We start from the raw sequence: 55,088 nt of genomic DNA, 5'->3' as shown, positions 1-55,088 counted from the left end.
AAAGCTAGATTGTTAAGTTAGGAGCCTTAATTTCAAACGCCTAAAATATATCTTCCAACACTGCCGGCGTCGATGCCTTCCCCGTCTCGCCACCAAAGCTCAATTCCACTGCCGCATCCCCAGGCCGCAGCCAAAACTGCACCACCACCTCGCCCCGGATCGCGGTCAGATTCAGGTAGTCTTTCAAATCCTCCGCCCTGGCGTAATGCAGCCTGATTTTATCGCCGCCCCAAATCACCGGATGATAAGACTCGATCTGGCTCACGTTGACCACCTTGTCCGCGTCGACGTATAGCTCGCCGAGCAAGTAATAGCCGTGGTTCGCCTTCACATTATCGACCAGCCAGCGCAGCGACCGGCCTTTCATGTCCACGCGCTGCGAGATCACGCGCAGCGGCTCGCCTTCGATCAGCACCGCGTCGACCGGGTACAGGTTATGCTGCACCTGGCTCTTGCCGACCGAGCGGGCCTTGCCGTTGTGCTCGACGATCAGCCCGCTTTGCCAAGCGCCGAGTACCGGGCAGCTGCACTCGATGTGCTCCAGCGTCAGATTGTCGATCGCCTTCAGTTCCAGCGTGTGCCAGTTCAGGCCTTGCACCTCGACGAACTCGTCGTAGGCGATATCGAAGTCTTTGAGCAGCTGATGCAGGCCGCCGCGCAGGCCCAGGCCGCTCAAGGGATAGAGCCCCACGCACAACAACACCAGGGCGCACAGGATGACCATTTCGGCCTTGCTGCCGACCTCCAGGCGATATTTCATCTTGCCAGGCATCATGACCCGGATCGGCGACGGCCAGAACAGATCGACGCCGCGGATATTGGCCATGTCGATTTGGATGTGCGACCAGTAGCCGCCGACGACGGACCAGAAGCACAGTGGAAAGAAGAAATACAGCGGTGCGGCCAGCGCCGAGAGAATCGCAACGCCGATAATAGAGTGGGTGATCGTGCGGTGGCCGAAGCGCTTTTCGAGCGGCACCGAGAGGAAGAACAGGGGCCGGCCGACTTTCGAGGTTGGGATGTCGATGTCCGGCATGAACGAAAAGAATACCGCCAGGCCCCACGAAACCGGATCGGTCGGATACTCGAAGACCGCCGCCCCGCCGAGGTACAGCGCGGTCGCAAAGCCGGCGTGGGTGGCGGCTAGCATGGCGAACGGTATGATATGGAATGGTATGATGTCATATCATACTACCGCCCTACCCCTTTGAAGATGAAGAAGCGGAAGGTCAGGAACAGCGTGGCGCCCATGCCGCCCATGATGTACAGCGTCTTGTCGCCGGTGCCCATGCCGACGTAGCGCATAGAGACGATCAGAGCCCCGAGGAACATCACCATCGGAGTGAAGTCGAGATAGCTGACGCCCGCCTCGTGCCGCATTTCGCGGACCTTGCGCTTGTCGATGATCCGTTCCTTGCCGGATTCGTCGAGCATGTCGTGGATCGCCTGCGGCACCCCGCCCGATTGCTTGACGACGTGGCTGATGTACAGGTCCGGCGACTCGATCAGCACGCCCTTGGCGTCGATGTACTTCCTCACGATGTCGCGGATCACGTCCGGCGGCAACGGCTTGACGGCGATTTCCTTCATCTTCCACCACAATTTCCGCACCCGGCTCTTTTTCTCGGAGGCGCAGCCGATCACCTGGGCGTGGTCGAAGATCGCAAGCCAGAACGCCATTTGCGTCGGCGTCAGCGAGGTCAAATCATCCACCGCGATCACCGGCTTCCTGTCCGAATGGGCCAGCGCCGGGATGATCGCCTGCGTCAGGTCGCGCATGCTCATCCGGTTGACCTGGCTTTTCACTTCCCGCCAGTCTATTTCCGGCCCCGGCGTAGCGTGCAGCTTGGCCGGAAGGTCCAATTCCTTCGCGCCGAGCAGGCCCAAGGCCAGCATCTGCCGAGCGATCTCGACAAACTGCCCCTTGGCCTGGTGATCATGCAGCTTGATCAGCAGCTCGATCTTGTCGGCTGCCTTGTCCAGCGCCGCGCGCAGCACCGCCGATTTGCCGATGCCGACCGGCCCGGTCAGGATCACATGCTTGCCCTTGCGGATTTCGGCCACCAAATCGTCGATCAGCGCGTCGCGGCCGACCAATCCTACAATGTCATCCATCGTTGCCTCCCAAGGTTTCGGTTTTGCCTTCCAGGTACGCGAGCAGCGCTTGCCATTCGCCGCCGGCGTACTTGGCCAGCTTGTAGCGCTGCGTCTTCGCCAACACGCCCACCTTGGCACTGAGCGCGTCTTCTTCATTCAATTGGCTGCCGATCGTCCAGAGCTGGTCCATTTCCGAGGAGAAGCCCTCGTCGATCCGCTGTTTCAGCCAGGCGGCCTTTTCCTTGAGGAACTTGCGCCGAACGTCCGAGGCGGCAAGTTCCGCTTCCATCTGCCGCAGCTGGGCGATGTCGAGTATCACTTTCGCGTGCAGGTCGTCGATTTCCTTGGCCTCGGCCACCACCTTCAAGGCCTGCTCGCGCTCTTCCTTGATCGACGACAACGGGATACTGATCTGCAGGCCTCCGTAGGCGGTATAAGGATCGCTCCTGAAGTCGGTGCCGCCAAAACCCAATCGACCGCTCAGCGAGGTGTTCTGCAGCGCCCAGGTGACCGTATCGGGCTTCGCGTAGGCCTTGGTGACGTTGCGCTGCGCCTGGATGATCGGGTTCGCCTGGCTGATGAAGATCAAAACCGCGTCGTCGTCCCAGGCCATTACCCGGAACGGGAAGAATAAAGCTACAATAAGGACTGTTCGCACATTCATAAACGCATTTTTGAAAAACAAAAGTGCAATTTTGTTAAACATAGTTTAGCTTTTGTAGACGCAAAAGTGAATATAAAAGAAGCAGAAATTTTGATGCAGGCGGGCGTCCTGAAGACGCCGTCGATAAAAAAGCACGAGACAGAGGAAGGCTGGGTGGTGACTCTGGACGGCAAGCACAAGATGAATCCGACGCTGGAAACGGCGCGCGGTCAGGTGCGCGTGTTCAAGCGCCTGGATGCGGCGGTGGGGGTATTGTTTGATTTAGGGTTCGAGAAGATTAATGTAGTCCGATGAGCGATACATCGTGGTCCTACGGGTGGACGTTTTACAAAACCGGCCGCACAGGAAAGCCGCCGGCCAGCATCGATTCCAGCGAGCTTCTGGACTGGATGAAAGGATTCTGCGCCGCGATGGCCGATTACGACCTGGATGGCCGGCATCCGAGCATTCTGGCGGCGCTGCTGGATTACGGCATCGACGGCGACCTGCTCGAAACATGCCTGCAGACCGCCGAAGCGATTCTTGAAGAAGATGAATTCAAACGCTGGCCGGCTGTGCCGGTGCGTGGGTTCGGCGCCGGGAATTTGAGGATAGGGCCGTTTGTTGTCGTTCTGCCGGAGGCGGCGAATGATGAAACAATGAAATAATTATTGCCTATCGCTTCAAGTTTGATCAGCGACTATTCGAAGATCATTGATCGCATGATGCAGCCAGTTCTTAGGCACAATCCAGTTTTTATAGTCCGGCTTCCACCTTCCAAAGTAACGCTTGGCAATGCCTTTCACGATGGCATTAACCTCCGGATTGAAAACGCTGACTTTGATAGCTAAATCGCCGAATGGCAGTTCCCGGATATAGACAAAGATTCCTTTAATTTTCAGAGATTCGTGAATATAAGAGGGAGAAGGCATTTGCTCGGTAGCAGCAGGCTCAGGTTCGGGGCAAAATAACCACTCTTTCCGGAAAGCTTCATGAACAATGGCTTCCTTCGCTGAATCAGGATCGAAGCTTTCCGGCTGTAAATCCCGCACATCGATTTCCAGCGCAATGAAGCCGCGCGCTTCTAATTTGGCTTGTTTATCGGCATCCACGAAAGAACTGTAAGCCACCTCGATTAAAACAGGCGTTTCTCCGGAATAGCCAATCAAATCCGGACGTATATTGTCGAGCCATTTCTCTTCCTCGATCCGTTCGAGCATCAGCCATGTGGGGTTAGCTTGGCTGACTGTCGACAAAGCAGATAGTCTATAATTCAAGGCCGGTGGCACGACAAGCCCGCCGGCTTCTTGTATCACCCGCTTCGCGAACTTATGCAATAGGGTTTCGTGATTGACCACGCAAGCGACTTTGTTGGATTCATGGGCAAAATGGTGTTCCCGCTCCTCGCCTTTCTTCGCCACCATACGCTCGCCGCAAACCACGCAAGAACAGTTACAACCGAGACCGCGCTCGACTTCGGAAATATGGGTGATGCGATTTGATGTATCCATTGCGAACTGAGTGCTCATAGTTATTTACCTCAAAGTTAAGTTAAAGAGGACTCAAGTTTCATGAATTTACCCCCCTCGCAACAGGCGCGAACCCCAGGAGACCCGGTCTGTGGTGGTTTATGCGTGATGTAATTCAATGCCTTATCGACTGGCTTAAAGAAAACAGGAATGACGTAAAGGCGCATCTGATACTGCGCGCATTGGCCGAGGAATCCATCAAAAAAGCCGCATTCGAAGAAAATAAGAGGCGTTTTACCGGAGCGGAGATTGTTGCCGCCGCAGGAGAAGATCATCCCAATGCCAACGACTGGATCGATTGGAACAGGACCGTTGTGAAATACTGGGTCGTAAGAGAAAAGCAGATTATCGGTTTTGCACGAAAGCGCGGCTTAGATGCTTACCCTAAGCCTGAACGTATAAGTACATCAGGCGGGCCGCATCTCACTACGTATTTCATTAAAGCCGAGCCACTCCCGGACTCAAAACAACTACAAGAACAACCAGGGAAAGCGACAGAGCAACAAGCTAACATCGATTATGAAATCACCAAGGCAAAACCCACATGGGGAGCAAAATGGTTATTCCAGAATGGCCAGATACGTCTAAAGAGTTGGCATATTTGGTTGATTATCGGTTACCTATTGGTTTTAGGCTGCGGAGCCGTCGCGCTTTCTTACCTAGGCTGGTTTGCTCTTTCGGTGCCTAAACCAGTTACCACGCGGGAACTAACAGCACTTATATCCATTTTCGGCATTCCCTATGTCGTCTGGATATTTGCCATCAAACCCTGGGTGCGCTTGTTCGACGACAGGATTGTCAAAGCACCTGAATTTTTGGTGTCAATCAATGAAAAATCGGCGCAATTGGAGCTGCTTAGAGACGGAGATTTAAGACTGATCCGTCTGGTTCGCTATTCAGCCCTCTGCCCGATCTGCGGCGCCATGATTCATCTTGATGATGGCTCTCCGGATTATCCGCAGCGCCTTGTCGGGCGTTGCTACGATAGCCCAAGGGAGCATATGTTCAGTTTTGATAGAGTGACCCAAAAAGGGACTGTATTGAGGAGTCCATTAATTTAAAATGGTTATACCAACGGCCAAAACTGGTCGATCAATAATTCCAAATCAACAGATGATGAAAGATTAAAAACCACTGTTCAATGGCCAGGTTAAGCCGCTGAGTCCGTCTCTGATGGCCAGATCGCATTGAAACGCTAATTGGACTTCGAGCCACCATATACTTCCAGCGCCGTCTTAGCCGCGTTTGCTATGACTTGAGGTGTATCGTCTGAGCGCGAGATGGCATCCAAAAAGCACCAGATAGAGTCTATGCCCTTGGTCCCGATAATAGTCTTGGCTCTATCAATAACATCACTGACGTCGAAGAACCGGTTCTTAGGTGAGATAAGTGTTTCAATCTCATTACCCATCGCTGTCCACATTACATTTGCTGCAAAGCCAACGATTTTGGCGGCTTCTTGTTCTCTTCTGTTCGGATCGTGACTCGTGTAGAGTTGTAACAACTCCGTGCTTGCCATCCGAATATTCTGATGGTTCGGATCAATAGGCCCTAATTTGAAAAACACAGACTCATCCATCTTACCTCGGAACCCGATGCTTTTAGACGTCGTTGGTGTAACTCCATACTTTCTTCTATCCCAAGCCAGCCTGGCTGCTTCTATATCTTGCAGAGTCACTTCTGCGGTCTCCGTATCGCACCAGAGCTCCCAAAAGCGACTGATAATTTGCTTGTAGTCAGACTCGCTTGGCTCTATCGAAACACCGATCTCATGCCAGCCGCCTTCTGGATCATCAATTCCGAGTCCACTTGCGGAAAAGTTCGCGGACGACACAATCGCGCCGGCAGTTGTGATGACAATCTTTGCATGAAGTTTTGAGTTATGTTTAACATCACACTGCTTACGCTTCCGGAAATCCTGGATTACCTCAGGATTGGTGCCGCCGACAGCCAAATTACACAAGAGGCGAAGTTTCTGTTCTGATGGGAAAAGCTCTTGCGCGCCTTTTCCCCAGAAGGCCACAGCAATGAGTATTGGATCTTGAGGGCGCTGCCTCTCGATCATTTCCTCAAGGTTACTTTTAATTTCTTTGCTTGATCTGAGTAGCATTGTTGGAATGTTTAATACTAATGGGCTTTTCGGGGTCGATAGCAACAATTAAAATTTAGCACTCTATGAGGATAAATTCTTAATCGCCACGAAAAAGCCGTACCCAAAACCAAAGCTCAAAGGCACCGCCAATAACAAACGCTATCCCGCCTAAAGACGAATAGCCAAGCATGTAAAAAGCCAAGGCGACCAGCAGAATGGCAACAGTGATGAAGTGCTGTTTCATTCCTTACCTCAATACCTTTGCCATTCCGCAACCCTCATGTTTTACGTTAAAAAAATTTATAAAACAATAAGATGGAGTATTTAATTAAAGTAAGGTAAAGTCATCTATTAAGAGTTTCTCATGGAACAATCGCCCTAGATTTTCTTTGCGTCGTGCCCTTTTTCCTTCAGCCAGGCTTTGAATTCTGCCGGCTTGATCTTCGGCGCAAGCTGCTTTCGCAGCCAGGCTGAAAATTGCAGCCGTTCCAGTCTATCGCGAAACTCCGCCGTTTCGGCATTATAGGACTTCGCTTTTTCGGTCCCTGATTCTTCGATATAGCGATGAACCCAAGCCCGTTTGTCCTCCAGCGACAAGGCGTTAACGGCTTCATTGGTGCGCTCGCGCATATACTCAGCTTCGAGTTCGGCTCGCCGTTTTTCCTTCGCTTTGCGCTGCTCTGCCTCGGTTTTCACCCGAGCTTCATGCTCCTTCTTAGCCTCGAACGGCGTTTTGCCGACCACGGCGTCGCTCTCGTAAAGCGTCCGGATATAGCCGGCCGTCGAACCCTTGACCTGTTTTTTCTTCGCCCTCGCCTCCACGTATTCGACAACCGATTTGGCCCGCTCCTCGTCCTGAAGTATCCAGAGGATGGCCAAACGCTCCCCTATACCGTGCTCCAAAAGGCGTTTGAAGATATCGGATTCCCGGATCGCCGCATGGTCGTCCTGGATCATCGGCTTCAACAGCGTTTGCTGGGGATTTTCGGTAATCAGGAAGCGAACGGCGGCGATTTTTCGGCCTTGTTTTTGAAACTCGGGCTCCAGTTGGATATCGGATACGCGGTTAATTTCTTTGATGGATGGCTTAATCACGCGCTCGTTCAGACGATAAAAATCATCATACAGAGCGGCTTCTGCCCCCATGATGCGACGAAACCGGTTCAATTCCCACCAGCCAGTGGATCCCACTGTTTTATAACGCAGGCAATTTTCGTAAAGCGTCAATGCGTAGCCACCATCGAAACGCCGCTGCACGCCGATATTGATCGTCGCGTATATCTCTGGATCGTAGAGTCGTTCGGCAAGATATTCATCGTAGCGGTAGGTGCAGGTCCCGCCATTGATTTCGCCATAGGACAGCATCGACATGACCCGCCAAACCTCTTTGCCGCCGTCCTCCATCATGTTGAATTCAATGGTGGTTGAAGCCAGTTTGCGCAGCACATCTTGAAGGCGCTCGATGTTGTTGCTTTCGTCCCAGCCGAGCATCGCGCACAGGTGTTTCACGGGGAGCGTATGCGTGCGCTTGGTCAGCAAAGCGTCATAAGCGTTTAACAACAGCACGTTCGCCGTCTTGCGCTCAAGCAACGTCATCTCGCCGCTGGTGTGGATCGCGGCAACATGCTTTTTGACTTGGTCGTTTGAAAACGCCAAGCTAACGTTGTTTTTCTTCTTCGCCATGAAGGGATTATATCAAATATCACTTCCTGCACAACGATTAGTAAGTGATAATTAGGTGATGTTTTAACCATCCTGCAAACCATCACCTTTCGATCAAAGATCATCCCCTAAACAGTGATATTTCACTGGCTAAACCGTAGCGAATGCGCTGGCAACGGATTAAATACACTTTCATAATCAACTTGCTACAAATAAAACCCGAAGATTTCGACGCATCCCCTAAACAGTGATATTTCATCCCCTAAACAGTGATATATCCCGCCAGAAATTCCATAAAAACCTCTAAAGACATTAAATTTGTTTTTTAATTCATACACTTAACATAACATAAAAGAAAAACCCGAGACTTCCCCTAAACAGTGATATTTAATCCCCTAAATAGTGATATTACAACCCTGTTTCATCCCCTAAACAGTGATATTTAATCCCCTAAACAGTGATGTAAAACCGCTGAAAGCCTTGCCGCGCAAGGGCTTCAGGATGCTAAACAATTTAAATATGTTGTTTATTAAACATATTTAAACAACAACAAAGAGCCTTGTTGTTGTTTTCTTTGGCTTGGATTTTGAAAACATAAGGTGAAAAAGGCCTTCTTGGACCTGAAAATAAAAAAGAGATAACGATCAATTTGTCGTCATATCCTCTCGTCGGGCCGCCAACTCCCTGCTTCACGCTCCGCACAACCCCTACTCAGGAAGAACATAGCCTTTTTGCCTCAAGCAAGCTTTCATAGCTTTTTCGTAACCAGAGTTCAAGGCATGGTTCATCCGAGTTATCTGGACAACCGCGCCAATAGGTCCAAAGACTATGGACGGCCAATCGCTGATTCCTCCAATATTCTCTGGGCTAAATGCCGCTTTATCCGCATGCCTGCTACATTCGTCTTCGTCTGCGGCCGTGATATTGGAAGGTGCCTTGTATGGATAGTCGTGATGATGACCGAATTTGTTCGGGGCACTGACGCAAGACCACAATAGCGCGGAAAGCGCCAGGACAGCGAAACGCGGCTTTCTCATTTTCAACCCTCACAAAATGGCCCAAACAAGAGACCGGTATTGAAATTCACATCGAATTATAAGGGTTTTATTTATTATCGTTTCCCGGCAATTCCTTCCGCTCAAGGCTTACATAGACCTCCAGCTGACCTTGCAGGTTGGCGACCAGTTTTTCGGCCTCCGAAGCAGCCTGGTTCGCGGCCGTAAGATCAGCCTTGGCTGTCTTCAACTCGGCAAGCGCGGCTTCATGCCGAACACTTAGCGTCTCAATCTCAACAGTCCGTCTCGATAGCTCAAAGTTAGTGCTTTTGAGATCAGCCTTGATTTGGTCATGGGTTTTAATGGCCGAATCCAGCGATGTTTGCAACGTATTCACCCGTATGTCGAGCGCCCTTATTTCCGCGTCTTTCTGAGTAAACGCGGTATCGTATTCTTGCTGTAGCTCTTTTTTCTCCTGAGCCGCCGCCTTATTCGCCTCTTCCAGCGCAACCAGTTGCTTTTTCAGCTCGCCGATTTCGTGCTGCAGCCGGTCGTTGTCCTTCGACAGTCCTACATTAACTTTCTCGACCTCATTTAACTTTAAAATCGCGTCGCCATGATCGCTTTGCTCTTCGGCCAGTTGGGCTTTCAAATCTGAAATAATGTCTTCCAGGCGGTCGATCTTCATCGATTGGGCCTCGGAAAACTTAAAAGCTTCCTCGACTTTGGCCTGGTTGGCCTGCTCGGCTTGTTGCAAGGCTTCCCGCTGGATGTCCAATTCCTCGTCGGCAATGCCCTTGGCCGTGTTCCACATCTTTTTCAGCAAATCCTCGCCTTCTTTCGACAATTCCGCCGGAACCTTAACGACAGCAGGAAGAGCTTCGATCTTCAACGCTTGCGCTTCACCAGTGGTGTGCCAGGTATTCAGATACTTGGTGATTGTTGTGAGACTGCCACGGCCTAGCTTATCCAACAAAGTTAAGGCAGTGGGGCGTTCCCCTTGAGCCACGATTTCGGCGCAAGCGGCGTGTACATCTTCTTCGATCAGTTTGGGTGCGGCCATGGCGGGCTCCTGTGGGGTGGTGGGATGAGCTTAGTATAGCATAAAAATTACACTTTAAAAGCGTAATTACGGTAATTACATAATTATCGTAATTACCGTAAAACAGTAATTTTTTAGCTTTTTTTGCATCCGGCCGGTATCATCCAGGAAGCGGAAGGCTTGTCGTGCTTGGCGTAATCCGCGACCGGGATCTTCTCGCCTGTCATGCGCTCGATCTCGTCGACGGTGACCAGGTAGCGGTCCAGGTTCTTCTTCGTGGCCTGTGCCGAATTGGGCACGATCCAGGCGATCGCGCGCTCGTCCTGGCCGCTGCCGCGACTATCAATGCGTCTTGAAGTTGTCATATCGTACGACTGAAAAAATAGTCATATGTTTGGTTGACGTCTGGGTATGCGCGGTAATTACAATGCTGTAACCCATCGCTTCACGAAGAATTGCAGATAAATGCATTCTGCAATGCAGAGTGTTGCAAGCGAAAAACAACGAAGAAAACAGGGCAAGATGGGTGAAGTAGGCCCACCAACAAAGTTGGAGCGACTACTTCACTTTCCTTATTCGCGCCGGGGTGCTCAACGGACATTGTGTCTACGAGGCAGGATGGCGGTGGGCACATGAACGCCGGCAGGCTTCAGTTTGTGCGCCTTCTCGATAACTTCCAGTCGGCTAAAGTTTCTGTCCGCGCGCGCCTGAAATTTGCAATGCGCTTAGCGGCGAGGCGATGGCCGTTACTACGGCGCCAATCAATCAGCTGGTCAGCACCGCCTGAATTTTCTCAAGCCTTGGGGAGCCGTCTACTCGCCGCCTCGCCTCTGGCGATTGCTTCCTTTAGCGATCGATTTGATAGGCTGTTTCCTCTCCATGCGGCGAGGTCTCCTTGAGCCTGCGTCCGTGTTCAAGCTCTTCGCATTACCACGCCCTCCCTCTGGAGTGCTGACTTTTTGTTTGAATGGTGGTGTCTGGCGATAGGCGATTTTTATTTTACGAAGTGTAGCAAGTTGCTACACATTGACGGCTAGCCTGGCATAACCAGACCCGTCAAAACAGATACAATTTAGTTATCCATAAGGCACATATTGATGCAAAAATGCAGGATGGATTTTTCTATGATTTAACAAAATTTATGATAATTAGTTCGCATAACTAAGAAAAATATATTCATTTTCTAATGAAATGCGTGGTTGCTTTACTACGCGTATTCGATATACTGGACACATAAATATGAAATATCGTGCACAAATGACAAAAAAAACCTCTGTAATAGCCGTTGCCAACCATAAAGGCGGGTGTGGGAAGACCACAACCGTCGTCAATCTTTCGGCTGAACTGGCGAAAATGGGGCTTTCCGTGCTGGTGATCGATCTTGATCCGCAAGCCAACGCTAGCCTTCATATCGGGAAAAAACACCCGAGCGAAGTCCCTGTCACCTGCGCGGAACTGTTGTTGTCGGAAGTGGAGAAGCTCCCTCAATCCATAGATGACGACACCAATATTGACGGCGTTTCGTTAATTTACGGTTCCTTGGCTCTCGGCAAAACCGAGGACGAATTGAAGGACGATGTGCCGCGCCCCTCGGAAGAACTGCGCGACAAAATAAAGCACCTGCACGGTATTTACGACGTCATTCTGATTGACTGCCCACCTAGCCTCAAGCTATTGACGAGTAATGCCCTGGCTGCTGCCACGCACTTGATCATCCCGATCGAGTCTGGCTCACAGTATGGCATGTACGGGGTCACCGACCTGATGAAGCTCGTCGAGAAAATAAAGCGCATCAATCCCGAGCTCGAATTGATTGGGGCTTTGCTGATTCGTCACGATGAGAGGCAGACCGTTTGCAAGCTGATTGAGGCGTCCGCAAAAGACCAGATAGGCAAATTGATCGACGTCAGGATACCGACCAGCACCAAGGTGAATCAGTCCGCAATCGCGCAGATGAGCCTGCATGCCTTGGACAGGACATCAAAAGTTTCCCGTGAATTCCGGCGCCTGGCGGAAGTCATCGCCAAGCAATTAAACCTTGTCGAGGGAGTTGATCAGGCATGAGCAAAGACTTGAAAAAAATGTTGGAGCAAAAGCTGCAACAAAACACGCAGCGGCATGCTTTAGCGGCACAAGAAGCTGAATTCGAAGAAGGCAAGGAACATCTCCTCATTCCAGTCGAAAAAATCGATCCGAACCCGTATCAGCCTCGGCGTATCTTTCCCCAACAGGAGCTTGATCAACTGGCGCAGTCGATCGCCGAAATTGGTTTGTTGGAACCTATCCTGGTGCGCAAAATCGATGATCGCTACCAAATAGCCGCTGGCGAAAGGCGGTGGCGTGCGCATAAGCAGTTAAACAAGCATACCATTGAAGCATTGGTAACGCGCATATCCGACAGCGACATGGCGGTCTTTGCGCTGGCCGAGAATGTCGACCGAGAGGATCTGAGCGATTACGAGATTGGCTTGGCGCTCAAGCAGGTAGAGAGCGCTTTCCCGACCAAGAAAAAACTGGCCGAGTCGCTGGGCCTCAACCGAGAGGATATGTACCGGTACTACGCCTATGACGACTTGCCGCAATTTATCATTACCGACCTGAATGCCAATCCAAGATTGCTTTCACGATCGGCCGCTAGCGACATCAAACGGCTTTTGAAGCAATGCGGCCATTTGCCGTCATTTAACGCCTATCTGGCCGAAGCCTGGGCGCTGTTATTGGACAATGAGCTGGATCAAACCAAGATCGCCGCTTACGTCACGCGCAAGCTTGATGAAAAAGACAGCCATATTCGAGACTCGCGCAATTTGATCAGGGACGGCAAGAAGGTGGGTAACATTGCCTGGACCGAAAAGCACATTACCGTAAAGATCAGCACAAAAGCGCTTAATGCCGATCAGGAACAAAAGTTAAAGGAATTTTTGGAAAAACTGATCGAGGGCGAATTTGCCGAAGTGTAGCAAGTTGCTACACTTCGATAGCTACCGATGATAGATCGCGTTTATGATGGGAGTATGAGTCAGCTGATTCCATCAGGGATCGAGGCTTTAGTCTCAATAAACCGGATGTATGGCTGCAAACTTTTCCTATGAGACATCATCATTAATTGCTTGGAAAAGCCGTGGGTGTCCATGTATGCAACAAAGCCCCAAAATTAGATACACATTGTATATCTCCTATGCTAGGATCAACAATTTAGAATTTAAGAAAGAGGCTGCCATGCCCAACAACCAAACACCAAATGACACGCAAACCCATGCGGTCAATTTGCGTGTGCGCGGTGATATTCGCTCCTTGATTGACAGAGCGGCAAAGTCTCAGGGTAAGACGCGCTCCGATTTTATGATCGATGCCGCACGCCGCGCCGCGGAAGAATCCTTGCTCGATCAAACCCTCGTGCGAGTCGATCAAAAAACATATGGCCATTTTCTTGAGGTTCTTGACCAACCTCCGAGCGGGGAAGAGTTTGAACGACTGATGTCCGCCGCAAAACCCTGGAAGGATTAATGCTGTCAGCACCTGTTCCGCTAGTGCCGGAACATCTGCTTGATAACTTTGCCTGCGGTGTCGATAGCCTTGATGACTGGCTCAAGCGGCGCGCGCGCCCTAACCAGATCAGCGTAGCATCGCGTACCTATGTTGTCGCCGATGGCGCCAAGGTTGTCGGTTATTACTGTCTTGCCTCTGGGGCGCTGGCATTGAGCGATGCGCCTGCCTCGATGCGTCACAATATGCCAGATCCTGTGCCTATCGCCGTTCTTGGCCGTCTTGCGATCGATAAATCCTGCCAAGGCCGAGGCGTCGGCGTTGCTCTGCTGCAAGACGCCGTACTGCGCACTCTGCAAGCGAGCGACATTCTTGGCATACGCGGTCTTCTGGTTCATGCCCTTTCCGTTGAAGCAAAGGCCTTCTATGAACATCATGGATTTGTGGCCTCGCCGGCACAACCGATGACTTTGATTTTGTCATTAAAGCGAAAAGTCTCGGAACACGACAAAAAATGAGGCTGAAACGCATCGTGAAGGATTCAAGAACTTGAAACCATCAATCGTCGTTACCAAAGAACTGGCTCCGCTTTTTAGTGACATTGCCGTCGTCATCCAGCAATCCCGCCACCAGGTGCAACAGGCGGTTAATAGCGCGATGGTGCAATGCTACTGGCATATCGGCCGCCTGATTGTCGAGCATGAGCAACAGGGACAGGCCCGTGCCGCTTACGGAAAACACCAATTACAAACGCTCTCCGAACAGTTGACGGCGGAATTCGGCAAAGGCTTTGATGCCCGCAACCTGCGCAATATGCGGGCTTTTTTTCTTGCCTATCCAAATTGGAACGCAGTGCGTACCGAATTGAGCTGGACACATTATCGTGTCCTGCTCCGGGTGGATAATCTAAACGCCAGAAGCTGGTATCAACGGGAAGCGATCGAACTGCATTGGAGTGCCAGGGCCTTAGATCGGCAAATCAGCAAACTCTATTACGAACGTCTGCTGTCCAGTCGGGACAAAGCGGCGGTTCAGGCCGAAGCGGAACAAAAAATCGCCGTCGAGGAACAACATGGTTTGACCGCCAAGGATTATATTCGCGACCCCTATATCCTCGACTTCCTGAACCTGCCCAGCCAGCGTCTTTTGGAATCTGATCTGGAACAGGGCCTGCTCGACAACCTGCAATCGTTTTTGCTGGAACTCGGCAAAGGTTTCGCGTTTGTCGCCCGGCAACGGCGCATCCGCACCGAAGACCAGGACTTTTACATCGATCTGGTGTTTTATAATTTCAAATTGAAATGTTTTTTGCTGATCGACCTGAAACTGGGAAAACTCACGCATCAGGACGTCGGTCAGATGGACAGCTATGTGCGCATTTACGATCAACAGCAACGCGCCGCGGACGATAACCCCACCATCGGGCTGATTTTGTGCAGTCAGAAAAGCGAAGCAGTTGTGAAATATTCGGTGCTGACCGATAGCGAACAGCTGTTTGCAGCGAAATACCTGCCTTATCTGCCCAGTGAAGCCGAGCTGAAGCGCGAACTGGAGTTGGAAAGGATTAAAGTACAGGCGCAATTGCTGAATAAAACGGATGAGGAGGACCTAGATAAATAGTCAAATCTGGTGTATACCGACTTTGAGTCAGGCTGCGATCTTCTTATTCGCAGCGGCACTTTGTATTTCCAATCCAACCGTTCCATTTCTCGCAGCACATAAGCACTTAAAGCCTTCCGCACGGAAATCCCCGTAAAGCTAAGCACAAAAGCGCTTAATGCCGACCAGGAACAAAGGTTAAAGGACTTTTTGGAAAAATTGAGCGAGGGAGAATTTGCCGAAGTGTAGCAAGTTGCTACACTTTTCCAGTGGTAGGTTTAATTCCAGTACCCCCAGCAATTACCAGAAACCGGCAGAGTCCCAAAAGGACTGCCGGTTATTTTATGTCTTTTGAAAATGATTCAAAGTCAGCCGCAGACGACATCCGATCGGCAAAAGACTCGAGCAGGACAAAAGTAGACGACTGGCGGGATTAGTAGACTTTGAAAAACGACAAGTTTGCCAGCGGCTAGCTGGGGGGCTTTTGGTGGGCAGAGGCGGCGGATATCAAACAGTCATGCCGAAGGCACGCCTTATTGGGAATGCGCAGCGCAGGGATAGCAAGCTTCGGGTGAGGTTGACGATCGAGCGTAACCGCAGAGCTTCGGGCGGCACTGGCGGGGAGGCCTGTGCCGTGCAGCCATGGAGGGCCATGCCAGGGCGCTTAACGAGGGAGTGAGTTGAGCAATTCTGGAGGGCCGGCCGCTTTTTTTGCCGGCCCGGACGAGTTGCGGATTAGCGCGATGGCCGGCTGAGTGGACGCGGTTGTCATAGATGGCGAAAGCTAGCCGTGGGAACTTCGAACCAGCGTAACGCCTTCTTCTGCCGAAATAACGGTGATTTCCATTCCCTTCTTCATTGTTTGCGGAAGATCGCGTTCGCATATCTTACACATAGGGCGATCAACTAAAAGAACTGCATTTTTAAATTCTCTTTGCCAAAGAACTGCGACTGCGTGACCTTCAACATGAGTCGCTATGTTTCCTTGGCTTGGACCACCCTGAGTGAACGCCCAACCATTTCCTCGTGGAATACCACCGCGGTGCGTCCCTCCCCATGGGCCGCCATTTATTCCACTCTTGAGAAATATTGGAGCTTCGCCGGTCGGTGGAATCAGGACACCCACAGCTCCATCATGATTTACGAAAAACAATTTTGCTTGTTTGAGAAGTTGAGCTTGTCGTACATCTAAAATCGCCATCTATATTCCCCCCTCTTTGCTTATTGCTCTCAAGATTGTAACTCTCGCCATAATTCTCCGATTATTACATGAGAAGCGTCGTCAGGATGATAAATACCTCATGCAGCAAGTAGGTAGCTATCAATCTGGTTTAGCCAAACATTCCTGATTGCCAAGCCAAGGGTAAAGTGCAGACCGATCAAGTCTTCCGCGCCGCCGCGACGGTCGCTTTCTGCTCGCCGTCCAGGATCGTAATCAGCCGATCGACAGCCTCATCCACGGTTTCCGGCGTCCGTATGTTTTGCTCAAAGATGGCTGGCCAATTTTTGGACAATTTAAAGAAACTCCCGCGCAGGCAATGGGTTAGAGCGAAATGTGACACATTAAAGACAGAGTTATCCACAGATTTTGTGGATAGCAGAGTCGCAACCGGTTAGGCCTGCCACATCGGGCGAACTCTCTTTTTCTCTTGCTCGATTTTCTGCCCGGTCAGCCGGTCCCACAAAAATATGCCGGACAATCGCTCGACCACGACGGTCGGCACCAGGAAGGATTCCAGCGACTTGTCCGATGCCTCGTTCGGCAGCACGAACGACCACATATTTACGTTGCCTCGTTTATCTTCGGTCAGCACCGACTTGAAAAAGCTATTGGGGACGGGGAGGGTGACGCCGTTATTGTCTCCGTCGCCGATTCTTGCGACTGCCATATCGAAATCGAATATCGGTCCGGAAATGACATAGGTCTCGTAAATGTCATCTTGGGCGTCGAGCTTTCTGACGGCGGTTTCAAGCTGCTTCCAGACGCCGCGATTGAACTGCGGTCTCTGGGGCGACATATTCGAGAGCAGGAAGGTCTCGCTGTTTTGGATGGCGACTTCGTTCTGGTTAGCACTGGCCACCAGGTGACCGCGGTCGAAGCCGTAACCTTCGTAATCCGCCAGGTCGGCCCGGAACATTTCCGGGATGCGGAAATCGGACCGGAAGTTGTCGGCCCTTTCCAGCATCATCATGTCGGGATCGATGATCTCCAGCGCCCATTTCGCTTGCCGGAAATAGTAGGAGTAGCCGACGACGTAATGCCGGTTGAACAGGATGTGATCGGCAACGGGCAAGCCGTAACGAGACTCGGGTCTCAAGCTGGGGATGTTGATCATGGCATGCTCCCGCTTTGTTGCCGTGGGTCATCATCTATATCGCCAACCACCTCGGCATCGTGCTTCTCGATAGCCAATTTGTATTGTTCCCGGATGGCGTCAATATTGGGCTTGGCGCTGGCCATATCGACCAGCATGCGGTCGGCTTCACTTCGGCTCAGGCGGTTGCTGCGCCATTTACGATCGAATCTTCCGTATGAGGCAATGCCCGTCAAAACGGCGGCGATGGATGTCAAGGCGCTGGCCAGCATCTGTTGGTCGTCCATTTGCACGACGGCACCGGCGGCTATGCTGCAGATGATGGAGCCGAACAGGGCCGAATGGTGAACGGCGCTCCAAAAAACTTGGCCGTGTTTTCGTTCTTGCTGCCACTGCTTGATCGACGCTTCCAGTCGTTCTTTTTCTGTCTGCACAGATTCGCAATTTTCGCTCATTGTTCGATCACCGGAGAAGAACATGATTTTGAATGCTAACTCATCGGAGGATTTTTGTCATCATCGGACAGCTTCTATTTAAAATAAATGTTTTAGGTAGTTTGATATGATTTCATATCATATCTTTGTGTTTTTGTTGTCCTTAATAGGCTTTTTTTTTGCGCGGCGCCTTAATACTACCTTTTTTGCATTCCCATAAAACTTAGGTAAAATAGTAATTTTAGAAAGCAAGGCTCCACCGGCCGGAGCCCGAAAATCCCGATCAGGTTTTGAAACGCGGCATGGAGACGAGATGACCCAGCAAAACGAAACTTCCTTCGAGCAAGCCCGGAAAGATTTCCTTGGCTTCCTGAAATACACCAAGGGCCACTCGGACGCGACCTGCTACAACTACAATTCCGATCTCGGCATCTGGTTCCGCTGGCTGGGCGACGCCAAGCTCGATTGGCGCAGCTGCAAGCCGACCGATCTGGAAAACTTCGTCTCGTATTTGTCGCGCGAAGGGGTAGGGCCGCACGCGGTCGCTCGCAAGGTGTCCTGTCTCGCCACTTTTTATAAATGGGCGAAGCGGAACAACCTGGTCGCCGACGACCCGGTCTATCAAGTCGAGAAGCCCAAACGCCCCCGCCGCATTCCGGTCTGGCTCGAAGTCGAGGAGCAGAACGCTCTGAACAAGGCCACGCGCAATTACGACGACATCCCCGACAATGTCTTCGGCCGCAGCCGCGAATCCGCTTTGAAGGTCCGGCAGCGTTACGAGCTGCTGTTCGAGCTGATCCAGAAGTCGGGCCTCCGGATCAGCGAGGCCTTGGGCCTGAAAGTGAACCACATTCGCGTGGTCGACGGCGTCGCCAAATCGGTGCGCGTGATCGGGAAGGGCAATAAGGAACGACAAGTCCCATTGCCGGAGTCGTTCGGCCGGGTGTTGGCTTTATCGATCGCCGGCAAGACGCAGGATGAATATTTGTTCGCCAAGAAGCCAGGCGGCAAGCCGGCCGGGGCTCAGGCCACGCGGCTTTATCTGAAGAAGCTGATCGACAAGGCCGGCATCGAGAAAAAGATCACGCCGCACAAACTCAGACATACTTACGCGACCAGGCTGCTGGAAAAGGACGTGCAGCTGGTCGATATTCAGGCCTTGCTCGGGCACGAGAGCATCGCGACGACGCAGATATACACGCATGCAGGGCAAGAAAGGCTATCTAAATTGGTGGCTGATATTTAAGGTCTGCTATGGACCCGATTTACCTCGAACGTCACGATCCCGACAAGAACTTGCACCGGTTTAATCAAATGTACGTTACGCCTGGTATCTTCCTCATCCAGATGATGCGGTAATAGTTGGAAAAGCATTGAGCGAGGTTAAGCGGAAGAAAGGTATCAACTCAGGAATAATATCCTAAAAACGGCCGATTTCTAGAGGCTCGCCGGGCAGTTCTACCTCTACTGGGGCACGCCAACTACAATGACCTCAAAATTATCACTACACATGGAAACGGAAGCGATCATCGCGCAAATGATTGGAAAAATTTCGGAGCGAAGTCACTGACGAACAGATTGCTGATATGTGGGCGATAGGCCTAGAGCCATCATTTGCATGGTATTTTTAAACTCAAATAGCGCAAGCCTCCCTCACTTAGTTTTTCATGGATCTCTCCCCGGTAGCTGCCCAAATTTCCTCCAATAAGTTGGTTGTGATCTTCGCCTTTCATCTTTGATATATCAAGACTCGGCATGGTTTTCGCGCTGAAATATCAACTAATTATTTCTTCGAATGGCGCTTCTTCATTCGGGAAAATCTTTGCCAACTCTTTGACTGTCAATTTATCGTTAAAAAAATCCTTGGCTGTAAGATTCCATAGGATGACGTTGTCATTGCAGCTTAATTTCAGGGTATTTCTGATATGTTGCAAGTTTTCGGCAACCTTGTCCGGTTTAGTGGGTGTAATGACTAGCATTTTGCGGGAATGGTCGCCGTTTAGCGCCTGAGTGATTATTCCATTGATATGTTCATCAGCGAAACCATAGCCGACGCATACCAACAGTTGAGCTTCGGTCATAAGCCGCTTCCTGAACTCATAGGCAAAGAACAGGAATGGATCAATATACTGCAGCTTGTAGGTCGTACCGAAAATTATTTCTATTTGCTCAGATGGGATGCCTTTGTCCTTGTAGGTGAGTTTACCTCGATCGTCACGTATCCAGTCTATAGAGCCATGGAGTTTGTAGAGAAAGATATTGCTTTCAAGCTGAGCCTCATTTTCAAATATTTTCCAATCCCAATATTTATCCTCTCCGAATCCTCGCTCGACACCGGCCTGCTTGCAGGACTTCTCCACACAAAGGTCATAATTCAGCGTAAAGACACGCAGCAAATGCTGATAGTCCTTTTGGAATCTGGACAAGCCATCAAAATACTGGGAATGCTCATCGTATTCGGAATGAACCCATTGCTGACTCAATTCCTCAACAATCTTTTTACGGAAGATTCCAAGTTTTTCGAAGTTATTTTCCGTGACTTCCGGCAGTTTTGGGTTCCAGGAGCCGATAAAAGGAAATAGTGGGTGCTCATCACTTTTCCTGAGTTCATCAAGGGTATTTACCAGTCGCTCAATGTTGAAATTTGCATACTCGAATTTCCCTTTGATTCCATCCCCGTAAATTATTGCGGACTTAACGAAATTGTATAAGGGTGCGAATTCTTTCCATGATGCAGTTTTGAGAAGATCTTCCAGTTTGTTAATCATGCCGCAAGATGCGGGAATTCCGGCATCAACACTTGCCCCGGCACCGAGAAGAAAAATTACCTCATCTTTTCTGAATTGCATGGAGAACTCCTTTTATAGGAACCACGGAGGCATGTTTTCAATGTCTATTTCTGGAAGACCAAGTCTGTCGAAACAGCCAATATAATCAGCGATTATTTTTGCGTAATATATCGATACTGGTGATGTTTTGGCATTAAACCCGCGCCAGTTTGCTCCCGACAGATTTATAGCGTCCTGAAGGTAGTTAGTTTCATCGTTGCTGTTTAAATCCTTGTTGCTAGAATAGATAAACTCAATATGCATGGGTTTGGCAATGCGACGGCGGAGGGTTGGGTTGTGGTATTGCAGCCCTTCAAACCAAACGAGATATTGCCTTCCCCCCAGTGGGACACATGAACTTTCAAACGGTACTTTGCTGTTGTTACCGGGAGAAAACCCAAAATATTTGCTATGCTCGTTGAATTTCATTACAACGATTTCTTTCTCAGCGACATCCGTCAACCCGGCCTTCAGGGCTTCAACTTCATCAGATTTGAGCTTAAACGGTGTATGGATAATGAACTTGTCATATTTTGCCGCCATGCTGTTGATGACGCCTTTAATATTTTCCGTGAGGCCATTGAGGTAGGCATCCTTCTGTTCAGACTTGGATAGAATTTTAATGCTATCGTACAAACCGCTGGAATCAGATAGAACAGAATAGGCAAAGTACCGGGTTATTGTGCCATCGTTTTGTCTCCTATGGGCCTGTCCGATACCGACTATCAGGCATTTTTCATGATAGGGTTGTAACTTCCATGGTAATCCGCCGAGTTTACTGAAAGCCCCTAGGCCGATATTCGAGATTGACCATTTAAGGCCATCACGTGCCCGCATTCTCTGAAGACTGACGAATTGAGTTGGCAATCCCTCCGACAGGAACTGATGCTTTATGCGGTAGTAGGTGTCATCTTCTTCGGGCGTGCACTCCATCCTTGACCATGGAATCAACAATAAGGGTAAAGCCGGCCTATCGACTGCAATCGCTTTTAGGTGGTTAATAGCGGTGGCAATAGTTTTTTGAGAATAATCTGCCAAAGGAAATCCGGTTACATGCTCCTTCCCCAGAGAGAAGGAGAACATAGCCTCCATGCCGGGGAAAGTACCGAACTTGTCGCCTCGCAGGGCATGGAATAACTCGTAGGAAAAGGGCTTGTCTTCAGGGCGGTACATGAAGCAAATGAGGCTGTTGTCTGCAATTTTAACAAGAGGGCCATGTTTCTTGATGCCCTGGAATTGGGATGTATCTACCCGGTCATTACAGAAAATGTACTTCTTGGCTTCCAAGTGTTTACTAGTAATTTCCTTGAACGAAGCCATCAGGTCGGTTCCTTGTTCAAGAGGAAAAATTCGCGACTTGAAATGGCCGATGAAAAATTGCAGTTTTTTATAAATATCTGCGTAAAAGTTGATGTTTTCTCTGCCGTCAAGACCTAAACTCAGGCTCTTCTGTTGGATAGCTTTGTTGAATGGTTGCCCATCAGCCAAGTTGAAATGAAAGCCTATAAGGAATCCGAACTTCTGGGACACGTTCAGGAAATATGGTTCCATCCATATTTCCTCGTAACCGAGTTTAGACGATGAAATTATGAAATTTACTTTTTTTCTGAAACTATCCTCCACAGTAAAATCAGTACCTTCACGCAAGGTTTGTTTGCATTTATGCACCAAATTTTCAAACAACTTATGAACAGTCAAAACGTTATTGACCGCCGAACTTATGGTTACGGACTCGAAACCTTCAAGTGCCGTTTCCGAAATAAAATACGGTTCAAATTTACTATTGAGATTATTCAAATCTCCGGGAAGGTTATATCTTTTGACGTTTGGATAGGGACACGGTTGCTCAGTGTCTACCACCTTCTTAAAATAGAAGCTTACCTGAAATGGCTGATTTGCGATTTCCAGGAAATTTAGAGCAACTTTATCATCAGATGTCACCAAATTAGACCTCATTATTGCTAGTTTTATCTTAGCGACTGTCTGCTGTACATCATTAAGCAGACTATCAAAAAATCACTGTGAAAGTCGCTTTTGGGGGCGAAGGCCGACAGTCGCGTTAGTGGAGCAATTCTATCGGAAGTGGTGAGGGTTTTGCTATCAGAATCAGTGGCCGACTTCATACCGAAGCAATGAGTGGTTCAATTGACTTCTGATATTCCGTGCAGATGTCTTCTGAAAATGGCTGACAGTAAGGATTCCTTCGTAAATGCGTAAAGTCAAAATGACAGACTGTCATTTTCAGAAGTCGTTTGCACCATTTCATTGGCTTAGAACCGCCTTGTGCAGAGGACTATTGAGCCATCACAAATCAGTAGTCGTCTGCACAGTTCTTGTTTATGCTTAAAACTCCTCTGCACAAAAATGAGGCTTAGGCATGGAACCCGATACATTTCCTGTCGTTGAACAGGGTTTGCTCACACTGTCCGATGATACCTGGGAATTGGCAAGTCGACGGGCTCGTTTCATTGTCCCGTTAGCGGCATTGGAGACCATTGGCCGTCAGGCGGCCGATGACGCCGCCGAGCACTTGGGCGTGTCTCGTCGACAAGTGTACTTGCTAATCAGACGTTATCGACAAGGCACAGGTTTGGTGACAGATTTGGCTCCCGGCAAATCCAGTGGAGGCAAAGGCAAGAGACGCCTGTCCGAACCGGTCGAGCGCATCATCAGAGATTTTATACATAAGCATTTCCTGATCCGGCAGAAGTGCAGTTTAGCAATGCTCTATCGCCGCATCGTGCAAACCTGCAAAGCACAAGGCTTGCCTGTTCCAGCCCGCAATACAGTTGCGCTACGAATAGCTATGCTGAACCCTGTGCAGGTGGGCCGCAGCCGAGAAGGGGCAGAGGCGGTTAGATCTTTACAGTCAGCTGGTGGCATCCCTCCTGAAGTATCAGTTCCTCTGGAGCAAGTTCAGATCGATCATACGGTGATCGACCTGATGATTGTCGATGAACGCGACCGGCAACCAATTGGGCGGCCATATCTAACCGTAGCTATTGATGTGTACAGCCGCTGCTTGGTAGGCATTGTGGTCACTCTGGAACCGCCGTCCGCTGTATCGGTCGGCCTTTGTCTGACACACATCGCCTGCGATAAACGCCCGGGGTTGGAAAGGCTAGGCGTGGAAGCCGATTGGCCGATGAGCGGTAAGCCAAAAATGCTGTATTTGGACAACGCCTCTGAATTTAAAAGCGAAGCGCTACGCCGCGGTTGCGAACAACATGGCATTCAGCTCAACTACCGCCCGCCCGGGCAACCCCAATACGGCGGCATTGTGGAACGAGTCATTGGTACCATGATGCAGTTGGTACATGAATTGCCTGGCACTACATTCTCCAACCCAAATCAACGTGGCCATTACGATTCAACAAAACTGGCAGTGCTGACGCTGCTTGAATTGGAGCGCTGGGTTGCCCTCGCGGTGGCCAGTTATCACCATACCGTTCATGGCAGCTTGCTACAAACGCCCGCCATGCGTTGGGCCGAAGGTATTGCCCGCAGCGGCGCACCTCCTGTTATCACTCATGCTGCGGCGTTCTTGGTGGATTTCCTGCCGGTCATTCGTCGGACATTGACACGCACTGGCTTCACCATCGATCACATCCATTATTTCTCCGACGCCCTGAAGCCTTGGATTGCACGGCGAGGTAATTTGCCTCAGTTTCTGATTCGACGCGATCCACGTGACATCAGCAGGATTTGGGTATTAGATCCTGATACTCAGCATTATCTGGAAATTCCCTATCGCACTCTGTCTCACCCGGCTGTAACCTTGTGGGAACAGCGTCAGGCACTAGCCAAGCTACGCCAAAAGGGGCGAGATCAAGTTGATGAAACAGCGCTGTTTCACATGATCCAGCAGATGCGAGATATTGCTCATACCGCTCAGCAAACAACACGTAAAGCTCGACGGAATGTTGAACGCCGTCAACATCTTAGATCGGTTGCGCCCCCGGATAAGCCGGTTCCACCGATAGAGGTGACGCCTGAAGACCAGACAGAAAATATGCCGCCTGCAGCGCCTTTCGAACAAATCGAGGAGTGGTAATGTAATCATGAACGAATATTCTGCCATCGATCAGTCTCATCTGATTCCCTCGGCCCAAGCCTTGGCCGGCCTCCCTACGGATGAGCGTATTCAACGTATCCGTTCTGATCATTGGATCGGATACCCTCGCGCACTTGAAACAATCAATCGACTAGAAATGCTGTATGACTGGCCCCGCAAACAGCGCATGCCCAATCTCCTACTGATTGGGCCAACGAATAACGGCAAGTCGATGATCATCGAAAAATTCCGCCGTCAACATCCAGCCATCTCCAGCGATGATCAGGAACACATTCCGGTGTTGTGCTTGCAAATGCCATCCGAGCCTTCGGTATTACGTTTATATGTAGCGCTGCTGACAGCGATGGGGGCACCGTTACGACCCGGTACTCGTCTACCTGCATTGGAACAATTAGCTCTGTCTCTATTGCGCAGAGTAGGGGTGAAAATCCTGGTGATTGACGAATTGCATAACTTGCTGGCCGGTCAAATCAACCATCGCCGAGAATTCCTCAATCTGCTGCGGTTTTTAGGCAACGAACTACACATTCCGCTGGTGGGCGTGGGGACACGCGAGGCTTATCTGGCCATTCGCTCCGATGACCAGCTGGAGAACCGCTTTGAGCCTATTGTTTTGCCTTTATGGGAGGTAAACGATGAAAGCTATTCTCTGCTGGCTAGTTTTGCCGCTGTATTCCCTCTACGCCGTCGTTCCCACATTGCCACACCCGATATGGCTCGTTATCTGCTGACGCGGAGTGAGGGCACCATAGGCGAGCTGGCACATCTCCTGACGGCCGCTGCCGTAGCGGCGGTGGAAAGTGGCGAGGAGGCTATTAATCATCGCACGCTAACCTTGGCCGATTATGCCGGCCCAAGCGAACGTCGGCGGCAATTTGAGCGTGAACTGCTGTGAAACCGCTCCGCCGTTGGCCGCTCCATCCCGCCCCCCGAGAAGGAGAAGCCCTGTCGTCATGGTTGCATCGCATTGCCTGCTGCTACCAGATGAATGTGCGGGATTTATTGCAACACGATTTAAATTTCAATCAAACTCATGATCTGGATCTCCGGCCGCCGGTTGCATTGTTGGAAATGCTGGCTCAGCGCAGTGGCGTTGAATTAGCTCTGCTGCGTAGCATGACTTTAGCGGGTTGGACGCCATGGTTGTTAGATAGCCTTGATCCTGATCCTTTGGCATTCGACGCCTATTCACGCCAATTCTCGGTGCTGTTGCCGCTATACAAGCGACCGGCACGCATCGTATCCTGTTGGACAGCCTGGTTACCTAAGCAGGCGATCCGAAGAGCTTGTCCAGAATGTATTGGCCAGTCAGAAAATAAAGTTTGGCTACTGATGTGGCAACTGCCGCTGCTACTCAGCTGCCCACAACATGGGTGCTGGCTAGAGCCTTATTTTGGCGTATCTAATACCTTTATTGGCTGGGAAACGGAGAAATTATCTCGCCCGGCCAATAAAAATATTACAAAGATGGATCGCCGCACTTGGCAAGCATTATCCATGGGGCAGGTTAAGCTGCCAAACCGATCCATACATGCCGGCCTCTGGTTCCGGTTACTGCGCACTGTGTTGGAGGAACTTAATACGCCGCTTTCACGGTGTTCATCACAAGCACAAGATATTCGTTTTATTTGGGAAAGCTGCGGCTACCCTGTACGTGCCGGGAGACGTATTTGGCAACCCTACGAAACCTTGTCCTTAGACATACAGCTTCAAATGCTGGAAGCGACGGCCACCGCCATGCACCTAATTGAAACTGGGCGCCTGATTGCTCAGGGCGAGCAGGCAAAACTGCTGCGGCCCGAACCATCGAAGAAGATCGATGAGGGTCATTGTTCGACGAAACAGCTCAATCATTGGGAAATGGCATTGGCCGCCGCGGAAGAAGCTGTTGCATCTGCCCGACATAACCCAGAAGCCGCCCAAGCACTTTTCAACGCGATTACGTTAGGATGCCGGACCGCCGAATTCATTCGACGGACCCAAGCATTGCTATCTGAAATTGGTATTCCTTCAATGGGGGATCACATTTAACGCATTCGCTGCCCTTTATATGTCAGATGACGGAGAGTGTTACGGATTTGGATCTTGCTTGATTGTATATAAAACATTGCTTTATTTCGCCATGAGATACATTACAATCACTCTTGTACGGTTGGCTCTAAGCCGAGTAACGTAGGCCGCCTAACCTCATATAGCACTACCGAACGAGGCCATCTTAAGTCGTGCAATCGACTTTTGACATTTTGTGCAAACGACTTCTGAAAATGACACAAACGCTAACTTTCTGTTATCCCTCTAATTCTTATAACTATGTCTTGAAACTTATTTCTGAATAACTCATACTGCGAATGAGTTTTCGGAGGTTGTATGCTTGTCGGTTATGCCCGCGTTTCCACGCAAGACCAAAATCCCGATCTGCAGCTCGACGCTCTCAAAGTAGCCGGCTGTGAAAAGATGTTTGTCGAAAAAGCATCCGGTGCCCAGCGTGATCGGCCGGAGCTATTAGCCGCGCTGGACTATCTCCGGGCAGGGGACTGCCTGGTGGTCTGGAAGCTGGACCGCTTGGCCCGATCCCTGAAGCAATTGATCGAAACAGTGGAGTTACTGGAAAGCCGGAGCATTGGACTGCGCTCCTTGACTGAAGCAATTGATACTACGACCGCCGGCGGCAAATTGGTGTTTCATGTGTTCGGTGCCTTGGCGGAGTTTGAACGTTCGATTATCCGCGAGCGCACGAAAGCCGGCCTAGAAGCCGCCCGCGCCCGAGGTAAAAAAGGCGGACGTCCGCCGGCCTTGGTCGCCAAGGACCTGGCGGCAGCGAAGGCCATGCTGTCTGATCCGGAGATTACGATGGAAGAGGTAGCCAAACGTCTTCGTGTAGCCCCTTCTACGTTATACCGACATCTGCCGGGAGGCAGGGGAGCAATTCAGGAGACCGAATCATGCTGACACCGGTCGCTTATCTTGAAGCGCAGGATGCCAGCCGGAATATTCACCGTGCCTATTCGATCGCCTATGGCCAAGACCTCTTCGGAAACTGGGTCGTGGAAACCACGTATGGACGGATCGGAGGGAAAGGACGAACGATCGTCACGGTCGTCGATAACGAGGACGAGGCGCTCAACTATGTCCAAAAAGCGCTTAAACGCCGGCAATCGGCTCCGAAGCGCATCGGCGTGGCCTATAAGATCCGTGCCCTACGGGATTCAGATCAATGAACGCGCCCTCTAGGCGCCGCACATCCAGTAAGGCGATGATTAAAAGCCAGAGACTGCGCGGCTTCTGATTTTTTCTCATCTCACGATCTGGCTCCAAACCTCCCTGGGATAGGGCGAGAAAGCACGACACAGGCAAAAACATAAACTATACTCAGGTCCTAGCGTTCAAGCCCAACCGAACTTTATGGCCAGAAGAAAAAACAGCGCATTTGAAGATCTCATTGAAATCGCGGCGGCATTGCCCTGGTGGTTGTCGTTGAGCCTGGCGGCGGTTTCTTATGTCGTTATGCATTATTATGCCGGTATCCCCGTGCCTGTGATCACCGATACGAAGCAGCTCGGTTCGATGGTGACGGGCCAGATGATCAAAACCCTCGCCACTTTCGGCCAATATCTTGTGCCGCTGGCCTTTGGAATCGGCTCGTTCGCTTCAATCATCAAGCGGAAGAAACGCGCGAATCTTTTTCAGTCGGTCACCAAGCAACCCGGCAAAAGCGCTCTCAACGGCATCACTTGGCGTGAATTCGAGATGCTGGTCGGCGAGTGGTTTCGCCGGCAAGGCTATACGGTCACCGAAACCGGCGGCGTCGCCGATGGAGGCGTGGATCTGATCCTGACAAAGGCGGGAGAGACCTACCTGGTGCAATGCAAGCACTGGAAGGCCTACAAAGTCGGCGTCAATGTCGTGCGCGAACTTCTGGGCGTGATGGTCACGCGGGGCGCGGCCGGCGGCTATCTCGTCACCTCCGGCGTCTTCACGGACGAAGCGCGACGTTTCGCGGAGGCCAGTAATATTGCCTTAATCGATGGCGAAAAATTAGTTTACTTGCTGAGCGAAACCCGCGCGGCACAGACAACACCGCCGGCAGGCCACTCGACGACCGCTACACAGCCGCTGGCTTCACCATCATGCCCCAAATGTGGATCCACGATGGTGATCCGCCATGCTACGAAAGGCACGCATGCCGGCAGCACCTTCTGGGGCTGTTCGCGCTTTCCCGGTTGTCGGGGGATTCTCTCGCGCTCTTAAAGTCCCATGGCTCTGCGGATGTCCTTAATCAAAAGGAAGAGGTGATACGGGTCTGTTGCAGAAGGGAAGAAATTAAAATGTTCGTAAAAACTTTTTGCCGCGTCGTCCTTGGCATGAACCAATAAGGCCCTAATGCCAACAATATCCGCCGCCTGCGCGGTGCGCTGCATGGCGTCCCGCAAGAGGCCGGCGCCGACGCCTTTGCCTTGCCAGGCAAGATCCACCGCGAAACGGCCTAATAACATCGTCGGAACGGGCTGACGGGAGAGGCCTTTGGTCAACCGCTCGGGGGCATCTTCATAGACGACGCTGCCAGCGAGGAGTGTGTAGTAACCGATGATGACATGATCTGCCAGGCCAACGTAAGTCTGCGCCCCGTCCGCGCGTTGACTCATCAGTGCATAACGCTGCAAATACAGGTTGAGATGTTCTTGCCCGCAATCGAAAGCCTCAACGTCATGGGTGCGTTGCAGCTTCTCGATGCGCGGATTAGTTTTCCGCGGCAGGGGCATCGAAGAAACCGGGCTCCCTCATCAAGCGTTCAAGCCGCGGCAGGGCTCGCGGCGAGGCGTCGAGCGCCGCCTGAAACGCCTCCCATTGTTCGGCATTCAGCACAAAATGCCGGCGATCCGCCAACACCTCATTGGCCGCGCTAAGTGCATTTTCCAGAATGAACTCGCTGACCGTTTTATGCTTAAGCAAGGCGGCCGCTTGCAGCGCTTCTTTGGCTTTCGGATCAATCCGGAGATCAATCCGGTCGCTGCGTTTGGTTGTTTTCATATCGGTTACCTCCTTTTGCTAATCTAGCATAAATGTACACACATTACCAGTACATAACCAGTATCTCAAAAACACGATTTTTAGAACAATCTGCGCTCTCTCGAAAACAAGGATTTTTCGGACAACTCGCCAGATAACCGTTGTTTTTTCCTATCCCGAGCAACAAGATTTATGTTGCTGGATCGGCGGACATTTGACGGAGCCATAGGAGCAAAACACGCAGCAATCGCCTTTCTTGGGTTTCAGCAAAGCCCCGCACGCCTTGCAATCATAGAAAAACTGGCAGGCATCGGTCGGCATGGTTTCTGTTTCGGCATGACCGCAGTGCGGACACGTAATGGTCGATTCGAGAATTACAGCACTCATTTTTTTTCTGCCTTAACCGAAGACGGATATCCCGCGTTTTTTGTGGCTTCGGTTAATTGATCGGGGGATGATACTGTTGCATCGTCGAATTCTACCGTCGCGGTTTTACTCGCATAATCGACAGTCACTTGCTGAACGCCGGAAACGTGTTCGAGCGCTTTCTTGACCGTGATCGGACAGACGGCGCAGGTCATGTTCTGGACATCGAGCGTGACTGTACGCGATGCGGCCAGCGCCGCACCGGATGTAACGGCAAACGCAAAAAATAATAGAAGGATTTTGGTTTTCATCGGATTTTCCTTAATAAAACAACGGGGCGAACCACGGAAATGCCAGCAGCCCTAATAAAGGGATCGTCACGCCCCAAAAGATGAAACGCTGTTTGCGGATGACTTCTTCATCGGCGCAGGGTTTTCCGACTTCGCACGAAGGCTCTATTAAATAGAGCTTGTAAAACGACAGACCAATGAAGAGCGCGGCTAATCCCAGAAAAATCGGGCGCAACGGCTCGAAGGCGGTGAGGGTCGCCACCCAAGCGCCGCCAATGCCGAGGCTTAACAACGCTAAAGGCGCGACGCAACACAGGCTTGCGCCGATTCCGGCGAGAACGCTCGCGATCAGGGTTTGTTTTGAATTCATGACGATACCTTTTGAGTGTCAATGCGCTTAAAATAACATCCGTACTTAAGTACGGAGCAAGACCATGGCACAGAAATTTTTTTCGATTGGCGAACTGGCAAAAGAGGCTGGGGTTAACATCGAAACGATCCGATTTTATCAGCGCCGCCATTTGCTAAGACAACCCGTCAAGCCATTCAACGGGATCCGGCATTACACGGAGCGCGACGCCCAGCGGATACTGTTTATCAAGCAAGGACAGAAACTCGGATTTACGCTGGATGAGGTTGCAGAATTGTTGAGTCTGGAAGATGGACGGCATTGCCGAGAAGCTAAAGAAATCGCCCAGAGAAAACTGGTTTCGATACACGAGCGCATCGAAGGACTCAAGGTAATGGAAGCTGCTCTATCCGATTTGGTCGAGGGCTGCGCGAGCAATCCCGATTCCGTTTCATGTCCGATTATCCTTGCCCTTCTTAAAACTGTATGAACACGTGATAAAACCACATTGTCCGAAAAATATGGATTTTTCGGACAATAGTTTGCCTTCATAAAATCAAAGGCTTGCATGTCCGATAAATCTGTCCGAAAATGAGCGCATGAAAATAGGCTATGCGCGTGTCTCGACCGATGACCAGAACCCCGATTTGCAGCTTGATGCTCTGAAAAGGTCAGGATGCCAAAAAATCTATGTCGATAAAGCCAGTGGCGCAAAGCGGCAACGTCCTGAATTGAACAAATGCCTCGCCGCGCTCAATGCCGATGATGTCTTGATCGTGTGGAAGCTCGACCGGCTCGGTCGGTCGCTGCACGACCTCATCGCCTTCCTCGACGATCTGAAAGACCGCAAGATTCAATTTCAATCGCTGATCGAATCCATCGACACCAAAACCCCGACCGGTCTGGCGATGTGGCAGATGATCGGGATACTGGCGGAACTGGAACGCTCTTTAATTCAAGAACGCACAAAAGCGGGGAGGGCGGCGGCGCAAGCGCGTGGTGTTAAAATGGGTCGCAAGCCCAAGCTGACAGCACAACAAGTCAAGCATGCTCGCAAATTGATAGACGACGGGGAAAGCCCCGCAACCGTGGCGAAACTGCTTAACGTCGCACGGTCAACGCTGTATAAAGCCATTAGCGCTTAGGAAATATCACCAAACCATGCTTTCAAACCTCGAATTTGTAGACACCATCAGAAAAGATGTCGGTCGGAATATTTCCCAAGAGCAAAAATCCAATCTTGGGCAATTCATGACACCTTTGCCGGTTGCCCGTTTTATGGCGGCTCAATTCCGTCCTTCAACCCTGCAGACCTGCCGTTTATTAGATGCGGGGGCAGGGGTCGGATCGCTCACTTCCGCATTTCTGGATCGCTGGGTATCCGGCGGATTCGATTTTAAGCAAGCCGAAGTTACAACCTATGAAATTGACGATGTTTTACATGCACATCTGTCCCGTACTCTGACCGAATATGCCGGAAAACTCCCTCTCAAAGCGAACGCCATTCAGAGGGATTTCATTGTCGAAGCCGTAAAACGTCTGCAAAGCGGGCAGGGAGCTGGCTTCACGCACGCAATACTTAATCCACCCTATAAAAAAATTAATAGCGCCTCTCAACATCGTCACTTGTTACGTCAAGTCGGCATCGAAACCGTCAATCTTTATTCGGCTTTCGTCGCCCTTACTATCGAACTAATGGAAACGGGCGGGGAAATCGTTGCCATTATTCCACGGAGCTTTTGCAACGGTGCTTACTATCGGTCTTTTCGTGAATCTCTGCTCAAGAAGACGGCGCTAAAACATATTCACCTGTTCGACTCAAGAAACAAGGCTTTTAAGGAAGATGCCGTTCTACAAGAAAACGTCATCATCACTCTTGAGAAAAATGCGCCTCAAGGCGAGGTCACGGTTTCAACGTCCTTCGATGATAGCTTTGCAGACTATAAGCTGCATCGTTATCCGTTCGAGCGCATTGTATTCATGAATGACCCGGAAAAATTCATTCACGTTCCGACTTCCCCAGAACATAACGAAATCGAGCTTTCCGCAGAAATCATTCATTCCTTGAAAGATATTGGTCTTGAAGTCTCAACCGGCGCGGTCGTCGATTTTCGAGTAAAAGATTTTCTCTGTGCCGAACCGGAAACGGGTGCCGTGCCACTGTTATATCCCAATCATTTTTCTGGTTGTTCAGTCGAGTATCCGAAAAAGGACTCACGCAAACCAAATGCCATACGGCGAACCCCTGAAACCGAAAAATGGTTATATCCAAACGGGTGCTATGTCGTCGTCCGGCGGTTTTCATCGAAAGAAGAAAAGCGCCGTGTGGTCGCTAGCGTTGTTCTTTCTAATACGTTCGATGCTCCCGTTTTGGGCTTTGAAAACCATCTGAATGTTTTTCACTTCCAGAAAAAAGGACTTCCTGAAGATTTAGCGGTTGGACTGGCGGCGTTTTTAAATTCGACGGCGGTTGATGAAAATTTCCGCCGTTTCAGTGGACATACGCAAGTCAATGCAACTGACTTGCGAACGATGAAGTACCCAAGCCGTGAAACATTGATCCGGCTTGGACAATGGACTAAAGCACAACTAGAACTCTCGCAAAAAACCTTCGATAAGGGATTGGAATTGATTACATGGCTGAACACAAAAATATAACGGATGCCTTACAAATTTTGGGCGCTTTGGGTCTTCCCCGCGCTCAACAAAACGAACGATCCGCGCTTTGTCTTTTAGCGCTTCTCAATCTGACTGCCGATAAATCATGGGCGCAAGCTGAAAACCCGCTTATCGGGATAACCCCGATGATGGATTTCAGCCGCGACCACTACAGCAAACAATACGCACCGAACACCAGAGAAACATTCCGGCGGCAAACGATGCATCAATTTGTCGATGCTGGCATCGCGCTCTACAATCCTGACAATCCGACTCGCCCCGTAAATAGCCCCAAAGCTGTTTATCAGATAGAACCGGAAGCGCTTGCGCTTTTGAAAACCTATGGCAGCAAGTCATGGGAGATATTTCTTAAACGCTATCTTTCTATCCGCAAAACACTCGCAGCGCGATACGCAATGGAAAGAACGCAAAGGCTCCTTCCGGTGCAAATTTCGCCGGATCAGGAAATCAAAATCAGCGCCGGAGACCATAGCGAACTCATCAAGGCGATTATCGAAGATTTTGCCCCGCGCTATGCGCCGGGGGGTAAGTTAATTTATGCGGGAGATACGGGCGATAAATGGGGCTATTTCGACAAAACCTTATTAGAGTCTTTGGGCGTTGTCGTCGATTCCCACGGCAAAATGCCGGATGTCGTGATTTGGGACACCGATAGAAACTGGCTTTTGCTGATTGAATCCGTGACCAGTCACGGACCCGTAGACGGCAAACGCCACGCCGAACTTACGCGGCTGTTCGCCGGATCGTCTGCAGGTTTGGTTTATGTTACCGCCTTCCCAACAAAATCTTTGATGGCTCGCTACCTGCCAGAAATCGCGTGGGAAACGGAAGTCTGGTTATCGGAAGCCCCTTCGCATCTTATCCACTTTAACGGGGAACGGTTTCTCGGTCCCTATAAGAACGAGACAACCGGCTAAAACTCTGGCATGGCAGATTACTTAAATTAAAAGGAAAATATGACACTTACTTGTAGCGGCTCGCGTTTGAAATCGGTCGGGCTCGCATTTAACGCCATTTTGGGCTCGAATTAATTGCAAATTTGCGACACGAGGTCGCTTGGAGAAGTTGTTTCCACAAGGCTGTTGGAAACCACCCGTGTCACCGGGTGAATCTAGGGGCATGAATAAAGAGCTGCCTTGACAACGTAACGAAGCATGACGGTAGTCATGTGGGGTACCAATCGCGAGAGATGTACCCTCCTGGTAACCACAAACCAGGTGAGTGCTAGATAGCTGGTACGGTGAAGATATCTGAACCTGTAATAAAGATCGTTATTAATGACAAGCGGAAGTGGTTTATACGCTTGACCAAAAGGTATTGGAAGCGGGCAGAACGATTATTTGCTGCGTTCTCGTGACCCACACGCTTCCCGGTCGACAGCAGGCACCTAACCCGGCGTACTTCCCAAGGGAAACGTGGAAACCCCGTATCGCTCCCGGCCTTGGCCGGGACAGCGTGCCGTGAGGTACGCCTAGGGCGGTGCGGGTTTGGGATGTCGGAAGAAGCGAAAGCCGTGCTGTAATGGCACGGATACGGGTTTAAACGTTACCCGGTACGAAAGTGCGCCCACGTCCGACGGGTCTTTTATTGCAAGAGAAGAGGTAGAACCGACCCTATGAGGAAAAGCAAATGATGACGGCAGCGATGCCTGTTGGTGCATCCTCAGCCGCATTATCATGGGATGCCATCGACTGGCAGGCTGTGGCAATGCAGGTGAGACGGCTGCAGCTGCGTATTGCAAAGGCAACCCGAGAGCAGCGCTGGGGTAAAGTGAAAGCTTTACAATGGCTGCTCACCCATTCGTTAGCGGCAAAGCTGTTAGCCGTCAAACGGATTGGGCAAAACCGCGGCCGGAACACGGCCGGTATCGATGGCGTCACCTGGAAGACGCCGCAACAGAAATTGCAGGCGGCTTTGGCGTTAAGGCGCAGAGGCTATCAGGCTCAGCCTTTGCGGCGCATTTATATCCCCAAGAAAAACGGCAAGCAACGGCCGTTGAGTATCCCCACGATGAGCGACCGGGCCATGCAAGCCCTGTATTTGCTGGCTCTGGAGCCGGTGGCGGAAATGACAGGGAATCGCAACGCCTACGGTTTCCGGCCGAAAAGGTCGACAGCCGATGCGATCAGTCAATGTTTTAACGCCCTGGCACGCAAACAATCACCGCAATGGATACTCGAGGGCGATATCAAAGCCTGCTTCGATCAAATCAGTCATGACTGGCTGAAAGCCAACATTCCGATGGATAAAACCATCCTGGAGAAATGGCTGGACGCCGGTTATGTGGAAGAGCGAGAGATGTTTCCTACGCTGGCTGGAACGCCACAGGGAGGGATAGCCTCGCCAACGCTGGCTAATATGACGTTAGCCGGTCTGGAACAAGTCGCTATCAAGGCAGCACCGCGTCATCACAAAATCAATGTGGTGATTTATGCGGATGACTTCGTGATTACCGGGTCTTCGAAAGAAGTGCTCGAGATGCAAGTCAAGCCAGCCGTGGAAGCCTTTTTATTGGAGCGCGGGTTAACGCTCTCGCCGGAGAAAACGCAGATCACGCACATCAGTGAGGGATTTGATTTTCTCGGGTTTAATATTCGCAAATACCAAGGCAAATTGCTGACCAAGCCTGCGAAGCAATCGATTCAGTCCTTGTTAGCGGATATAAGAGCCATTATCAAAACTAACCCCACGGTAAAGACGGAACACCTGATTCGGCTTTTAAACCCGAAACTGAGAGGGTGGGCCAACTACTACCGCCATGGCGTAGCCAAAAAGAGCTTTTCCAGGATTGATCACCAGCTTTTTCTGATGTTAATCGCTTGGATCAACCGGAGACATCCGAACAAATCGGCCCGCTGGAAACGGAATCGCTATTTCCGCCGCCAAGGGCTGCAAAATTGGCTGTTTTCAACACGGATTCAGGATAAGCAAGGAGCATCCATACCGCTGGACTTGTTCAGTGCCGCCTCGGTGGCGATTGTTCGGCATATCAAGATCAAAGCTGACGCATCGCCCTATGATCCCGCCTATGACGACTATTTTGCCCAGCGTAAAGCATCACGCCGGGTAAATCCGTTCATGTGGTCTGGAATGGTAGCACAAGCAGAATAGCTTCAGTACGGTAATCAGGTTGCCGGGTCGTTAACTCGGCTTTTATAAAGGCTTGAGCGGTGTGACGGGAAACTGTCACGCACCGTTCTTAGGGGAGGACAAGGCAGTAATGCCTTGTCCTTACCCGGCGAAAGCCTGACTCCAGGCCATCCAGAATTGACGCGATGCGGTGAGCTGAGTCGATCGGCCGGCCTCTTACGACCCGTTGCTGTCTATCGGTCGATATGATTCAATGGCAGCAATTAGGCAACTACCGGCCTTTGCTACTAATCGATGATGATATACAGAAAGGAAAATCATATGCTAACCAATCAGTTATCGTGCATAACAGTAACCGCCGATAGACATACGAAAATTATTTAGGTTGCAGACGTGTACCCGCCCTTTACTTTTCATGCTACTGAACAAGCAATACGCAGACACCAAACTGAGAAATCGTAATGATCGAACAAATTTCCTTCGGAACCACAGAGTTTGCCGACAATCCGGAACCGCGTTGCCCTTGCCTATTATTATTGGATGTGTCCGGCTCGATGCAAGGGAAACCGATAGCTGAGCTGAATGCCGGTTTGACAACATTTAAAGACGAACTGGCAGCAGATGCCTTAGCCATGAAGCGGGTAGAAGTCGGAATAGTGACCTTTGGGCCTGTGCAGATTGCGTTGCCCTTTCAAGGGGCAGCGTCGTTTTACCCTCCAACGTTGATTGCGCAAAGTGATACCCCGATGGGCAGCGCAATCAAACAGGGGTTGGATATGGTTCGCCAACGTAAAGACGAATATAAAGCCAATGGAATTTCCTACTACCGGCCTTGGGTATTCCTCATTACCGATGGCGGGCCGACCGATGAATGGCAATCGGCTGCCGCCGCCGTGCGGGAAGGTGAAGCCTCCAAGTCGTTCGCCTTCTTCGCGATTGGGGTCCAAGGCGCCAACATGGATACTTTGCAACAAATCAGCGTGCGTGAACCGTTGCGGCTGGATGGCTTGCGGTTCCGGGATCTGTTTAGTTGGTTGTCGAGTTCCTTACGCTCGGTATCGCGGTCGACACCGGGCACGGAAGTACCGTTGCAGCCGCCGCAAGGGTGGGCCTCCGTGTGACGTGGCGGATAGTAGCCGCTTCGGCGGTCGGGACATCCCACACGGTCACAGGCACGGCGTGCCAAGATAGTTGCCTCGCTCAAGTTGAAACCGATCCGGTCAAACCGCCGCTCATGACCATCTTTGTCGCAGATGGGGCGGGGAGCGCCGTTCACGGGGGTATAGGCGCGGAATTGGCGATTGAAGCCGCCACGGCTTTTGTTGGCCAATACTATGCCCAGTCGGAATTTGCCCTCAATGACCATTGGGCGGTGGAATGCATCCAAGCTGTGCGGGCGAAAATCTATGCGGTCGCGGATCAGCAAGGGGCGAAGGCCCGTGACTACGCTTGTACCTTTCTAGGGGTAGTGTCGTCCCCCTTCGCCACGCTCTTAATGCAGATTGGTGACGGTGGGATCGTGGTCGATATCGGGAATGGTCTAACCGTGCCGATTACCCCGATGGCTGGGGAATACGTCAATATGACCAACTTCGTGACCGACGAGAACGCAATTGACGTGCTGGCAGTGGCAACTTTCCCCACCCGCGCCGACAAAGTCGCGGTCTTCTCCGATGGTATCCAGCGGTTGGCGTTGAATATGACCACCAATACTGCCCACGCACCTTTTTTTACCCCCTTCTTTACGGTCTTGGCGACTGTAACTGCTGCGGAAGAGGATTACCTCCACGCTGAACTAGCGCGGTTCCTCCAAAGTCCGGCTGTGAACGAGCGTACCGACGACGACAAAACCTTGGCTCTCGCTCACTGGGTTGGGTAGTTGCGCCATGACGAAAACTTTCTTCACCCGCACGGGCAATACTGTCGAAATTGGGCGGGAACTCGGCAAGGGGGGCGAGGGCTCCGTCTATGAGGTATCGGCGAACCATCATTGGGTCGCCAAGATATACAACACACACCACCTACCGGATCCCCCGAAGCAAGCCAAACTGCGATTTATGGTGACCACTGCGGATAAGGAACTCCTCAGTTACGCGGCCTGGCCCCAAGAAACTCTGCACAAAGCTCCCAACGGGCCGGTTGTCGGGTTCCTCATGCCTAAGATCAGTGGGCGAGTGCCAATTCATATGCTGTACAGCCCAGCCCACCGCCGGCAAGACTATCCTCAAGCGGCGTGGGATTTCCTGCTTTTTGCCGCCCGCAACACGGCGGCGGCGTTTGCCGCAATCCACCAGCATGGACATGTGCTGGGCGACGTCAACCAAGGCAATGTCTTGGTCGGTACCGATAGCAAGGTAGTCCTGATTGATACCGACTCTTTTCAGATTAACGCCAATGGCACAACGCACCTGTGCAAAGTTGGCGTGGCGCATTTCACGCCGCCCGAACTCCAAGGGGTCGCATCCTTTGATCGCGTGCCCCGCACCAGCAATCACGATAACTTTGGCTTGGCGCTGTTGATATTTCACTTGCTGTTTGGCGGGCGGCATCCTTACTCGGGGGTGCCTCTCCAGGCCGATGCCGGCGAAGCCTTAGAAAAGGACATCCAAGATTTTCGCTATGCCTACGCCCCCGACGGGCAGCGGCGCGGCTTTAACCCCCCACCCAAATCCATCCCGATATCAATTGTCCCCGACCTAATACAAGCCATGTTCACGTTGGCGTTTACAGAAAATGGAGCGAAGGGAAGCCGTCCTACGGCCCAGCAATGGGTAACGGCCTTGGACGGCCTACGGGGGCAATTGAAGGGTTGTGCGACGATACCAATGCATGTCTACTATTCCGGCCACTTGGGCCGGTGCCCGTGGTGCGAGTTGGAAGATCACGGGATTATCTACTTTATGGATGTCCGGGTGGGGATTACCCCCACCGGGACCACCGGCTTTGTCTTGGCGCGGGTCTGGACGGAGATTGAAGCCGTGCCACCCCCACCGGCAATTCCCATCCCGAACATTGCCAGCATTGCGGTTAAACCAACCCCGTTACCACTAGGTATCACGCAAAAAAGCACCATTACGTTCTGGCGGGTTGTGATTGTTGGTATTGTGCTTTGGCTCTTTACCGTTATTCCCAAGGCGTGGTTCTTCATGCTGGTCGGAGCTGCATGGGCATGGAGCGCAGTTGGGAATATGGGCTTTGCCGAACGCAATGCCGAACGGAACAAGCGTCTAGCCACCCGTGACAAGGCCCAACAAGCATATGATCAAGTTGTTGGCCGGATCCGCCAAGAGGCCAGCCCAGAAGCGTTCGCCAAGAAGAAACAAGACCTGGCCCGACTCCGCGACGAATACCAACAGTTGCCCGAACGCGAGAAAGCGGAAATCGCCAACCTCTATGCCACGGCGGAAGCCCGGCAGAAACACCAATTCTTGGAACGCCACTTTCTTGATGCCGTTGCTATTTCCGGGGTAGGGCCAGCCAAGAAAGCAGCCTTGAGGTCATTCGGAATTGAAACAGCAGCGGATGTCACCTGGAGCAAAGTTATCTCCGTGAAAGGTTTCGGCGAAGTCTTAACGAGGGCCGTAGTGGATTGGCGAAAAGCCTGCGAACGCCGGTTTGTCTTCAATCCCAAAATGGCGGTAACCGAAGCCGATAAGAACGCCGTGCGGACCAAGATTGCGACCCGTAAGCGCATGTTAGAAATCACCCTCAAGGCGGGAGCTGCGGAACTGCAACGCTCGCGTCAAGACATGATCAGTAAAGCGAACGAGTTAAGCCCCGCGTTGCAGGCGGCAAGCAAGAAATTGGCCCAATCACGGGCTGATCTAAATGCTATTTAGCTGGCTCCAACTGTCGCCAGCAACCTTTAACACTGCACTCCAGGCCACGCGCCACAAGCGTCTCGTCCACCCACTTGAGCATGCACGCTGAACGAGTGATTTCGAACATAAACTGGCCATTCAAAAATCAACCTCGACGATCAGGAATATGGCCGACTGCTGTCAGTGTCCCATTTAGGTCTACCCATATGGGACGCCGCCATTGATACAAACTTCGTGTATCAATAGGGTTAAATTTAGGTTTTGAGGCATTCCAGGTTGAAAGCCTAGACCTTAATGAGACGAAATCGGGCTCATCCGACATTTGCAATTAATGTGAGCACACGAAAATGGAATTCAAGCAGGCGCCGATAAATGCAAGCTCATTTGCATTTATTCTGAGCCGGGCCGGATTTTCAGTGGCATTTAATGCGAGCCGAAAAGCGCGATAATTGCGAGCCATGACAGCTAGCGCTGCAAAATCCAAGCTTATTCGTGCATTGGCAAATCACCTTCGCTGGAATGGCTGGACGATAGGAGCGGTATGAATCGAGAGATTCACGTACCGTTGCGTGAGAGCCTGAAGGTGTGATTCCTTTGGGCTACTCGACCAACTAATCTTTTTGCGAAAAATCCCTCGGCTTCTCCGCTCTCGACGAATTCGAATGCTTTAGTTTTCGCGGCATTCAGAGATGGATAAATATTTTTCCCCTCGGTGCTATTCATCTTGAGGCGGTATCCGCCCTCTACCGGAACGACCTGAATTGCGATCTTATCCCGTGTAATACGATGACCGTCGGCTTCCACTCTCCACTGTTTAGACTTTATAAACTGCTTGAGCCGGTTTTCGTATTTTCTCTTATCAGAAGCGATTTGGGTCCCGGTCAGATTGTCGCAGCAAACCGTTCCTACCCCCATTGGTTCCCATTTCGGATGTTGAACGAAGAATACGTAGCGCAATGCCGAATAGCAAAGGTCGCAGGTGCCATAAAGCCCGCCTAGATCCTCTTCCCCTACGTATTCCCATCCCGATCTGGGTGGAATTTCGCCATGTTCCTCGGCATGACACCCTTTGCATAAAGTTTCGCAAAGCTCAAACGGATATTCCCACGGCGCTTTTCCGGACCAATATTCTTTATGATGGACTTGTAGCACAGCGCCTTGCTCTCTGGTCTTTCCGCATCTGACGCACGCACCCTCGTCCAACTTGATCCGTTTTTCGCGGAATTCCACCCACCGATTGCTTCGATACTGATTCTTTACGCTCATTTATTTTTCTCTGCCGCGAAAAAAATATGACGCCAAAAAGGCAAAAGCTTATAGGCGGTATCGCTTGGCTTCCATCAAGCCCCGCAATTCGGCCATGTCGGCTTCATTCAGGAATTTTACCGCCCCTAGCCCGTATGTAGTACAAACCTCTCTCGCAATCTGATGAGCTATTAGCATAGTGACTTGTTCATCGGCAGTTCCCTGTTCCAATGCGGCCTTTGCTTCTTTGCCCGCCATATATTGCATAGCCGAGGTTAATGACCAGCCGTTGCCAAGCTCCTTGGGGAGCGCCGCTTTTAATTTTTGAAGCGTAGAAGAATCACCCTGCCACCAAGCCAATATGGCCGAAGCGCAAAGCCTTGCTTTGGAAAGGTCAGGATAGACGGCGTTTGCTATAATTGTTTTCAATGGCTTATTTCCTTCCAGGAAGAATGATTATCTGATGTTAGCACAATAGTGGAGAAAACGGCCGCCACTTCAGTATTAGAGGATAGAAAAGTGCCGAGTGAAGATTCACAGCTTATTGCGGTCATCGAGGTTCCAGAAGATAAAAAAGTGCTCTGCCAATCGGAAGGTTGCGGGCGATCCGTTTACAAGAGCGTGCATATCGTCAAATTGAACGGAAAACTTCAAATAGTCGGCTCCGAGTGCTTCAAAAAGTACATTGGAAAGCAGCGTTCACAGGAAAAATTGAAACCTCTCTACGGTTCCAGCGATGGAATTCATCTATCAGAGCACGAAAGAGATTTATTGCTCCAAAATACGGAACAGCTCATCGCCGAATTTGAAGCAAAATACAACAATGAAAAGGCAAGAGAACCAAGCGGTAAAATGGATTACTCACATTTATCCGATGTCGAGCTACGAAAACTCGCCTTGAAAATAACCAAGGACGATTTCCGAAAAAACAAAGGCCTCAACCCGGAGATGCCAGGTTGGGCTGGCTGGGTGAAGTCCGACGCGGAGACACTTTATAAACAACTAAAAGAAAAACAAAAGTAGAAGGGGTTCATTTTTTCCAGTTAAGGCCCTGAGCCCTATTCGATAAATATGTGAATGAATCCTGCTCCTCCTCTTCCTCATGCTCTACTATTCTTTTCGCCGCGGGGAATTGCACCAAAAAGATAGCTTGATCGAAATTATCGGAGAGAATCACCGCTTCTTCGGCTTCCATCTCTGAATGCCAAGTTCCCCGCGGAACAGGGCGGTTTTGATTTTGTCGTTTTATGCCGTTAGCATTATTTAACCGATCAAGTGCCAATTGAGGTAGAGGCGTTCCTGGAGGCAAAAAAACTCCTCTTTTTCTCGCCAATTCGCTTGGATAAGACCAGCAAATAAAATCATCTCGCGCCACAATCAACACTGCGGCTTTATCAGTGAAATCTATCCATTTCAGCGCAGTAGCCGTAAAGGAAGTCCCATAACGATCAGCACAATGGCCTAATATATCCAGGGTAATGACCTGGCCTTTTATTTGATCTCTAAAGTCATTTATAGGCATCAGTAAATAAGAAGCAAACGTGTTGGCTTCCGATTCGAGTTTTTTTGATTCCGCGCTCTCATAGTCCAGCATATCGCTTTGACCACATTGGAACACTTCACGTAATTTCCGGTGCAAAAGATAGTGGCCAAACTCATGCCCGAGAGTGAAATTAATCCGGCCCGGAACCGTGACGGTTTCATCGTAAGAAATGCACCAGTCACTCTTCGATTTGCGCTTCGATAACATGCCGTCGATGCCTGGAATGCCGTGCGCTTTGATAAGTCCTATAGGGTCGTCTGGAAATCTTACCCTAGTTACTTCGGGAGCAATTTCATCTACTTTAATTGGAAAACCCTGCCCACAATCCATCCAGAGTTTTGATAACTGGATGCCCCAAGCTTGAGGCGTTATTGGATTACTCATCTTCAATTGCATTTAGAAATTTTTCTAGTTGTGCGCGCTTGGTTGCGTCGAGCTGAGATACACGGCGAAAAAAAACTTGATTAACATCAGACTCTGTCAATGTCTGCTTTTCGTCGTCCAAAAGAAATTCTACCGTAACCCCAAACACATCGGCGATTTTAGAAATTTTCTCTGCTGAAGGTCTTACGACCGGGCGATTTTCAAGCTCCCAAATATAGCTTTTACTAGACCCCGTTTTTTCAGCAAGTTCGTCAAGCGTAAGTTTTAATCGCTTTCGCTCCGTACGAATTTTTTCCCCCAATAATGTAGCCATAAAAAATTCCTCATAAAATAAGTTCAGAGTAGCAATATATTTTTTACTTGACAACAGAATTCGATAAGCTCATACTCAAAGTGCGTCTATACCGAACTTTTCGGAAGAAGCAAACACTCCTCTCCTCAACATAGGAATTAATCATGAAAGCTCCGATAGGCACGACAGCACGAACTGGTGAAAATTGCCCTGAAAGTGGCGTTTGGACAGTTGTGGGAACCCCAAGCACCACAGCCCCAATCGCAAAGAATAACACTATGCCGCCTTATGCCGGTAAAGCCGTAACTTGGAAACTTACTCAGTACGCATAAGACTATACCCCCCTCTCGGCTAATACAGACCAAGTTAGCCGAGAGGCATTAAATCATTTTTGAAGTACTACCTTAATCCTCATAAGGAAAATCAAATATGCCGAAGAATACCAAGCAAACATCGGATCCCATTGTTACTCTTGCCGCAAAAAAACTTCAAGACCCCAACGCATCACAAATACAGCACAGTTTAGCCGGCTCGGCTCTAGCTCAAGCCAATAGTTCTAAGCAAACAGGCGCAGAAATGGAACATATAGCCTCTAATGTCTTGAAAAGTACTAAATATTCCGCAGAGACTAAGGAGTTGGCCGCCTCTGTTCTGTCACAGTCAAATAAATCACGTTAGTCAGCAGCTTTCCTCGAACTATTAACTATTCTTACTAATGGGCCATGCGGGGCGGACGGGATCATTGTTTACATATCGCTTGTCCTCTCAATAACTCACCTTAAACGTCGGACTGTCTTCCGGCCGCGTCTTCCGGTGATCGTAAATCCGGGTCGTCGCGATATTCGCATGGCCGAGCCATTCCTGCACCTTGGCGATATCGGCCTGGTGATCGAGCGCGTTGGTCGCGGCGGTGGCCCGGAGTGAGTGCGCGCCGATCGTAAAGCCCAATTCTGTCGAATACGCGCGCACGAGCTTATAAATGCCATCGGGCGTAATGCCTTTGCCGCCGTTGCTTTTCGTGTTGTGGCTGACCGGCCGAAACAGCGCGCCGGTATCGTCCGCGCTATGACCGGCCAACTCCAGATAGTCATGGATCAGCCCGCCGGCGGCCGGATGCAGCGGCACATAGCGGGTCTTGCCGCCTTTGCCGGCCACTTTCAGGTGCGGCACGCCGCGCCGTTCCTGCTTGAAATCTTTCACCTTCAGCTTGCACAGTTCCTCGCGCCGCAGCGCGTGATAGAGCAGGGTGGCCAGGATCGCCTTGTCGCGCAGGGTACGCAGCGTCGCTCCCGAAGGCGCATTAAGCAATTTCCGTGCCTGGTGGTCGCCGAGCGCCGGGGTGCGGCCTTCGAGACTGTCATTCTTAGGCCGTTTGACGCCTTTGACCGGATTATGGGTGACGGCATTTTTCTCGCACAGATAATCGAACAGCGACGCCAACGCGGAAAGCCGATGCCGGATCGTGCTGCCGTTGCGTTCGCGCCGCACCAGGTCGTCACGCCAGGCGATCACGTGCGCCCGGGTCACCACGCGAAATTCGTCCGCTTGCTGGATGCCGGTAAATTGCATGAAATCCCGGATCGCGTTTTCGTAGGCGCGCCGCGTTGCCTTATTGGTCAGGTTGGCGAACCATTCGACTTCGGGAGGCACGTCGCTGAGGCGCAAAAATGCTTCGGCCGTTAACAGACGACTTTCGGATGGGATCTTCTGGAGCGGATTTTGGGGGTCGGTCATAGGGTCATCTTACTCTTGATAAAATCTGTTATCAAGAGTAAAAAGCAAAGAAGGGCCGGATGTAATGTTGTAATTTTCTAAATTATTTGGCGTAGATTTTTTGGAATTATTTGGCGCATCAGGATGTAATCTTCTACATTATTTGGCGTAGATTTTTTGGCATTATTTGGCGCATATGGGCCAGACACAGAAAGCGAAAAATTGTACGTTGAGGGGTGTAAGCCGGAACCCCAGAAAATTTTGTTCCTTGGTGTTCATTCCGATCAAAACAGCCCGGCATTCCGACTAACAAGCTCAGCCATATTTTGAACGCTGGAGATCGGCCAAAAGCGGGCGATGAAAGAGTTTAAATGAATGGTGCGTCAATCTCGTAAAGCCGCCAGTCATAACGCGCAGCTTCATCCGCAGTCCCGAAGCGGAGTGAAGGGGCCGTCGGGCGGAAGCATCGGTTAGGCGCTGCGCCGAAAAATGCCAACAAACCCAGCCGCCACCAGAAACACGCTACTTGGCGCGAATGCGAGGCCATAGCCGGACATGCCAATAGCGGCTTGGCCTGCCAGCACGAATGCGCAAATTGCGAACACCACCGCACGAACTCGAAGGCGCATACAGCCTAGCGGAACGAGCGCGAACACTACTGGAATGGTGAATAGCGGTATTACCTGTGGACCATTAACTTGCACGAAGGTGGCCGACGACTCGGAGGCGGTGCAGGGTGAAAGCAGAGGCGTGTCCCCCGATGCGTTACCTGACACTGAAATGGATGCAGAACAGCTGATACTGGTATAAGCGGGAAGGACGAACAGCCCTAGGCTACCCAAGAGCGCTGCAATCAGGGCAAGCCACAGCAACTGGCGCTCAAGGTGCAGCGCGGGCACGGCAAAGGGCCCGCGTTCGAAACGCGTCAGGCGTATAAGCGCGGCGAGCAACAGAGCCACACTGCTCACGATGCCAAGTAACGCCAATAGCCATAAGACGATCATGGTATGTCTGTGCCATTACACCCAACGTTTGAATTCAGCGGGCGGCAAAAAGCGAAGCTTTTGTCGGTCCGCTGAAATGCTTTGTTTGGCCTATGCGGTGACACCACTGATATCCTCAATCGCAATGTGTTTCTCTTCTCCCTTCCCGCTGACGATGAGTTCGAAAAGAACAGCAGTTCCTTCGGCAATAGGCACAATACACTCCACTACCGCAAACAATCCAGTACTGTTCGGCTTGAAATACTTAACCGCAATTGATTGAGGCTCGTCAGGTATTACTTTATGCGGCGATGCCGCAGCCTTTAAAAAATCGACTTCGAGAGCTACTGCGGGCTCACGATCATATGCAAGAGCATAGCCAAACCGATTTGCCAATCCAGAGTAATCGTGGCGTTGGAGCATCGCACACGCTTCCTCGCCAAATGCTGTGAGAGCTTTTTGATTTGTTTGAGAAGGGAGGAGCTTCATTCCGGTGCACAACAAGGAACTAGATAGTTAACCGTATATCTGCCTGGAAATGATCTTCCACACGATAATCTATTGATCAGCAAATGATTTTCCTCTCCGTCTATCATCGGTGACAAGTAATAATGGCCGGTAATGATCAAATTACTGTCATTGAATCAGATGGAGCGATAGACCGCAATGGGTAGTTTGCGAATCCTCGACCCGTAACGTAAGCAACCCGGCTCATAGAATTGTCGTCACATGCGTTTATCTGCTAATGCCCATTTCTCACGAATCCTTATGGTCACCCAAGAAAGCCTCAGGGTTCGACTTTCTTGCCTCGGGTGTAGCGATAGAAGGTGGTTCGGGCAATGCCCAGCGTCTTACAGATCGCCGCAACGCTCTGGCTGGGGTCGTCCCGCAATGCCTGAGCCATACGCCGTTTATCTTCACTGAGCAACCTCGGCCGTCCGCCATGCCTCCCGCGCGCTCGGGCGGCCTTGAGGCCTGCGCGTGTGCGCTCCCGGATCAGGGTGCGCTCAAACTCCGCCAGGGCCGCGAAGATATGGAAGACCAACTTTCCTCCGCTCGTGGTCGTATCAACGGCTTCGGTGACGCTCTGAAATCCAACGCCCAGGGCCTCGAGCTGCTCAACCGTTTCAATCAGGTGTTTGAGCGAGCGGCCAAGTCGATCCAACCGCCAAACCACAAGGGTATCGCCAGGACGCAACGCTTCGAATAGGCGAAGCAGTTCCGGCCGGTCCACTTTGCCGCCGGATTCCTTTTCTTCGTACACGCGCTCGCATCCCGCCAGCCGGAGGGCATCTCGCTGCAGATCAAGGTTCTGGTCATCGCTGCTGACCCGTGCATAACCAATTTTCATCGCACAAGTGTACCATAAGTCAATGCTTTGTCGAATGTTTCGGAATATTGATAGAGGTACGGATTGTGGAACAGAAAGCGGCTAAAATCAGGCCGATTTTCGTCTTGTTTCAGCCCAGGCTTGCCAGTGTTCCATAAAAGAACGTTTTTGGTACGCTATCCGGTATGCCCGATCACGAGACTCTCTCGGGCCGCTTCCACCGCCTGACGGGTTACCTGCGGCAGTTCGTTGATCATCACGATGCGCTCAGTCTGTGCCAGGAGTCGGCCGAGCAGACGGAAGTTGCCGCCCGTCATCCGCACGATGGCGGCTGTCGTCTCCTCATCCAACGGCGGAAGACGAACGCCGGGCGGTGTCCACGACGCGGCCAGAAGGCGACGCACCTCCGTCGCACTGAGTGGACGGAACTCGTGAACAAAACCGATGCGGGAATAGAATTGCGGATAACGTGCCAGGCGTTTCTCTATCCCTGGCATACCGATGAGGATCAGTCCGATTTGGCTGCGGTCGAAGCTATCGCGAAGGGTTTCTAAACCCGCCATCTTAAGTCGATCGGCTTCGTCGACCAGCACCAGAGTGGTCGGATCAGCAATGGCTTTTTCGCGTTGCACGCAGAGTCGAGCCTGCTCGTCGTAAGCCGGCGCCTCTGGCGGCGGCTTCTGCTCACCGAACAGGTTAAACCAGTCTCCATCTGCAAAATACGCGTCCCTGGCTTCCTCATAGCGGTCCCGCTGTTGGTCCAGCATTGCCTTATGCTCTCGAAGGATCGGTTCACGGACAATCTGGAAGAGATGATTGCGTGCCTGCGCGAGATCCGCCTCGATACTCTTGGGGGTACTGGTCACCGATACGGTATAAAGAAGCGTATCGGGTTGGCCTGTAGCGAGGAGGGTCTTTAGTTCTTCGTCCGGAATGGTATAAATATTCACGTCTCGGATCGTGTCCCACCGAGCGTAATGGCGTGCCGAGAGTGTCTTACCGACACCGGGAGCCCCATAACACAAACCCACATAACGGTAACGGCGGCAGGCTTCGCAGAACTCGGCGAAGCGCCGATATTCCAAAGTCTCAACGAAATGCGCCGGGTCATTCATTAAGGTAGCGGCGCAGGGCGGGCTGTTCGCGCGCTTCGCCGTCAGAAGGCGGGCACTCGGTGTTTGCCGAAGGCACACTGTGGCTGCTGCCTTGCTTCAGTTCCAGCAAAGTGTCAACCGTTTTCTTGCGGTCCTGCAACAGCGTGCGCAATTCATGGCGGCGCTGATTCCGCGCCCGCACGACCTCGCGCAACGGGATGGTTTCGCCGGCCAGCTCGGGACAAATGGCCCGGCACAGGAAACGCCCCTGATGGAAGATACGCACCTCGGCCACGTCCCGCGGATCATAGCGCAGCATCATCGATTCGCCCACGAAGGCGGCGAGGGTCGTGTCGATATAGCGCAACCCTTGGAAATGAATGCCGTCGGGATGCACCTTGCGTGCTTTGGCGACCGTCAGCAACAGAAGATCCAGTTGTTCCAGTGAATCGGGCAGGCGGGGCAAGAAGCCCTCCTGTTCCCAGCGCGCTTGAGGGGCAATACCCGTTTCGCTGTGCTTCCGGAGATGGTAGTTGCCCAGAATAAAGTCCCTCAGCCGCGCATCCAACTCCGGCAGCGTCAGCGTCGGCTGACCGCAGACACCGCCGCCTTCCGGCGTGTAGCCGGGAAGGCCGGACAAAAACATCGAATTGATCACCCCGAAAAAGCGTTCGATGCGACCTCTGCCGCGGGGTTTGCCGGGCGTCGAGAAAACAAGCTGCATCTTGATGTCCGCCGCGACTTGCGCCAGATGGTGCGAAGTGAAATCGCTGCCGTTGTCGGTATAGAGTATGTCGGGAATGCCGCACACATGCCATTTCGCATCCTCTTTACGCCAGATCGCTTGGTGCAGCGCAAGCGCCGTTTGGATCGCCGAGGGCGCTTCGAAATAGAGGAAGTAACCCGCGATGGCTCGACTGTAATCGTCAATGATCACGGTCAACCACGGCTTGGCGGCCTTTCCCTTCTCGCGCCGGATCAAAATGTCGAGTGGCGTGTGGTCGGCTTGCCAGATGGCATTAGGCCGTTCGGCTTCGCGGCGATGGACGAGTTCAAAGGCGTCGGCATAGGCCTTTGAGCCCTCATGGGCCAGCATGACCAGATCCGCGGGAAGTTGGCGAACGATAGCATAGACGACCGCGTAACTGGGAGGCTCCTCATTCTGCTGTACGGCAAGGCGATAGACCTGACGATAAAGCGTGGCGATAGGAAGCGGCGGCTTCTGGAGCGCTAAGCCCTCCACAACTTTATGCATCTGGGGCGAGAGGGAACGCCGGGTACCGCGATCCGTGCGCCCTTTTCGTGCCAACGCAGCCAGTCCAAAGCGTTGATAGAGAGCCACCCAGCGTTGAGCCGTCCGGTAGGGAATGCCCGCGTTGCGGGCCACAAGTGTCAGCGGAACGCCGGCCGTCAGGTGCGGCTCAAGTATACGAAACCGCGCCAACGCTTTTTGACGATCCGCTTCTGATAAGGTAGACAGTTCGCTCATCGATATCCTGTCCGCTTGCTACAGATGGGCAGTATACGCCAAATAATTCAAAACAAAGATACGCCAACTCATGTAGAAAATTACAGCAGATCTGTAATCTTCTACATTATTTGGCGCATGAGAGGGGGACCGTAAGGATTCCTTCGTAAATGAGTAACATCCCTAATTTTGTTACATCTGGACTGTCACGCCTTTGGTTCCAACTAAGAACGCTGTAATCAATTGAATCAATAAAAACAGCAAACCCAGCACCAGTAATATTTTTTTAACGTCTTTCATAACCTTACACCCCTCTGATCTTAACGAAGACCGATATAAAATGTTATCCGTCTGCTCATTCTAAAAGCATCAATCGAAGAAATCCCGATAAAAGTGAAGGAGTTGATTTCGTCTAGTCAGTTTTCACGGCTTTGAAAAACTCGATCATCGCTTTGTTTCTTCCTGGCCATTCGGGATGCGGGCCGCTGCCTTCGCAATACCAGGTTTGCACGCCATTTTTACAACCGCTGTAAGCCACGCAACCTTCTACGCCTTGGACGGGGGCGGTATGGGGTAAAGGTTGGCCGATTTTCAGATCTTTGGCTTTTTGTTCAAGTTCGTGCCGGTAATAGCTTTCCCAGCGCATGGGCTTGCCGGATAAGGATTTACGGTCCTCCAGGTTGTACTTTTTGGTGGTGCATTGATTGCAGTTCGCCCACCATTCAATCGCCTCTTTCCCATAATTCGGGAACAGCTTGTCGCGGCGACTGTGCATCATCATGACCGGTATGGGCTTCACGCAATTGCGGTCTGTCAGATCATCCCCACGAATGCCCACCGCGCTGGGCGCGATGGCGGCGGGTATATGCTTGGTGCCGTTGAAAAAGGCGATAGCCATCGTGGTTGTGCCGCCGTCGGAGTGTCCGGTCAGAAAAACCCTCTTGCTGTCGATGCACCATTTTGCTGCAACCGCTTTGGGTATTTGGGCCAGACGCACCGCCTCTTCAGGCGATAACCTGCGGTGATCCGCATACGCGATGATAAAACCTGCTGCCGTGGCTTCCCAGGTCAAATGGGTAAATTCTTCGGCTTCTTCCCGATCCCTGCCGGCCGGCGCATACACCACCAGTAAAGGATGGGCGACGGTATCTTTATAATTGGTGGGTGTCCTGACTGAAAAACGAATGCCGTCATCCGTTTTTTCCTCGTCGCTGGCACCGGCCGAGCCCGGTTTCGAGCCAGGTTGACAGCCTGCCGCAGAGAGGCGATCGGTATAGTCTGCTGCCGCCGGGATCACGTCTTCCTTGGCCGCTTCCACAGCCCCTTCGTCGACGGAAAAATAGGTTTTGCTCGCGCCGGTAAAGCCTGCCATGAACAGACCTGCAGCCAACACGAAAGTCATCAGGGGGTCCGGCTGTTTGCCGCGCCACCTAAGCCATTCGGGTTTGAACAAACCCACCAACAAAACCACGGGCGCCGAAATAATCAATACTCTAAAAAAGAACAGGAGGAGTGTGCTCATCGGTTTACCTCGTCGGTTGACCGTAGTCAAACGAAACAATTAATGAAGAAGGCCGACCCGTACCGGCCCGGTCACCGGCAACAGCGGGGTCGAGTCGGCTATGGTTTTATCGATGCCAATCCCTATGGCCAGCCGATTCATGCCGTTGACGACCGCGCACAGGCCAATTACGTCAAGAAAGCGGCGTTCGTCCCACCCTGCCTCAAAAATGGCCTTAACATCCGCCTGAGAAATCCGTTGCGGGGTTAATGTCAGTTTTTTTACCAAATGCAGGATCGGCTTTAATTTCGCCTCCCCATTCGCCCCGTCAATGTCGGCTTTTAATGGGCCGAAGACGACCGCTTCACCCCCTAATGGCATGGCTGAACGCTGATGCGTCTGATAGCAGAACGCCGACTGGTTGAGTTCCGAGATGTAGGTGACCAGAAGTTCACCCATCCCACTGTCTTGCGGCGAAAAACTCGCCTTGACGTTTTCCAACAGCTTCCACCACAGGATGCCGCTTCGGGGATATTGGGCCAGTAAATCGGCCAGTGTGGCCATCTCCGGACTTGAAGGCAGGTAAGACATAAGAATCCTGGGAACCATTCGCGGTAGTCCGCTTAAAAAATGAAGGTTTCGACTTCCGCAATCAGGAATAAAGGAGGACCCCCGCTCGAGATTTCGATCGCATGCGCTGCCGTTTCCTGGCCTCCGGGTGAACTCAGGCAGTCTTCCAGCGCCTTCATGGAGGGAAAATACACTTCCGCGATCCGGTGATAAGGCGCCTGCTCCCGTCCCGGTGCCGAGGTAATCAAGTTGGCGTCAAAACGGATTTTTCCGGCCAGTTTTTCGACCGCCATCGGCACATGTTCCTCAGCGTAGCGGCGTTCGAACACGGTCACATCGGCAGGTGTGGGATACATGACTATTAATTTTGCAGCGTTCATCGCTTCTCCTTTCATAGCATTTGTTTATGATGGCGGCCATAATAGGTTAGAAATACAAGGCTTGTATAATACAAACTTTCTATGAAAGAATAGGTTTTAGCTATACTGATCTGAGCGAGGCTTATGGAACTGCACCAAATCCGTTATTTCTTGGCGGTCTGCGACCACGGCAGTTTTACCCGCGCCGCCCAATTCAGCTATATTTCGCAGCCGTCGTTGACCCAGGCCATCAAAAAGCTGGAAGATGAATTAGGCGGTGAATTGTTCACCCGGGACCGTTCAGGGTGTTTATTGACGCCGCTCGGCCGTATGGTCGAGCCTAATTTACGGAAAATATACAAAGAAACCTTGGCCACCAAGGCCGAGGCGATCCGCTTTACCCGGTTGAACAGTGTTCCGCTGCGGATAGGCATGATGGAAACCGTCGGCGCCCAACGGTTAGGTCCTGTCTTTGCCCATTACCGACAAGAATTTCCCCATATCGAATTTGAACTGATTATCGGCATGGAGGCCGATTTGCTGAAGCAACTGGAAGCGGATTTGCTGGATTTGGTGATCAGCGCCCCGACTCAACTCTTGGCACCGCCGTTTGAGTCAACGCTGCTGTATACGGAACGCTACGTCGTGGCTTTTCACAGCAGCCACCGTTTTAATCGCCTGTCCCGGATCGAATTGAAAGACATACAAGCGGAAGCGTATCTGGATCGGCTCAACTGCGAATTAAGGGAAAAACTCAAGGCAGTCTGCCAGGATCATGAGATCAACCTCTACGCTTCTTATCGAAGCAACAGCGAAGACTGGATCATCAACCTGATCCGCGCCGACCTTGGCGTCGCCTTGATGCCGGAGTATACCTTGCCTTTGAACGCTCAAGACGTGCAGTGCCGCTATTTAGCCAATCCTGAAATCAGCCGCCAGATTTATGCCATCTGCTTGCCGCAAAGCCGCAAAAAAGCCGACATTAAGGCGTTGCTTGCAAGCTTATCCTATCTTTAACTGATTTCTTGAACTCGGTCTCCAGTCAAAGTTTGGCGACAGCTTTCCAGAACTCTAATGCTCCGCCTCCGACAGCCGATAGAGGTCTTTTCTATCGCGACATCCCAGGCAAGCAGATCGAATCCTGATACGCCACATAATGCCAAAAAATCTACGCTAACTCATGTAAAACATTACACTGATGCGCCAAATAATTCCTAAATCTCTACGCCAAATAATTTAGAAAATTACAGGGGAAGGGGACGGTCCTGATGCGCCAAATAATTCCAAAAAATCTACGCCAAATAATTTAGAAAATTACAGATGTAATGTAATTTTCTAAGCAAGCCTCAAAACCGTCATAAATCGCCGTTACTCCGCATCAGTTCGTCAATCTTCTCCCGACGACGCCCTTGGGCTCGTAGCCAATGCCAAAGGTCAATAGGTACGTCGATAGGGCAAGTCCGACGCGTTTCGCGTTGCGCTCAATCTGCTGTTTCTCTTCTGGGAGGCAATATACTTTGATCCGCGGACTGTTTTTTCCAGGTAATAGGCTTTGCTTTTTCCATAGGTTCAATCGCTTTTAATTCCGGCGGCAGCCGGTGCCTCGCAGAGCAGGATTCCCGTTGAGCAACCCATGCGAATAAGGGAAGTGAAGTAGGACAACCGGCGCGCAGGTGGGCCTACTTCACACATCCTGCCCGTCTTTCGACGTTGCGTTCTATGTGTATGCGGATTTGTAATCCGATAGTATTTCCCTGGAAACTACTGGGAAAATGGAAAAACAGTGGAGCACTGAAATTTAACGAGTTTTCCGCCAGAACCAAAACTACACGGCTATTCCCCCCGACATAATTTCTGACCGCAGTCGCGCAACCAAATTCGTCAGCCGCTTCTGCGACCTTTGCGTCCTCACCGCCATACCCAGGGCCTTCGGCTGTGTGACGATGACGACTAGCTTTTTCCCCCGCGTCACGCCGGTGTAAAGCAGGTTCCGCTCCAACAGCATGTAATGCTGCATGGCCAGCGGAATCACCACGACCGGGTATTCCGAGCCCTGGCTTTTGTGAATGCTAGTCGCGTAGGCCAAGCTGATCTCGTCCAGCTCGTTGAATTCGTACTCGACCAGCCGGCCGTCATGCTGGCTCATGGGCGACTGGCAATCGAAGTTGCACGATTATAGTGCTTGCCACGCAAGTTGGAAGGAGTTT

60 protein-coding genes and 1 pseudogene are annotated in these 55,088 nt (G+C 51.2%); 26 read left to right on the top strand and 35 right to left on the bottom strand.

Annotated elements, in window-relative coordinates:
• Positions 1-40: 40 nt before the first annotated feature.
• From ACEPPP_RS20135 to ACEPPP_RS20125, 3 genes are read right to left on the bottom strand one after another with little or no spacing between them, the layout of a single operon-like run.
• Positions 41-1,150: a metal-dependent hydrolase gene (locus ACEPPP_RS20135; protein WP_374091058.1), complete on the bottom strand. Its 1,110-nt coding sequence runs from the start codon at positions 1,148-1,150 to the stop codon at positions 41-43.
• A 41-nt stretch (positions 1,151-1,191) separates the two neighbouring features.
• Entirely contained in the window at positions 1,192-2,115 is a 924-nt protein-coding gene (locus tag ACEPPP_RS20130; protein ID WP_374091057.1) for an ATP-binding protein, read from the bottom strand.
• Positions 2,108-2,710 (bottom strand): hypothetical protein, encoded by a 603-nt coding sequence (locus tag ACEPPP_RS20125; protein ID WP_374091056.1) that lies wholly within the window; start codon positions 2,708-2,710, stop codon positions 2,108-2,110. Before ACEPPP_RS20125 ends, ACEPPP_RS20130 begins: the two co-directional genes overlap by 8 nt.
• Before the next feature lie 117 nt (positions 2,711-2,827).
• Here ACEPPP_RS20125 and ACEPPP_RS20120 point away from each other — a divergent pair, with 117 nt between their 5' ends.
• Positions 2,828-3,055, top strand: coding sequence for a hypothetical protein (locus tag ACEPPP_RS20120; protein WP_374091055.1), 228 nt, complete (start codon positions 2,828-2,830; stop codon positions 3,053-3,055).
• Positions 3,052-3,408 carry a hypothetical protein gene (locus ACEPPP_RS20115; protein ID WP_374091054.1) on the top strand — a complete coding sequence of 119 codons (357 nt, stop codon included), beginning with the start codon at positions 3,052-3,054 and terminating at the stop codon, positions 3,406-3,408. Before ACEPPP_RS20120 ends, ACEPPP_RS20115 begins: the two co-directional genes overlap by 4 nt.
• A 15-nt stretch (positions 3,409-3,423) precedes the next feature.
• Here the strand turns inward: ACEPPP_RS20115 and ACEPPP_RS20110 are convergent, their stop codons facing one another.
• A complete protein-coding gene (locus ACEPPP_RS20110; protein WP_374091053.1) occupies positions 3,424-4,269 on the bottom strand; it encodes a hypothetical protein in 846 nt (281 codons plus the stop codon).
• Between the two features lie 101 nt (positions 4,270-4,370).
• Between ACEPPP_RS20110 and ACEPPP_RS20105 the strand changes: the two genes are divergently transcribed.
• A complete protein-coding gene (locus ACEPPP_RS20105) occupies positions 4,371-5,330 on the top strand; it encodes an NfeD family protein (protein WP_374091052.1) in 960 nt (319 codons plus the stop codon).
• Between the two features lie 134 nt (positions 5,331-5,464).
• Here the strand turns inward: ACEPPP_RS20105 and ACEPPP_RS20100 are convergent, their stop codons facing one another.
• The 5 genes from ACEPPP_RS20100 to ACEPPP_RS20080 all read right to left on the bottom strand — a co-directional run bounded on the left by ACEPPP_RS20100 (position 5,465) and on the right by ACEPPP_RS20080 (position 10,425).
• The gene (locus ACEPPP_RS20100; protein ID WP_374091051.1) at positions 5,465-6,379 is read right to left on the bottom strand and encodes a phospholipase D family protein; all 915 of its coding nucleotides are present in this window, start codon (positions 6,377-6,379) and stop codon (positions 5,465-5,467) included.
• Positions 6,380-6,458: 79 nt separating this feature from the next.
• Positions 6,459-6,605 (bottom strand): hypothetical protein, encoded by a 147-nt coding sequence (locus ACEPPP_RS20095; protein ID WP_374091050.1) that lies wholly within the window; start codon positions 6,603-6,605, stop codon positions 6,459-6,461.
• A 134-nt stretch (positions 6,606-6,739) separates the two neighbouring features.
• On the bottom strand, positions 6,740-8,044 hold the full coding sequence (locus tag ACEPPP_RS20090; RefSeq protein ID WP_374091049.1) for a RepB family plasmid replication initiator protein: 1,305 nt from the start codon (positions 8,042-8,044) through the stop codon (positions 6,740-6,742).
• Positions 8,045-9,127: 1,083 nt separating this feature from the next.
• The gene (locus tag ACEPPP_RS20085) at positions 9,128-10,081 is read right to left on the bottom strand and encodes a DNA-binding protein (RefSeq protein WP_374091048.1); all 954 of its coding nucleotides are present in this window, start codon (positions 10,079-10,081) and stop codon (positions 9,128-9,130) included.
• 113 nt (positions 10,082-10,194) lie between these two features.
• Positions 10,195-10,425 carry a hypothetical protein gene (locus ACEPPP_RS20080; RefSeq protein ID WP_374091047.1) on the bottom strand — a complete coding sequence of 77 codons (231 nt, stop codon included), beginning with the start codon at positions 10,423-10,425 and terminating at the stop codon, positions 10,195-10,197.
• Positions 10,426-11,299: 874 nt separating this feature from the next.
• Here ACEPPP_RS20080 and ACEPPP_RS20075 point away from each other — a divergent pair.
• The 5 genes from ACEPPP_RS20075 (at position 11,300) to ACEPPP_RS20055 (ending at position 15,166) form a co-directional block, all read left to right on the top strand.
• Complete coding sequence (locus ACEPPP_RS20075; protein ID WP_374091046.1) at positions 11,300-12,124, top strand: ParA family protein; 825 nt, start codon at positions 11,300-11,302, stop codon at positions 12,122-12,124.
• On the top strand, positions 12,121-13,020 hold the full coding sequence (locus ACEPPP_RS20070; RefSeq protein WP_374091045.1) for a ParB/RepB/Spo0J family partition protein: 900 nt from the start codon (positions 12,121-12,123) through the stop codon (positions 13,018-13,020). The genes ACEPPP_RS20075 and ACEPPP_RS20070 overlap by 4 nt, the downstream gene beginning before the upstream one ends.
• Positions 13,021-13,279: 259 nt before the next feature.
• Positions 13,280-13,567 carry a DUF1778 domain-containing protein gene (locus ACEPPP_RS20065; protein WP_374091087.1) on the top strand — a complete coding sequence of 96 codons (288 nt, stop codon included), beginning with the start codon at positions 13,280-13,282 and terminating at the stop codon, positions 13,565-13,567.
• On the top strand, positions 13,567-14,064 hold the full coding sequence (locus ACEPPP_RS20060; RefSeq protein WP_374091044.1) for a GNAT family N-acetyltransferase: 498 nt from the start codon (positions 13,567-13,569) through the stop codon (positions 14,062-14,064). The genes ACEPPP_RS20065 and ACEPPP_RS20060 overlap by 1 nt, the downstream gene beginning before the upstream one ends.
• 31 nt (positions 14,065-14,095) lie before the next feature.
• Complete coding sequence (locus ACEPPP_RS20055) at positions 14,096-15,166, top strand: YhcG family protein (RefSeq protein WP_374091043.1); 1,071 nt, start codon at positions 14,096-14,098, stop codon at positions 15,164-15,166.
• 763 nt (positions 15,167-15,929) lie between these two features.
• Here the strand turns inward: ACEPPP_RS20055 and ACEPPP_RS20050 are convergent.
• The 4 genes from ACEPPP_RS20050 to ACEPPP_RS20035 form a co-directional block, all read right to left on the bottom strand.
• Positions 15,930-16,346: a hypothetical protein gene (locus ACEPPP_RS20050; protein ID WP_374091042.1), complete on the bottom strand. Its 417-nt coding sequence runs from the start codon at positions 16,344-16,346 to the stop codon at positions 15,930-15,932.
• A 178-nt stretch (positions 16,347-16,524) separates the two neighbouring features.
• Complete coding sequence (locus tag ACEPPP_RS20045; protein ID WP_374091041.1) at positions 16,525-16,659, bottom strand: hypothetical protein; 135 nt, start codon at positions 16,657-16,659, stop codon at positions 16,525-16,527.
• A gap of 99 nt (positions 16,660-16,758) precedes the next feature.
• Positions 16,759-17,481 (bottom strand): DNA/RNA non-specific endonuclease, encoded by a 723-nt coding sequence (locus tag ACEPPP_RS20040; RefSeq protein ID WP_374091040.1) that lies wholly within the window; start codon positions 17,479-17,481, stop codon positions 16,759-16,761.
• Positions 17,478-17,915 (bottom strand): hypothetical protein, encoded by a 438-nt coding sequence (locus tag ACEPPP_RS20035; RefSeq protein WP_374091039.1) that lies wholly within the window; start codon positions 17,913-17,915, stop codon positions 17,478-17,480. Before ACEPPP_RS20035 ends, ACEPPP_RS20040 begins: the two co-directional genes overlap by 4 nt.
• 292 nt (positions 17,916-18,207) lie before the next feature.
• Between ACEPPP_RS20035 and ACEPPP_RS20030 the strand changes: the two genes are divergently transcribed.
• Positions 18,208-19,140 (top strand): tyrosine-type recombinase/integrase, encoded by a 933-nt coding sequence (locus ACEPPP_RS20030; RefSeq protein ID WP_374091038.1) that lies wholly within the window; start codon positions 18,208-18,210, stop codon positions 19,138-19,140.
• A gap of 529 nt (positions 19,141-19,669) precedes the next feature.
• Here the strand turns inward: ACEPPP_RS20030 and ACEPPP_RS20025 are convergent.
• Positions 19,670-20,743 (bottom strand): SIR2 family protein, encoded by a 1,074-nt coding sequence (locus tag ACEPPP_RS20025; protein WP_374091037.1) that lies wholly within the window; start codon positions 20,741-20,743, stop codon positions 19,670-19,672.
• Between the two features lie 12 nt (positions 20,744-20,755).
• Complete coding sequence (locus ACEPPP_RS20020; protein WP_374091086.1) at positions 20,756-22,663, bottom strand: Piwi domain-containing protein; 1,908 nt, start codon at positions 22,661-22,663, stop codon at positions 20,756-20,758.
• Between the two features lie 436 nt (positions 22,664-23,099).
• On the opposite strand from ACEPPP_RS20020, the gene ACEPPP_RS20015 reads away from it, so the two are divergent.
• From ACEPPP_RS20015 to ACEPPP_RS19990, 6 genes are all read left to right on the top strand, one after another.
• Entirely contained in the window at positions 23,100-24,776 is a 1,677-nt protein-coding gene (locus ACEPPP_RS20015; protein ID WP_374091036.1) for a Mu transposase C-terminal domain-containing protein, read from the top strand.
• A gap of 7 nt (positions 24,777-24,783) precedes the next feature.
• Positions 24,784-25,692 (top strand): TniB family NTP-binding protein, encoded by a 909-nt coding sequence (locus ACEPPP_RS20010; protein ID WP_374091035.1) that lies wholly within the window; start codon positions 24,784-24,786, stop codon positions 25,690-25,692.
• Positions 25,689-26,828, top strand: coding sequence for a TniQ family protein (locus ACEPPP_RS20005; protein WP_374091085.1), 1,140 nt, complete (start codon positions 25,689-25,691; stop codon positions 26,826-26,828). The genes ACEPPP_RS20010 and ACEPPP_RS20005 overlap by 4 nt, the downstream gene beginning before the upstream one ends.
• Positions 26,829-27,164: 336 nt before the next feature.
• Positions 27,165-27,746, top strand: a complete 582-nt coding sequence (locus ACEPPP_RS20000; protein ID WP_374091084.1) for a recombinase family protein — start codon at positions 27,165-27,167, stop codon at positions 27,744-27,746.
• Positions 27,740-28,015: a WGR domain-containing protein gene (locus ACEPPP_RS19995; RefSeq protein WP_374091083.1), complete on the top strand. Its 276-nt coding sequence runs from the start codon at positions 27,740-27,742 to the stop codon at positions 28,013-28,015. The genes ACEPPP_RS20000 and ACEPPP_RS19995 overlap by 7 nt, the downstream gene beginning before the upstream one ends.
• A 184-nt stretch (positions 28,016-28,199) precedes the next feature.
• A complete protein-coding gene (locus ACEPPP_RS19990) occupies positions 28,200-29,045 on the top strand; it encodes a restriction endonuclease (protein ID WP_374091082.1) in 846 nt (281 codons plus the stop codon).
• On the opposite strand, the gene ACEPPP_RS19985 is transcribed toward ACEPPP_RS19990, so the two are convergent.
• From ACEPPP_RS19985 to ACEPPP_RS19965, 5 genes are all read right to left on the bottom strand, one after another.
• Complete coding sequence (locus ACEPPP_RS19985; protein WP_374091081.1) at positions 29,042-29,557, bottom strand: GNAT family N-acetyltransferase; 516 nt, start codon at positions 29,555-29,557, stop codon at positions 29,042-29,044. The two genes, ACEPPP_RS19990 and ACEPPP_RS19985, sit on opposite strands and share 4 nt — an antisense overlap.
• Positions 29,535-29,825: a DUF1778 domain-containing protein gene (locus ACEPPP_RS19980; protein WP_374091080.1), complete on the bottom strand. Its 291-nt coding sequence runs from the start codon at positions 29,823-29,825 to the stop codon at positions 29,535-29,537. The genes ACEPPP_RS19985 and ACEPPP_RS19980 overlap by 23 nt, the downstream gene beginning before the upstream one ends.
• A gap of 150 nt (positions 29,826-29,975) precedes the next feature.
• The gene (locus tag ACEPPP_RS19975; RefSeq protein ID WP_374091079.1) at positions 29,976-30,191 is read right to left on the bottom strand and encodes a GDCCVxC domain-containing (seleno)protein; all 216 of its coding nucleotides are present in this window, start codon (positions 30,189-30,191) and stop codon (positions 29,976-29,978) included.
• Positions 30,188-30,481, bottom strand: a complete 294-nt coding sequence (merP, locus tag ACEPPP_RS19970; protein ID WP_374091078.1) for a mercury resistance system periplasmic binding protein MerP — start codon at positions 30,479-30,481, stop codon at positions 30,188-30,190. The genes ACEPPP_RS19975 and merP overlap by 4 nt, the downstream gene beginning before the upstream one ends.
• A gap of 10 nt (positions 30,482-30,491) precedes the next feature.
• Positions 30,492-30,830, bottom strand: a complete 339-nt coding sequence (locus tag ACEPPP_RS19965) for a mercuric transporter MerT family protein (RefSeq protein WP_374091077.1) — start codon at positions 30,828-30,830, stop codon at positions 30,492-30,494.
• Positions 30,831-30,894: 64 nt separating this feature from the next.
• Here ACEPPP_RS19965 and merR point away from each other — a divergent pair, with 64 nt between their 5' ends.
• From merR to ACEPPP_RS19925, 8 genes are all read left to right on the top strand, one after another.
• Positions 30,895-31,299 (top strand): Hg(II)-responsive transcriptional regulator, encoded by a 405-nt coding sequence (gene merR / locus ACEPPP_RS19960; protein ID WP_374091076.1) that lies wholly within the window; start codon positions 30,895-30,897, stop codon positions 31,297-31,299.
• Between the two features lie 109 nt (positions 31,300-31,408).
• Positions 31,409-31,954, top strand: coding sequence for a recombinase family protein (locus ACEPPP_RS19955; protein WP_374091075.1), 546 nt, complete (start codon positions 31,409-31,411; stop codon positions 31,952-31,954).
• A 16-nt stretch (positions 31,955-31,970) separates the two neighbouring features.
• Positions 31,971-33,467: an Eco57I restriction-modification methylase domain-containing protein gene (locus ACEPPP_RS19950; protein WP_374091074.1), complete on the top strand. Its 1,497-nt coding sequence runs from the start codon at positions 31,971-31,973 to the stop codon at positions 33,465-33,467.
• Positions 33,446-34,405 (top strand): BsuBI/PstI family type II restriction endonuclease, encoded by a 960-nt coding sequence (locus ACEPPP_RS19945; RefSeq protein WP_374091073.1) that lies wholly within the window; start codon positions 33,446-33,448, stop codon positions 34,403-34,405. The genes ACEPPP_RS19950 and ACEPPP_RS19945 overlap by 22 nt, the downstream gene beginning before the upstream one ends.
• A gap of 712 nt (positions 34,406-35,117) precedes the next feature.
• A complete protein-coding gene (ltrA, locus tag ACEPPP_RS19940) occupies positions 35,118-36,599 on the top strand; it encodes a group II intron reverse transcriptase/maturase (protein WP_374089592.1) in 1,482 nt (493 codons plus the stop codon).
• 440 nt (positions 36,600-37,039) lie between these two features.
• Positions 37,040-37,699: a VWA domain-containing protein gene (locus ACEPPP_RS19935; RefSeq protein WP_374091072.1), complete on the top strand. Its 660-nt coding sequence runs from the start codon at positions 37,040-37,042 to the stop codon at positions 37,697-37,699.
• Positions 37,696-38,457 carry a PP2C family serine/threonine-protein phosphatase gene (locus ACEPPP_RS19930; protein WP_374091071.1) on the top strand — a complete coding sequence of 254 codons (762 nt, stop codon included), beginning with the start codon at positions 37,696-37,698 and terminating at the stop codon, positions 38,455-38,457. Before ACEPPP_RS19935 ends, ACEPPP_RS19930 begins: the two co-directional genes overlap by 4 nt.
• Positions 38,458-38,464: 7 nt before the next feature.
• Positions 38,465-40,417: a hypothetical protein gene (locus ACEPPP_RS19925; RefSeq protein ID WP_374091070.1), complete on the top strand. Its 1,953-nt coding sequence runs from the start codon at positions 38,465-38,467 to the stop codon at positions 40,415-40,417.
• A 537-nt stretch (positions 40,418-40,954) separates the two neighbouring features.
• Here the strand turns inward: ACEPPP_RS19925 and ACEPPP_RS19920 are convergent.
• On the bottom strand, positions 40,955-41,665 hold the full coding sequence (locus ACEPPP_RS19920; RefSeq protein ID WP_374091069.1) for a hypothetical protein: 711 nt from the start codon (positions 41,663-41,665) through the stop codon (positions 40,955-40,957).
• A gap of 48 nt (positions 41,666-41,713) precedes the next feature.
• On the bottom strand, positions 41,714-42,073 hold the full coding sequence (locus tag ACEPPP_RS19915) for a hypothetical protein (protein ID WP_374091068.1): 360 nt from the start codon (positions 42,071-42,073) through the stop codon (positions 41,714-41,716).
• 90 nt (positions 42,074-42,163) lie between these two features.
• Between ACEPPP_RS19915 and ACEPPP_RS19910 the strand changes: the two genes are divergently transcribed.
• Positions 42,164-42,667, top strand: coding sequence for a hypothetical protein (locus ACEPPP_RS19910; protein WP_374091067.1), 504 nt, complete (start codon positions 42,164-42,166; stop codon positions 42,665-42,667).
• Positions 42,668-42,674: 7 nt separating this feature from the next.
• Here ACEPPP_RS19910 and ACEPPP_RS19905 read toward each other — a convergent pair whose 3' ends face one another.
• Both ACEPPP_RS19905 and ACEPPP_RS19900 read right to left on the bottom strand, forming a co-directional pair.
• The gene (locus tag ACEPPP_RS19905; protein ID WP_374091066.1) at positions 42,675-43,583 is read right to left on the bottom strand and encodes an ImmA/IrrE family metallo-endopeptidase; all 909 of its coding nucleotides are present in this window, start codon (positions 43,581-43,583) and stop codon (positions 42,675-42,677) included.
• Complete coding sequence (locus ACEPPP_RS19900) at positions 43,564-43,884, bottom strand: helix-turn-helix domain-containing protein (protein ID WP_374091065.1); 321 nt, start codon at positions 43,882-43,884, stop codon at positions 43,564-43,566. The genes ACEPPP_RS19905 and ACEPPP_RS19900 overlap by 20 nt, the downstream gene beginning before the upstream one ends.
• Positions 43,885-44,292: 408 nt before the next feature.
• On the opposite strand from ACEPPP_RS19900, the gene ACEPPP_RS19895 reads away from it, so the two are divergent.
• Positions 44,293-44,541: a hypothetical protein gene (locus ACEPPP_RS19895; RefSeq protein WP_374091064.1), complete on the top strand. Its 249-nt coding sequence runs from the start codon at positions 44,293-44,295 to the stop codon at positions 44,539-44,541.
• 87 nt (positions 44,542-44,628) lie between these two features.
• Here the strand turns inward: ACEPPP_RS19895 and ACEPPP_RS19890 are convergent, their stop codons facing one another.
• The 9 genes from ACEPPP_RS19890 to ACEPPP_RS19850 all read right to left on the bottom strand — a co-directional run bounded on the left by ACEPPP_RS19890 (position 44,629) and on the right by ACEPPP_RS19850 (position 52,902).
• Positions 44,629-45,597, bottom strand: a complete 969-nt coding sequence (locus tag ACEPPP_RS19890) for a tyrosine-type recombinase/integrase (RefSeq protein WP_374091063.1) — start codon at positions 45,595-45,597, stop codon at positions 44,629-44,631.
• 449 nt (positions 45,598-46,046) lie between these two features.
• The gene (locus tag ACEPPP_RS19885) at positions 46,047-46,580 is read right to left on the bottom strand and encodes a hypothetical protein (protein ID WP_374090112.1); all 534 of its coding nucleotides are present in this window, start codon (positions 46,578-46,580) and stop codon (positions 46,047-46,049) included.
• 90 nt (positions 46,581-46,670) lie between these two features.
• Complete coding sequence (locus ACEPPP_RS19880) at positions 46,671-47,048, bottom strand: hypothetical protein (RefSeq protein WP_374090113.1); 378 nt, start codon at positions 47,046-47,048, stop codon at positions 46,671-46,673.
• A gap of 298 nt (positions 47,049-47,346) precedes the next feature.
• On the bottom strand, positions 47,347-47,910 hold the full coding sequence (locus tag ACEPPP_RS19875) for a recombinase family protein (RefSeq protein WP_374090114.1): 564 nt from the start codon (positions 47,908-47,910) through the stop codon (positions 47,347-47,349).
• Between the two features lie 155 nt (positions 47,911-48,065).
• Positions 48,066-49,004 (bottom strand): AAA family ATPase, encoded by a 939-nt coding sequence (locus ACEPPP_RS19870; protein ID WP_374090115.1) that lies wholly within the window; start codon positions 49,002-49,004, stop codon positions 48,066-48,068.
• Positions 48,997-50,472 (bottom strand): Mu transposase C-terminal domain-containing protein, encoded by a 1,476-nt coding sequence (locus tag ACEPPP_RS19865; RefSeq protein WP_374090116.1) that lies wholly within the window; start codon positions 50,470-50,472, stop codon positions 48,997-48,999. Before ACEPPP_RS19865 ends, ACEPPP_RS19870 begins: the two co-directional genes overlap by 8 nt.
• Positions 50,473-50,863: 391 nt before the next feature.
• A complete protein-coding gene (locus ACEPPP_RS19860; protein WP_374090117.1) occupies positions 50,864-51,973 on the bottom strand; it encodes a PHB depolymerase family esterase in 1,110 nt (369 codons plus the stop codon).
• Between the two features lie 39 nt (positions 51,974-52,012).
• Positions 52,013-52,516, bottom strand: coding sequence for a carboxymuconolactone decarboxylase family protein (locus ACEPPP_RS19855; RefSeq protein ID WP_374091062.1), 504 nt, complete (start codon positions 52,514-52,516; stop codon positions 52,013-52,015).
• 59 nt (positions 52,517-52,575) lie between these two features.
• Positions 52,576-52,902, bottom strand: a complete 327-nt coding sequence (locus ACEPPP_RS19850) for an EthD family reductase (RefSeq protein ID WP_374090120.1) — start codon at positions 52,900-52,902, stop codon at positions 52,576-52,578.
• Positions 52,903-53,025: 123 nt separating this feature from the next.
• Between ACEPPP_RS19850 and ACEPPP_RS19845 the strand changes: the two genes are divergently transcribed.
• A complete protein-coding gene (locus ACEPPP_RS19845) occupies positions 53,026-53,898 on the top strand; it encodes a LysR family transcriptional regulator (RefSeq protein WP_374090121.1) in 873 nt (290 codons plus the stop codon).
• Between the two features lie 361 nt (positions 53,899-54,259).
• On the opposite strand, the gene ACEPPP_RS19840 is transcribed toward ACEPPP_RS19845, so the two are convergent.
• Positions 54,260-54,454: a hypothetical protein gene (locus tag ACEPPP_RS19840; RefSeq protein ID WP_374090111.1), complete on the bottom strand. Its 195-nt coding sequence runs from the start codon at positions 54,452-54,454 to the stop codon at positions 54,260-54,262.
• A gap of 252 nt (positions 54,455-54,706) precedes the next feature.
• A pseudogene (locus tag ACEPPP_RS19835) lies at positions 54,707-55,015 on the bottom strand (ATP-binding domain-containing protein); the annotation flags it as partial.
• Between the last annotated feature and the right edge of the window lie 73 nt (positions 55,016-55,088).

The organism is Methylomicrobium lacus (assembly GCF_041897535.1).
Classification (GTDB): Bacteria; Pseudomonadota; Gammaproteobacteria; order Methylococcales; family Methylomonadaceae; genus Methylomicrobium; species Methylomicrobium lacus_A.
Note: the sequence above shows the minus strand (reverse complement) of the source record. Positions and strands in the feature narration are given on the sequence as shown.

What these genes read in the sequence shown, in the direction of transcription:
- ACEPPP_RS20015 (WP_374091036.1), top strand. Translation starts at nt 23,100, where the DNA reads ATGGAACCCGATACATTTCCTGTCGTTGAACAGGGTTTGCTCACACTG.
- ACEPPP_RS20040 (WP_374091040.1), bottom strand. Translation starts at nt 17,481, where the DNA reads ATGATCAACATCCCCAGCTTGAGACCCGAGTCTCGTTACGGCTTGCCC.
- ACEPPP_RS19850 (WP_374090120.1), bottom strand. Translation starts at nt 52,902, where the DNA reads ATGAACGCTGCAAAATTAATAGTCATGTATCCCACACCTGCCGATGTG.
- ACEPPP_RS19855 (WP_374091062.1), bottom strand. Translation starts at nt 52,516, where the DNA reads ATGGCCACACTGGCCGATTTACTGGCCCAATATCCCCGAAGCGGCATC.
- ACEPPP_RS19955 (WP_374091075.1), top strand. Translation starts at nt 31,409, where the DNA reads ATGAAAATAGGCTATGCGCGTGTCTCGACCGATGACCAGAACCCCGAT.
- ACEPPP_RS20135 (WP_374091058.1), bottom strand. Translation starts at nt 1,150, where the DNA reads ATGCTAGCCGCCACCCACGCCGGCTTTGCGACCGCGCTGTACCTCGGC.
- ACEPPP_RS19985 (WP_374091081.1), bottom strand. Translation starts at nt 29,557, where the DNA reads ATGCCCCTGCCGCGGAAAACTAATCCGCGCATCGAGAAGCTGCAACGC.
- ACEPPP_RS20095 (WP_374091050.1), bottom strand. Translation starts at nt 6,605, where the DNA reads ATGAAACAGCACTTCATCACTGTTGCCATTCTGCTGGTCGCCTTGGCT.
- ACEPPP_RS20075 (WP_374091046.1), top strand. Translation starts at nt 11,300, where the DNA reads ATGAAATATCGTGCACAAATGACAAAAAAAACCTCTGTAATAGCCGTT.
- ACEPPP_RS19950 (WP_374091074.1), top strand. Translation starts at nt 31,971, where the DNA reads ATGCTTTCAAACCTCGAATTTGTAGACACCATCAGAAAAGATGTCGGT.
- ACEPPP_RS19865 (WP_374090116.1), bottom strand. Translation starts at nt 50,472, where the DNA reads ATGAGCGAACTGTCTACCTTATCAGAAGCGGATCGTCAAAAAGCGTTG.
- ACEPPP_RS19885 (WP_374090112.1), bottom strand. Translation starts at nt 46,580, where the DNA reads ATGATCGTCTTATGGCTATTGGCGTTACTTGGCATCGTGAGCAGTGTG.
- merR (WP_374091076.1), top strand. Translation starts at nt 30,895, where the DNA reads ATGGCACAGAAATTTTTTTCGATTGGCGAACTGGCAAAAGAGGCTGGG.
- ACEPPP_RS20110 (WP_374091053.1), bottom strand. Translation starts at nt 4,269, where the DNA reads ATGAGCACTCAGTTCGCAATGGATACATCAAATCGCATCACCCATATT.
- ACEPPP_RS20100 (WP_374091051.1), bottom strand. Translation starts at nt 6,379, where the DNA reads ATGCTACTCAGATCAAGCAAAGAAATTAAAAGTAACCTTGAGGAAATG.
- ACEPPP_RS19905 (WP_374091066.1), bottom strand. Translation starts at nt 43,583, where the DNA reads ATGCAATTGAAGATGAGTAATCCAATAACGCCTCAAGCTTGGGGCATC.
- ACEPPP_RS20035 (WP_374091039.1), bottom strand. Translation starts at nt 17,915, where the DNA reads ATGAGCGAAAATTGCGAATCTGTGCAGACAGAAAAAGAACGACTGGAA.
- ACEPPP_RS19900 (WP_374091065.1), bottom strand. Translation starts at nt 43,884, where the DNA reads ATGGCTACATTATTGGGGGAAAAAATTCGTACGGAGCGAAAGCGATTA.
- ACEPPP_RS19895 (WP_374091064.1), top strand. Translation starts at nt 44,293, where the DNA reads ATGCCGAAGAATACCAAGCAAACATCGGATCCCATTGTTACTCTTGCC.
- ACEPPP_RS20050 (WP_374091042.1), bottom strand. Translation starts at nt 16,346, where the DNA reads ATGGCGATTTTAGATGTACGACAAGCTCAACTTCTCAAACAAGCAAAA.
- ACEPPP_RS19875 (WP_374090114.1), bottom strand. Translation starts at nt 47,910, where the DNA reads ATGAAAATTGGTTATGCACGGGTCAGCAGCGATGACCAGAACCTTGAT.
- ACEPPP_RS20090 (WP_374091049.1), bottom strand. Translation starts at nt 8,044, where the DNA reads ATGGCGAAGAAGAAAAACAACGTTAGCTTGGCGTTTTCAAACGACCAA.
- ACEPPP_RS19845 (WP_374090121.1), top strand. Translation starts at nt 53,026, where the DNA reads ATGGAACTGCACCAAATCCGTTATTTCTTGGCGGTCTGCGACCACGGC.
- ACEPPP_RS19980 (WP_374091080.1), bottom strand. Translation starts at nt 29,825, where the DNA reads ATGAAAACAACCAAACGCAGCGACCGGATTGATCTCCGGATTGATCCG.
- ACEPPP_RS19870 (WP_374090115.1), bottom strand. Translation starts at nt 49,004, where the DNA reads ATGAATGACCCGGCGCATTTCGTTGAGACTTTGGAATATCGGCGCTTC.
- ltrA (WP_374089592.1), top strand. Translation starts at nt 35,118, where the DNA reads ATGATGACGGCAGCGATGCCTGTTGGTGCATCCTCAGCCGCATTATCA.
- ACEPPP_RS20030 (WP_374091038.1), top strand. Translation starts at nt 18,208, where the DNA reads ATGACCCAGCAAAACGAAACTTCCTTCGAGCAAGCCCGGAAAGATTTC.
- ACEPPP_RS19925 (WP_374091070.1), top strand. Translation starts at nt 38,465, where the DNA reads ATGACGAAAACTTTCTTCACCCGCACGGGCAATACTGTCGAAATTGGG.
- ACEPPP_RS19880 (WP_374090113.1), bottom strand. Translation starts at nt 47,048, where the DNA reads ATGAAGCTCCTCCCTTCTCAAACAAATCAAAAAGCTCTCACAGCATTT.
- ACEPPP_RS20130 (WP_374091057.1), bottom strand. Translation starts at nt 2,115, where the DNA reads ATGGATGACATTGTAGGATTGGTCGGCCGCGACGCGCTGATCGACGAT.
- ACEPPP_RS19890 (WP_374091063.1), bottom strand. Translation starts at nt 45,597, where the DNA reads ATGACCGACCCCCAAAATCCGCTCCAGAAGATCCCATCCGAAAGTCGT.
- ACEPPP_RS19975 (WP_374091079.1), bottom strand. Translation starts at nt 30,191, where the DNA reads ATGAGTGCTGTAATTCTCGAATCGACCATTACGTGTCCGCACTGCGGT.
- ACEPPP_RS19990 (WP_374091082.1), top strand. Translation starts at nt 28,200, where the DNA reads ATGGCCAGAAGAAAAAACAGCGCATTTGAAGATCTCATTGAAATCGCG.
- ACEPPP_RS20025 (WP_374091037.1), bottom strand. Translation starts at nt 20,743, where the DNA reads ATGCAATTCAGAAAAGATGAGGTAATTTTTCTTCTCGGTGCCGGGGCA.
- ACEPPP_RS19920 (WP_374091069.1), bottom strand. Translation starts at nt 41,665, where the DNA reads ATGAGCGTAAAGAATCAGTATCGAAGCAATCGGTGGGTGGAATTCCGC.
- ACEPPP_RS20080 (WP_374091047.1), bottom strand. Translation starts at nt 10,425, where the DNA reads ATGACAACTTCAAGACGCATTGATAGTCGCGGCAGCGGCCAGGACGAG.
- ACEPPP_RS20060 (WP_374091044.1), top strand. Translation starts at nt 13,567, where the DNA reads ATGCTGTCAGCACCTGTTCCGCTAGTGCCGGAACATCTGCTTGATAAC.
- ACEPPP_RS19935 (WP_374091072.1), top strand. Translation starts at nt 37,040, where the DNA reads ATGATCGAACAAATTTCCTTCGGAACCACAGAGTTTGCCGACAATCCG.
- ACEPPP_RS19945 (WP_374091073.1), top strand. Translation starts at nt 33,446, where the DNA reads ATGGCTGAACACAAAAATATAACGGATGCCTTACAAATTTTGGGCGCT.
- ACEPPP_RS19965 (WP_374091077.1), bottom strand. Translation starts at nt 30,830, where the DNA reads ATGAATTCAAAACAAACCCTGATCGCGAGCGTTCTCGCCGGAATCGGC.
- merP (WP_374091078.1), bottom strand. Translation starts at nt 30,481, where the DNA reads ATGAAAACCAAAATCCTTCTATTATTTTTTGCGTTTGCCGTTACATCC.
- ACEPPP_RS20070 (WP_374091045.1), top strand. Translation starts at nt 12,121, where the DNA reads ATGAGCAAAGACTTGAAAAAAATGTTGGAGCAAAAGCTGCAACAAAAC.
- ACEPPP_RS20105 (WP_374091052.1), top strand. Translation starts at nt 4,371, where the DNA reads ATGCGTGATGTAATTCAATGCCTTATCGACTGGCTTAAAGAAAACAGG.
- ACEPPP_RS20065 (WP_374091087.1), top strand. Translation starts at nt 13,280, where the DNA reads ATGCCCAACAACCAAACACCAAATGACACGCAAACCCATGCGGTCAAT.
- ACEPPP_RS20010 (WP_374091035.1), top strand. Translation starts at nt 24,784, where the DNA reads ATGAACGAATATTCTGCCATCGATCAGTCTCATCTGATTCCCTCGGCC.
- ACEPPP_RS20085 (WP_374091048.1), bottom strand. Translation starts at nt 10,081, where the DNA reads ATGGCCGCACCCAAACTGATCGAAGAAGATGTACACGCCGCTTGCGCC.
- ACEPPP_RS20000 (WP_374091084.1), top strand. Translation starts at nt 27,165, where the DNA reads ATGCTTGTCGGTTATGCCCGCGTTTCCACGCAAGACCAAAATCCCGAT.
- ACEPPP_RS20125 (WP_374091056.1), bottom strand. Translation starts at nt 2,710, where the DNA reads ATGGCCTGGGACGACGACGCGGTTTTGATCTTCATCAGCCAGGCGAAC.
- ACEPPP_RS19860 (WP_374090117.1), bottom strand. Translation starts at nt 51,973, where the DNA reads ATGAGCACACTCCTCCTGTTCTTTTTTAGAGTATTGATTATTTCGGCG.
- ACEPPP_RS19995 (WP_374091083.1), top strand. Translation starts at nt 27,740, where the DNA reads ATGCTGACACCGGTCGCTTATCTTGAAGCGCAGGATGCCAGCCGGAAT.
- ACEPPP_RS20115 (WP_374091054.1), top strand. Translation starts at nt 3,052, where the DNA reads ATGAGCGATACATCGTGGTCCTACGGGTGGACGTTTTACAAAACCGGC.